Below are 57,671 nucleotides of genomic sequence, written 5' to 3'. Positions count from 1 at the left end.
TGCTGCTTCGAACTCCGGAGCCGTCAGCGCTCCGGCCATCTTGGATAAGCGTGCCATACAACCATCATGATTGATTTAAGTCGTGTCCACCGGCAGGCCAGGTGGTGATGGCTAGATGCTAATTAGGAAACTGAACTTGGTCAATATAAAAATATAGTGCATTGGCCACGGAGAAATGATTCGATTGATCATGGTCGGCAAACCGAGGACTTTGATCCGCTGTCCGATAAAGACCAGCGATGTCTGAGCCGTTCGTCAGTTTCAAAGGCGAGGCGACCGAGAGGCAGGGCTGTTCTCCTCTATCACAGCAAGTTCCAAAAATAGGCTTACTTCCAATATATCAAGGTTTACTTTGTCAATGATGTTTTATTGTGTTAGTCCTCTTTGAAGCAAGCTAATCAATGGGCTGAAATCCTCCCTGACTCAAATTCACTGATTTCATCGTGTCTCTGATAGCGGTAGTACAATTCCTCATTCCACAAAAGCCCAGCTTCTATAATAATTTCGATAATTTAGGATCGATCTCGTAATCCAAAAGATTAAGGAGAAGTAACGCTAAATCGATATATCAATATTTCATCAAACATTATTCGCCGGGTCTTTTTTAGCCGCTAAAAAGAATTACAGAAATGGCCAACCCATCCTATCTTGAGATTTTTCACAAGAACCTCTGCCGTCTAATGATCGAACGTGACATCAACAAAGCCGAGCTATCTCGGCGTTCTGGTGTCAGCTACGCGTTTGTTTGTGACATCGTGCGAGGCGTCGGCAACCCTTCTGTCAAAATCCTGGAGTCGTTGGCGACGGCATTGAAGATCGAGCTCCCGCAGTTCTTTGAAGAGCAGGACGGGGAGACGTGGATCGGAGAGCCCAAAAAAATCCCGGAAGGTTATGAACGAATCACGGCAGTCCTGCCGAAATTCGATGCTTATCTAGTCAAGAGAAAAGCGGCTGAGACACAGAAGAAGCTTTCGACAAAGAAAAGAAGGTGACAGTGGAACGCTAGGAGGGCAGGGGATACCTGGCCGATTCATGAGCAACACTGAGACCCCGCCTTTCGTTCGCATTCTAAACGTACAGCCAGAGTATGGCTGTGTGCCGTTCCTTTGGCTACCTTGCCACTGGCGCTGCCGCGAATGACGAAAATGTGGCGATCTTTGCTGTTGCAGATCATTCTTATTGCAAGGGGGCTGCTGCTAACGAAGCCCCACCATATCGCCTAAATGGAAGGTTCGGTGGTGCCAAAGTGAACTGGATGGTTGACGCCACTTCAAGTTGCAAAACTTGGCAAGGTGGCTCCATCCGCTGACTTATCAGCTAAGCAACGAAACCCTTTTCGAGTTGTGTCAAGCCTTGCTTACCTGCGAAAATGACGGTAGGGGGCTCTGCCCTTCGAGAAGGTTTCGCGGAGTGGAGTTTTTTCGACGGAAGCTGCCCCGCGACGGTTTGACGACGCAGGGCCAAAGATAACGGATGCTTCAAATCACGACAAAAACGGACGCAGAGAACGCGAGAGCCTGCATGACCAAAAGACGAGGGCCGAACGGGGAGAAGGGCGCAAAAGCCGTTCTGCTGGACGCTAAGAGAGCGTCTCCGGAGGACATTCTAGGCACGAGAGCCGCTCTGTGGCGCGGCGACTCGGAGGCCTTTCTGTCGAAGCTGCCGGAGGAGCCGCTTTTCGATCTCGTGGTCACCTCCCCGCCCTACAATATCGGAAAATCCTACGAGACCACGGACGATCTCTCCCGCTATCTCGAATGGCAGGAGCGAATCATCGACCTCATTATTCCACGGCTTAAGAAAACGGGGTCCATCTGCTGGCAGGTCGGCAACTTTGTGGACAACGGACAGATATCCCCACTCGACATAGAGTTCGCCCCGATTTTCAAGAAGCACCGCCTGCAACTCCGCAATCGAATTATCTGGCACTTCGGACACGGGCTGCACAGCCGCCGTCGGTTCTCGGGACGATACGAGACGGTCATGTGGTATACGAAGAGCGATGACTACTTCTTCGATCTGGACTCTGTCCGCGTCCCCTCGAAATACCCGGGCAAGCGGCACTTCAAGGGGCCGAAGAAGGGGATGGTCTCAGGGAACCCGCTCGGCAAGAACCCCGAGGACGTGTGGAACATCCCGAACGTGAAGAGCAACCACGTCGAGAAGACCGAGCATCCATGCCAGTTCCCCGTAGGCCTCATCGAGCGGCTCGTTCTCTCGATGAGTCGCGAGGGAGACTTGGTGTTCGACCCGTTCGCCGGCGTCGCCTCGGCAGGGGTGGCGTCGCTTCTTCACGGACGACGCTTCTGGGGATGCGAGCTCGACGAGGGATTCGTCGCCTCGGGATTCGAACGGCTGCGTCAGACCGACGAAGGCTCCGTTCGCTTCCGCCCTCACGATCAGCCGCTCTACGACCATACCCGCAGCAGTCTCTCAAAGCCGGTCATCGACGAAAGCTCGACGAACAGGGACGTTCCGGCGAAAATCGGCGTAAATGACATTGGCTAGGCACTCCGTTTATACGTCCTAGGCGAATGTCGTTTTCCACGAATATTCGGAGGCCCCGCGAAGGCTAGTCAGCGGAGCCGAGCACAAGGAAAACCAGTGAAGTTCACATTCCTCTCTCATCAAGGTGCGGACACGCTCCTACCATCGAAGGAGCGCCAGGAAATCGAGAACGCGATCTCCTCCTGCAGCGTCATCGTCATGAAGGGGTCGGCGGCGAAGATACGGGAGGAGCTCGTTCGGGTACTGGATAATGCCGGCTGGTCCGGCGAGGTGCAGGTCGAGCCTCCTTCGAAGATAACCATCGCCTCGAAGAAGAACGGGGTCGGGCTGTGCATCCAGACGGGAGGGAATATGTCGCGCATGTATGCGGACCTCCTGAAGCTCCAGAAGCTTTACATGGAGAACTCGATCAAGGCGGCGGCCTTCGTCCTTCCGGCGGCACCGGCCGCCAGAGTTCTCGGACAGAACATAGCTAACGCGGATCGCCTGATAGCCGAGCTCCAAATATTCAGGAAGGTCATCCACATGCCCATAGCCGTCTTCGCATTCGAATAGGAGTCCTGATGTCCGTCGCGTCCGTCATTCCCCCTCCGCCCAAGCAGTCTTTCCTCGGATGGCCGCTGATCGATCGGCGCGAGGAGTTCACGAAGCTCCTCGCTCAGCCTCACGCCGAAAGGCATCGCATAGAGAACTTCAAGGGCGAGACTGTATCCCTGCCCATCCTGCGCGTACCCATCAACCTCCCCAAATACCGTATCGCCAACGGAAGAACGGCGTCGGCCCAGCAGGAGTTCGCCGCGACTCACAACTATCAGCCGGACTTCTTCGACAGCGGAGATCCGGAACTGGAGGACATCCAGCAGTCCCAGCATCAAATCCTCCAAGGCATGGTCAAGGAGGAAGGTCTCCTTCGCAAGTTCGAGGTGTCGGCCAACAAGCAGGTCGATCCTCTGCTTCTGGACGAAAACGGATTCGTGCTCAACGGAAACCGTCGTCTTTGCTGCTGGCGGCTGCTCTATCAGAAGGACGCAAAGGAATACGGGCATTTCAGCCACGTGGACGTCGTCGTCCTACCTCACTGCGACGAGCAGGAGCTCGACAGGCTGGAAGCAAAGCTGCAAATCGAGAAGGACATTCGTAGCGACTACACTTGGGACGCCGAGGCGGCCATGATGCTTCAGAAACAGAAGCTTCACGGGTTTAGCACCGCTCAACTTTGCCAACTCTACGGAAAGAAGAAGAGCGGAATCGAGGATCTGCTCGCGATGCGGAATCTCGCCGCCGAATATTTGGAGTCACGCGGCAAAGCGAACACGTGGAGCGAAGTCAGCGGCGACAAGTATGCCTTCCAGGAGCTTCTGAAAGCCCTGAGCGCGACGGACTCCGCCAGCGACAGGGAAATAATCAAGCACGCCGCATTCTCGCTGATCGCTAACTCGGGCGACGCGGGCGAGCGCCTCTACGCCGTCATCCCCAAGGTCAAGGTGCATTTAGAGGCCGTCAAGGCCGGACTCGCTGAAGCTTTCCCTCTTCCTCCGTCCGAAGTGGACGAGGCTGCGGAGATGGCCTTCGGCAGCGGGAAACCGGAGGACATCGGAATCGCCGCGCCACCTCCCGCCATCGCCTTAGTAGCGGAGATTCGAAAGGACGAGGAGTCCTTGGAGAAGGCTCGCGAGGTCGTGATCCAGGTGATTCGCTCTCAGGAAGAACAGGACAGAGAGCGCGAGGCTGCGGACTTCCTGGCGAAGACGCTGAAGAGGGCCAACACGCTCATCCAGAACGCCGTCGGTCACGGATTGCGGCCGGAGACCTCCATCGCGGGCGTGAAGGCTCAACTAGAGCAGATACTGTCCGGAGTCGAGGCGATCGAAACCTGGCTGGCCGAAAAGGAAGGTTGAGAGCGTGCTGGTCTTCGACTACCGGGAGCGTGACCGCAGGGCCGTCGTCTACTGGGATGAGGCTGACGCGAAATCCGCCTGGGTCGGAATAGCCAAGGACATGCTCATCTCCTCCTCCAAGGAGTCCAGCGCGGAGGGCGCGACCGCCGTGAGCGTTCCGTGGTGGAGCTTCCTGGCGCTGCGACCGGAAATTCTGGCCCTCGTTAGGGGGTTCAAGCTCAAAAACGAAGAGCACTTCAAAATCACCGAGGCGGCCAACGCCCATCTCGGAGCCGCGCACCAAAGAGCTATTGGATACGATCAGGCGACCAAAGCCGTTCGACTCTCGGACGAGGAACTCGCGGGCAGACTGAAAGCCGCCGGGTTCGCCAGAAACCTCACACCGCAGCAGACTCGAAATGTGAAACTTCTCGGCGCGCTGCCGGCCGGAGCCACGTTCTCCGTTCCTGGGGCGGGCAAGACGACCGAGGCGCTGGCGACGTTCGCCTGCCGAGCTCAGCCGGAAGACCGTCTGCTGGTCATCGCGCCGAAGAACGCCTTCGCCGCCTGGGACGAGCAAGTGGATTCGTGCCTGCCTGGAGTCGGAACGTTCGTGCGACTAAGGAAGGGTGACAAGATTCCAGGCCAGTTGCGAGCGGACCCGCGCTTCATGATCATCGGCTATCAGCAACTCGCCCGAGTGAAAGAAGCGATCTCCGAGCATCTCGCAGGTCGGCGCGTCCACGTGTTCCTGGACGAGAGCCACCGAATCAAGGGTAGAAACAACATCTCCACGGACGCCGTTCTCGGCTTCTCCCATCTGCCCGTCAGCAAGCTGGTTATGTCCGGAACGCCGATGCCTCAGGCCTCGTCAGATCTTCTTCCGCAGTTCAACTTCCTCTTCCCGGAAATCAAGGCTGCGGAGGAGAACGTCGTCGACTTGGTCAAGCCCGTCTATGTGCGGACGAACAAGAGCGAACTCGGTCTTCCTGAGGTAATCAGGCTGCGGAAGACGCTCCCGATGGACCCCCTTCAGGCGCGCCTCTACGAACTCATGAAAAGCGAGGTCGCTCGGGAGGCGGCTAGGGCTCTGAGCCAAACAGGCAGGCAGAGGTTCAGGCATCTGGGTCGCTCGGTTGCCAGAATCCTTCAGTTCGTGTCCAACCCGGCTCTGCTGGCAGAGGAAATCACCTTCGCGCACTCGAAGGAGCTATCGGATGCCATCGCCGAAGGGCGCGGCCCGAAGTTGCGATACGTCGTGAAGCGAGCTCGCTCCTTGGCGCGCGAGGGCAAGAAGGTGCTGATCTGGTCTTCGTTCGTCAAGAACGTCGAATACCTGTCCGAGAAGCTTCAGGACTTAGGGGCCGTCTTCATTCACGGCGGCGTGGATGCCGGGGACGAGGATGACGACGAGACTCGCGAAGGGAAGATTCGCCTCTTCCACGACGATCCCGGGGTCATGGTGATGGTCGCCAACCCTGCCGCCGCAGGGGAGGGCATAAGCCTCCATACGGTCTGCCACCACGCGATCTATCTAGACCGAAACTTCAACGCCGCGCAGTATCTTCAATCCGAGGATCGCATTCATCGACTCGGACTCCCGGCTAATCAGCAGACCATTATCGAAATCGTCGAGTGCTCCGGAAGCGTGGACGAGACGGTGCGCCAGCGTCTGGAGTTTAAGGTGGCTCAGATGGCGGACGCGCTGAACGACTCAGGCCTGAAAATCGCTCCGGTGCCTATGGACCCCGACGAGGAGGACGATGACTTTGGTGGGGACGGGCTAGACGAAGGGGACGTCAGAGCTCTTTTGGCCTCTCTGGGAGGCGGAATATGAGACCTATGTCCCCGAGCGTGGCTTTCGGCTGTATGGAACTGCTCTCGGTGGCGGAGCGCTACCCTCTGCTCCCTGGGGCCGTCCACTCTCTATCCTTGGGAGCCGTTCCCTCGCAGGACATACTAGACGCTGCGCTGGACATTCGCTGGCTGTCGGTAAGCACGGACGGCTTTCTCAAGCCGACTACGCGAGGCGAACGTGCTCTCGCCGCTCCGAGTAATCGCGCCAAACTGCGCGTTCTGGTGCTGGACCACATAGACGCGCGAGATCCGCCATGGCTTCAACTAGCGTCCTCGGGCCGTCGAGAGGTGCTGATGCACGCTCCGAAGGAGCTAAGACAGATATTCGTCGAGGCAGGACTCGCTTATGACGACGACGCCGAGACTGTGGCCTTCTGGGACGCTTTGGCAAGCCGCGCACGGGGGGCCAGAGACGAAGCCCTGACGGAGATAGGAAGAACCGGCGAGCGCCTGACGCTGGAATATGAGAAGCGCAGAACGGGAATCGAGCCGAAGTGGATCGCTTTGGACAGCAACTCGGACGGATACGACGTCCTGTCGCGCCTCGAAATGGGAGACTCGCGCAGACTCGTCATCGAGGTGAAGGCGAGCACGCAGGGCCTTGCCGGATGTTTTCACGTCTCGCGCAACGAATGGGACGTGGCCGAGGATGCTTTGTTCCACGCGTTCCATCTTTGGGACGTGTCGAGCGGGACGCCGCGCCTCGCCGTTCTGGATCCCGCTCAGGTGCGAGAGCACGCTCCCACGGATGGTGGAATGGGATCATGGCAGTCTGTGCGTATACCGTTCGCCGCTTTCGGCTACGCGTTCCGGACGGTCGCCCTGCCCTGACTTAAGTCCTCACCAAGAGCGACCAGTACCCTCCATCCGGGCTTCACTCTCTGAGAAACAATGGCGGTCATCCGCCTCGCTGGTAATGTCAGCCAGCAGGTCGCTCACCCGTTTATCAAGGTCCTTCTCGCTGCTGTAGGGAACCTTCAGATCGTATTCGCCATGAGCCAGCCGCTTGGCGTCGAATGCTTCCAAACAGCAGCGCTCTACGTTCTCCAGCGCTCGTTTCTTGCCGCGCACGAACTTGTTGTTGTTTTCGATCGATCCTTAGTGTCAATAGGATTGTGGCGACCTGGGTTGGGTCGATACCCGTGTTGTCATTCTTCACCGGACTGGATACGTTCCGCGCCGACTTCTTTTAGGTGCCGATCCCCACGCCGCGATGCTGTAAGTAGCTGTACAGCGTGCTCTTGGACAGATGCAGCTTCTGCGCGATGGCGGCAACCGACAGCTTACGCTCACGATAAAGAGTCTCGGCGGCCAGCGCCGTGGCTTCGGCCTGCGGCGACAATCCCTTAGGCCGTCCGCCAACCCGGGGTTCGGGGAGCAATGGAACAGCCAGCCGACTTAAGCTACTAGCTAGCCTCACTGCAGGCGCTGGCATTCGTTGACTGGTGTTCGGGCCGCAGTTGACCGACCGTGATGCTGTTGGGCTGCGGCTCGACGAGCGTACGCTTATGGTTTCAGCAAATGGCGGAGTCCGAAGTGTAGCGGCCACAGGTTCATGCGGTCGAATGGGAAGTCATCGGCCAAACTAATAGTCTGTCATCAGAATCTGCAAATCATCCCGAACGGCTGAATACGAAAACGATAAAATCTTTGAAAATTGCGTGGCGCCATGCACCACCGAAGCTCGTCGCATCCCGTTAGGAGGGTGTATTTATTCCCTGTGCTACCGAACACCCAGCTATCCTCGATGCGAGTGCCGAAGGACGATCTGCGTAACGACACTCCGGTTAAGAGAATTGTGAAGGAGGACCATGAAATCCCGCTCGATCGCGATCATCGGTAGTTTCAAGCAACACAACGAATCCGTCCAACGCATATGTGCAGCATTGCGTTCGGCTGGGATCACTGTCACCTCCCCACTAGGAACTCAGATTGTCCAAGAGGGTATCGACTTTGTGCGGTTCGCGACAGATCCAACCGACTGGGCCGACTCGGCGGTTCAGTCCCTCGCTCTACACCGCATCTTCGCGGCTAATTTGGTCTACGTGGTGTCACCCGATGGCTACGTGGGAAAAACAACTTGTTACGAAATCGGCCGCGTACTTCAAAGGCAGCAACCAATCTACTTCAGTGCCCTCCCGGTTGATTTGCCAGTCCACATTCCGCCATCGTTCGTTCTTAATGAAGGCGAACTTCTAGATCGATTGGGTGACCCAAGTTGGACACCGAGCTGGCTCTTCGAGTTCGATGGCGCCCAAACTAGCGCGATTGAACGCGCGTTGATCAAAGATGCTTTGAGAAATGAGTAAAACAGCTGTAAACCAATTGCAGACGTCCCGACGAATTGTTTTGATTGGTAGCATGGGGGCCTATTATCACATTCTGGAAGTTGCACACCAACTCAACTCTGCAGGAATCCCAGCCGTTGTCCCGGACGCGGAAGACGAAGCTGTACGGCAGATGTCCCTCAGCGCGTTCGAAGATTTTAAGCGACGCGTTTCGTTTGCCCACCTAAGACGCATCAGGGATCCCCGGACTTACTGCGTCCTAGCTGTGAATCCTGATCGGCACGGTATTCTTAACTATTTGGGACCTAACACCTTTGCCGAGATTGCTGTTGCCTTCGCTCAATCCAAGAAGATCTACCTACTTCAGGGACAACCGGAAGCTTATATAGACGAGCTCTCCGCTTGGCGGAGCATAAGTCTGCAGGGAAATCTGAAACAGTTAATAGCAGACTTTCAGAAGGACTGTATGTCTGAACATCCACAAATGAGCCTCTTCTGAAAATGGGGCGGAAAGACGATCATATATTTGTTGATTACCCGCGGATCGAGAGATTATTTCTTCACTACTTCGACATTCACTTCCTGCAAAACAAGGGGCGCGTCGTCGAGACAAAAGCGTTTCAGGAGGAGATGAGATTAGCCACACGACTTGCAGTCGCCAGTGCCGATCGTGTGCTCGTACCAGCAGCGTCTTACTTCGAATCTTCATTCTGCCGTCAGACAATTGATGAATTCGGAGATTTGATAAGACTTGGCGTGATCATGCTTGTTGGCAGTTCTCTGAATTTAGATGAATTCATTCGCGAACACCAAGATGAGCAGTTCTATCGCAAGGGTAGCAAGCAGTACATCAGGTATCGCTCTGATGTGAACTTGGATTTACTACCGGCTTATCAGCACAGACAAAGCGGGGCCACACAGGATATTGTGGAATGCTGGGTAAGCAGGGTAAACAGCGAAGAATTGCAGCGACTGCTACGAGATGCCGCTGGAAAGCCCGTCCCACACCTTGATCGGCGGCTCGAATCCGTTCCACGCGAATTAGGTGGGCTTGCATTTGTTCCGGACCATGTCTTTGAGATTTTGGGGTTGTCGGATACTGCATTTATTGAGCGCGCTCGAATAACGGGCGTTATCAACGAGGCGTACTTTGATAGCTACACGAGGGAACTTGGCGCCGGAGTCATTTTTGACTTGAGTCACTTAGCGAGTGATTTCAAGGTTCCGTCTTATGGACGCAATCTGTCATACCTAAAGATGATACGGTTCTTGATGAGTGCCGATCGCCTGAAAACCGTCGCAGAGTGTAACCCGGAAATTTTGATCGCCCTAGGGAATGACCAAGCATGGCGGCAGGCACTCCAAACATCAGTTGTCCGTGTGCAATCTCAACAACCATTGCAATCGAAAAGAAATTTGAAAAATCCTAAAATATCATCCTCCCCAACCAGTATTACAAAGCCGACTCACTCAGTCCTATGCATAGCGGCCGCGACCAGTGAGCTTGCTGCTGTTCGAAGACGCTTCGATAACGACTTCGGAAAGGGGCAGATTATCGCACTCGTTGACGACATGTCTGACTTTGCTGTCAGTTACTTGGACAGTACAACCTCCACGCGCTGGTCGCTGGCGACGCTCGCATTTCAAGGGCAGGTTGAAATATCTTCGCGCTTGGGGAAGCTAATTCATTCGCTTAATCCAACGCTCATCTTGATGGTTGGTATGTGTATGGGCATGCCTACGCGGAATTATCCCTTAGGTACTGTGATCGTACCAAACGAAGTGATCTCCTTTGATCACAGACGCTTGACCGTCGATGGGGACCGCACGCGGCCACATGGTGAAAGGGTGACTGGCGGCCTCTACATGTTGGCGCGGCTCATAAACGCGGATGATCTCAACTACAAAGTAGTGACCGATAAGGGCTTGGCTAGCGCAAGCACAAAGATCGAGAACCCGGACGCCAATTTGGTGAAATTCATCCACGAAAATTTCCCAGACGTGGCGGCCTTCGACATGGAGGGTGGTGGCTTCTATCGAGCGTCTGATGGGGTAGAGTGCCTGTGGATCAAGGCAGTTGCGGACAGCGGCGAACCTCAAGCGCACACTTGTGCCGGCCAAGATGAAAAGCACGTGGTCCAAGATGACGTGACAGGCAACGCTGTTGATTTCGCCATTCGATTAATTCGACAGTTCATCGAGTGCAAGGGTTACCCCTTTTGAGCCGAGGACTTGACGACTAAACACGCCCAGCGACAGCTACCTGGGTGCTGCCGCCATTCGAATGTCTGATCGGCATGCCGGCTGACGGTCTCCTTGTGGCTGAACTAAGACAAGGACTTTGCGCCAATATGCTTGTTGATGCCGGTCATCAGCAGCAGGACGTTCCCTGCCTGGCCAATTGTTTCCGGCATAAGGGGGCGACTCGACCGGAATCCGCACCTCACCAATGGCGGTCAGTTCCTTCCATGCGCGCCTCGCTTTCCGAAAAGCAGTGGCGATCATCCGCGTCGTTGGCGATGTCGCTCAATAGCTCGTTCATCGCTTCATCCAGTTCTTTGTCATTGGCATAGGGCACCTTCAGCTCGTACTCACCGTTCGGACGCCGCTTGGCAGCGTACTCTTCAAGGTAGATGTTCTCGATGTGTTCAATCGTGCGCTTCTTGCAGCGTACGAACTTGCTGTTGTTCTCGATTCGCAGCGTCAGCAGGATAGTGGCAACCTTAAACGGAGCGGCGTTACGGATTTCGGTGACTGGCGCGCTTGATTGCCGCCGCGCCGATTTCTTATAGGTGCCGATCTCCACGCCGCGATGCTGTAAGTAGCTGTACAGCGTGCTCTTGGACAGATGCAGCTTCTGCGCGATGGCGGCAACCGACAGCTTACGCTCACGATAGAGGGTCTCGGCGGCCAGCGCAGTGGCTTCGGCCTGTGGCGACAATCCCTTTGGCCGTCCGCCAACCCGGCCGCGCGCCCGTGCGGCTGTCAATCCGGCACTCGTGCGCTCGCGGATCAGTTCGCGCTCGAACTCGGCCAATGACGCGAACAGATTGAAGACGAGCCGCCCTTGTGCGTTCGTGGTATCGATGGGGTCGTTCAGGCTGAGCAGGCCGACCTTACGCTCCATCAGGTTGCCGACCAGTTCAACCAAATGCTTGAGCGAGCGACCCATGCGGTCGAGCTTCCAGATCACCACCACATCGCCCGCGCGCAAATGGCCCAGCAGTTCATCGAGCGCCGGGCGGGCGGTCTTCGCACCACTCGCCACATCCTGGTAAATGCGCTCGCAGCCGGCGGCCTTCAGAGCATCGACCTGCAAGGCCAGATTCTGGTCGCGTGTAGAGATCCGCGCATAGCCAATCTTCATCAAAAGTCCGTGTTACTCGTCTTGTTCAGATAATATCGAACTTTAATTATACGAACCACTATTCTGAACCGCTTATGAGGCCGCTGCAGAATTTCGACGCGATGCCTAAAGTGGTTTCATAAAACGATCGTTTTTCCGAACCACGTGCAAGGACTGCCACTTAGGTGTATAAACATTAATACACATAAGCACTGGAGGATTCCATGAATTCCGTCCGCTGGAACATCGCCGTGTCGCCAGACACGGATCAATCTGTTCGCATGTTTCTTGCCGCGCAAGGCGGGGGCCGTAAGGGTGATCTGTCGCGCTTCATCGAGGAAGCCGTGCGCGCTTATCTATTCGAGCGCGCCGTTGACCAGGCCAAGACCGCGACCGCCGACATGGGCGAGTCTGAGCTGACCGATCTCATCGAGGAGGCGGTGCAATGGGCGCGTGAGCGCTGATGCGTGTCATCCTCGACACCAACGTGTTGCTGGGCGCGCTGATCTCGGCGCACGGCCCGCTGGATGTCATCTATCGCGCCTGGCGTGCCGCCCGCTTCGATCTGGTGACGTCAACGGTGCAACTCGACGAAGTGCGGCGCGTAAGCCGTTATCCGAAACTCAAGGCTATCCTGCCTGCCCACCGCGTCGGCTTGATGGTCAATCACCTGCATCGTGCCGTGGTACTGGACACTTTGCCGTCACTGCCGGATGGCATCGAGGCAACGGATCCGGACGACGGCTTTCTGCTGGCAATGGCCTTGGCGGGCGAAGCCGACTACCTCGTGACCGGCGACCGCCGCGCCGGGTTACTGCAACGCGGCAGCATCGGCCGCACGCGCATCGTCACCCCGACGGTCTTCTGCGCCGAAGTACTTTGACACCATGCCGGTCAGCTTCCTGTCCTCCACGCAACGGGAACGCTACGGCCATTATCCGGACGCATTGTCCAGCGATGAACTGACGCGCTACTTCCACCTGAATGACGATGACTGTGAGTGGATCGCCACCAAGCGGCGCGACAGCCACCGCCTGCGGTATGCCCTGCAACTGACCACCGTGCGCTTTCTCGGAACCTTCCTGGCCGACCCGGTCGCCACGCCCGGTAAGGTGACTGCACTATCTGACTGGGTTTAGCATCTGTTTTGCAGGCGGCTTCTGAAAAATGTAGGCCGACCTTGAGAAGGTCAATGGTAAGGCCAACTCCAGTCCCCACCCACAACGTGAGCCGTAACCAAGGAGCAGTGCTCATGGATATTGCTAAACGAGCGAAGTAACGAAATATTAATACCTAGGCAATTCAGGACTGGGTCAATAACTTGCGCTAGGCGGAGCAAGAGCCACTTTAGCCGCTAAAAATTTCAAAGACTGCCGAAGTGCTTTAGCAAAAAGTGCTTGCGCTCGATCTGATATGATGCTATTTATTGATATATCGTTAGTCATGGAGACGGATGACCAGCATGAACGCGACACCCACGGCAAGACCAATGGAAGAAGAGGGCGCGAGTCAGGGACGTCTCAACGACAGTCTGCGCCGGAACTTTGGCCCACTCATTCTCGGAGCTCTGGAGGACCCCGGCACCACTGACGTCCTGCTGAATCCTGACGGTGCTATCTGGCATGGCCGTTTAGGGCAAAGGATGACCCGGATCGGAGAGATGGCGCCCAGTAGGGCAGATATGGCGCTTCGGACCCTGGCGTCAGCGCTTAACACCATCATCACTCCGGAGAAGCCATGGATCGAGGGAGTATTTCCCCTTGATGGCAGCCGCATCGCCGGCCAGATCCCACCGATTGTAGCGGCACCGACCTTTGCCATCCGCAAGCGCGCCCTCGCCGTCTTCACGCTGGATCAGTATGTGGCCGCTGGCATCTTGTCACAGCATCACCACAATATCATTTCCCGGGCTGTGGCTGACCACCGAAACATCCTCGTCGTTGGAGGCACGGGGAGCGGCAAAACCACGCTGACCAACGCCATCATTCAGGCCATGGTCGAAAACGATCCTCATGAGCGCATCTTCATCATCGAGGACACCGGTGAAATCCAGTGCCAAGCCACCAATTGCGTGTCCTATGTGGCGACGATGGACTTCAGCATGACCCAGGCGGTTCGCACCAGCATGCGAATGAAGCCAGACCGTATCGTCGTCGGCGAGGTTCGCGGGCCTGAGGCCCTTGATCTGCTGCTGGCCTGGAACTCAGGACATAGCGGAGGAGTCGCCACGCTGCATGCAGACAACGCCTGCAACGGCCTATCCAAACTGGCGCTCTATGTGAGCCAGCATCCCCAAGCTCCAAAGCCCATCGAACCCTTGATCGGCGAAGCCGTGCATGTCGTCGTCCATATCGTAGCGACGCCAGACGGCAGAAAAGTGCGCGAGATACTTACTGTGGATGGGTATGTAAATGGCCAGTACACGTTTTCAACAAACTTAGCGGACGAGTAAAAATGAACGCAAAAAATATTTCAATTGTGGCATTTATCGGTGTTGTCATTCTTTCAATGGCTTCATTTGAAGCGCACGCAGCGGCAGCCGGTGGCGGTGGATTGCCCTACGAAGCATGGTTAACAACCTTGCGTACTAGTGTCACAGGTCCAGTTGCATTCGCAGTTTCAATAATAGGTATTGTTGTGGCTGGTGGCGTTCTTATATTCGGTGGTGAGCTGAATGCTTTCTTCCGAAGCCTGATATTTATCGTGCTCGTAATGGCTCTGACGGTGGGGGCTCAAAACATGATGAGCGGCCTTTTTGGAGCCGGGGCAGAAATCTCCAAATCCAATACGGTGGAGCAAGCATGGCATTACGTCTGACCCCGTTGCATCGCTCCGCAAATCGGCCAAACCTGTTCTTGGGCGGAGATAGGGAGCTTGTGATGTTTACCGGCGTCGTAGCTTTCGCCCTGGTGTTCGCGGCACAGGAATGGACTGCAACCCTGTTCGGCATTTCCCTCTGGCTGCTCGCGCTCTATCTGTTCCGCCTGATGGCAAAGTCAGACCCTCTGATGCGCTTCGTCTATCTCAGGAACAGGGTCTACCAGCCCTACTATCCGGCGCGGTCGACGCCGTTCAGGATCAACATGAGGGAGCGCCGCTGATGTTTACTCAGCCTGCCAGCCTTAAGCGCCACCGGCACACCATGGAGAGTGTCGCCGACCTGCTCAACTACGCAGCGATGGTTGATGATGGCGTCATCGTGGGCAAGAACGGGTGCCTGATGGCAGCCTGGTCGTACGAAGGCGCTGACTACGCCAGCAGCACGGACGAAGAAAAGGAGTTTGTCACGCTGCGCATCAACGAGGCACTCGCGCGGCTGGGATCGGGCTGGATGATCCACATTGATTCCGTTCGAAGGACAGCGCCAGGCTATCCATCACGCGGGTTCTCGTACTTCACGGACCGCATTTCAGCGGCGATCGATGAGGAAAGGAGACGCTATTTCGAGGAGCTTGGAACGCTCTACGAAAGCGGCTTTGTTCTCACCTTAACGTGGCTGCCACCGCTGCTGGCCGAGAAAAAATTTGTGGCGCTCATGTTCGATGACGATGGGAAAAAGCCGCCAAGAAATACTCAAACAAGGGCACTCATTAACACGTTTCAGAGGGAGTGCGATTCCGTTGAAAGTCGCCTGTCGCTGGCGCTAAATATTCAACGCCTTAGATCACGTAAAGTGACTAATGAGGACGGTACCACCACGGTTTACGATGATTTGCTCTGCCATTTGCAATATTGCATTACAGGCAATTACCATCCAGTTGCCTTATCTCGAAACCCAATCTACCTAGATGCCGTTATTGGGGGACAGGAGCTTTGGGCTGGCGTGATTCCTAAGATTGGCCGCCATTTCGTGCAGTGCGTGGCTATCGACGGTTTCCCCATGGAGTCTTATCCAGGGATTCTATCGGCTCTTTCCGAAACCCCCATACCTTGCCGCTGGTCAACCCGGTTTATCGCCATGGATACCCATGAGGCAGTTGCTGTCATGGAGAAGTACCGGAAGAAATGGAAGCAAAAGGTCAGGGGGATCTTTGACCAGGTCTTTAATACGGGCCACGGCCATGTCGACCAGGACGCGGAGAACATGGTTGATGATGCCGAGGAAGCCATTGCGGAAGCCAATTCCGGCTTGGTCAGCATGGGCTTCTACACCAGTTGTGTCGTCCTCATGGCGGAAGACCGCGCGGAACTGGAGCGCGCTTCCAGGCAGCTTGAGAAGGCCATTAACTTGCTTGGCTTCGTCGCCAGGATCGAGACGATCAACACCATGGACGCCTATCTTGGAAGCCTTCCCGGGCACGGATACGAGAACGTGCGGCGCCCTCTCATCAATACCTTGAACCTGGCAGACCTTATTCCAACGTCCACAATCTGGACAGGGGAAGGGCAGGCGCCTTGTCCTATGTACCCGCCTTCCGCGCCGGCACTGGTCCACTGCGTGACGAGCGGTAGTTCACCCTTTCGCCTGAACTTACATGTGCGTGACCTGGGCCACACCATGATCTTCGGGCCTACCGGCTCGGGGAAATCGACGCTGCTAGGCCTGCTGGCCACCTCGCTGCTGCGCTACTCGGGGATGAGTATCTATTTCTTCGACAAGGGGCTCTCCTGTTACGCGCTCACAAAGGCAACCGGCAATCAGCACTACGTCGTTGCGGGGGACCATGACGCGCTGACCTTTTGTCCGCTGCAGTATCTGGAAACACCCGGTGATCGGGCCTGGGCAGGGGAGTGGATCGACACCATTCTTGCCTTGAACAACGTAACGACCACGCCATCGCAGCGCAACGCCATCGCCGAGACCCTCACTCGGATGCAGCAGAATGGCGACCGCACGCTAAGCGCCTTTTGCTTCAGCATTCAGGATCACAGCATCCGCGAGGCGCTGCAGCAATACACCATAGAAGGCGCGATGGGCCATCTCCTGGATGCCGAAAGTGATGGCTTGTCGCTTTGCCGCATGACCACTTTCGAGATCGAGGACCTCATGAACCTGGGCGAGCGCTACGCGCTGCCGGTGCTACTGTATCTGTTCCGCCGGATCGAGCGTTCCCTCCAGGGGCAACCGGCCGCCATCTTCCTGGATGAAGCCTGGCTGATGCTGGGTCACCCGGTCTTCAGAGAAAAAATCCGCGAATGGCTGAAGGTCATGCGCAAGGCCAATTGCGCGGTCATCCTGGCGACGCAATCACTGACTGACGCCGCGCGCTCAGGAATCCTCGACGTCATCGTCGAATCGACAGCCTCCAAGATCTTCCTGCCGAACATCTATGCGCGCGATCCCGATACCGCCGCGCTGTATAACCGGATGGGCCTCAATTCCAGGCAGATCGACATCCTGGCCACCGCGGTCCCGAAGAAACATTACTACTACGTTTCGGAAAAAGGGCGTCGATTGTTTGAACTGGCTCTAGGCCCCCTGGCGTTATCGTTCGTCGGCGTCAGCGACAAGGAGTCCGTGACCGCCGTGCAGCACTACGAGGCCAAGTACGGCAGGGAAGGGTGGGTCAGGGAATGGCTGCTGAACCGGGATTTGGCTCTGGAGGATTATGCATGAACGACGAGACGACCAATCCCTATCTTGCCGCCCGCATCCAGTGGAACGCGCACGTAGGAGCCGCGCTGTCGGCGGCCAGGACATGGCAGATCATCGCCATCAGTTCGCTGGCGATAGCCTTTGTGGCTGTGGGGGGCGCGGTCTATGTAGGCGCGCAATCGAAGTTCGTGCCCTACGTGGTTGAAGTCAATGAATTGGGCCAGGTGCAGGCCGTCAATATGGCTGATAAAGCCAATGAGGCCGATGCCAGGGTGATTCATGCCAGTCTCGCGACGTGGATAACCAGTGCCCGCACGGTGACGCCGGACGTCAACTTGCAGCGGGCGGCCATCTACAAGGTCTACGCGATGCTGAGTTCGCAGGACGCGGCCTACATCAAGATGAACGAATGGTTTGGACGTGACGAAGCGGCAAGCCCCTTCAAGCGAGCGGAAACCGAGACCGTCGCCATCGAAATCAATTCCGTGATTCCACAGAGTGAAACCACCTGGCGGGTTGATTGGACAGAGACAAGCCGAACCCGCGACGGCGCCCTGAAAGCGGTGCCTACCCGCTACACCAGCCTCATCACCGTTTACTTGGTTCCCACGACTTCCGCGACAACAGAAGCAGAGATCAGGAAGAACCCGCTTGGAATTTTTGTGAGAGATTTTTCATGGAGTCGCCAATCATGAAATCAAAAGCCATGCTGCCTCTCCTTGCTTTGATTGCCGGCACCGCTCTGGCCGGGCCAGGTGAAGAACTCCCGGAAAAATTCTTCAGCTCCGAAAATCCGGCTTTAACGCCACAGGAAAAAGCCGGCCTGAAAATCGGCAATCAATGGAGGGCGGCAAGTGCGTCGGGCATGAAGCCCATTGCGGGGGCAGACGGGACGGTCCAGTTCCTATTTGGCGCTACGCAACCCAGCGTGGTCTGTGCCGTGCTCCAGGTGTGCGACATCGAATTGCAGCCCGGTGAGGTCATTTCCAACTTCAACGCCGGCGACCAGGTGCGCTGGCGGATTGAACCAGCCCGCTCCGGCTCTGCCGCCGGCGAGATCGAACATATCATCGTCAAGCCTTTGGATGTTGGACTCCGCACCAGCCTGATCATTACCACGGACCGCCGCACCTACTACCTACAGTTGGTTTCCCATAGAACGGAATACATGCCGCGCGTCTCTTTCAGCTATCCGGATGACGCCGCCAAAAAATGGGCCGAGTTCCAGTCTCGAAACAGGGCGGAGCGCGAGGGCAAAGAGGCTGGCGCGGGGTATTCCACGGAGCTTGATAAGCTCGACTTCGCTTACGAAATCTCCGGCGCCGCCGCATGGAAACCCGTCCGCGTCTTCAACGACGGCCACAAAACGATTTTGCAAATGCCGGAAACCCTCTCCCAGACCGAAGCGCCGAGCCTGTTGGCGGTGCGCGGGGAAGACAGCGTGCTGCCTTGGGGAGCCGAGGCCGAGCAGGTCATCGTGAATTATCGTGTTCAGGGTAACCGATATATCGTTGACAGTATTCCTGACAAGATGATCCTGCTGGCCGGTGCTGGTCCCCATCAAACCAAGGTTACGATCGCGCGGGAGGCAAAATGATCAGACCTCTGTCTCTGACCATCGCCCTATGCACGCTGGCCGGCTGTGCACACACGGGCAACTTCTCGAAGGCGTCCACGACAGATAGTGAACTCATGGCCCGTGACACGGCGCGCGCCATGAAGGTAACCTGGCCGCCAGGCCACACCATGCTTAAAGCCGATCTCAAGAGCACGGATGCCTTCCTTGGTGTGCTGATCGCCAATCTCCAGGCGTCGGGCTATGCCATCGAGCCGTCAACCTCCCGCGCCGGCTCGGAACTCCGATATGTCGTCGACAGGGTGGATGATGCGTACCGGGTCACCGTGGCGGTCGATGATCACTCCCTCAGCCGGCTCTATCAGCACCGGGCCAACGGGCAATTGAGCCCGGCAAGCGCGTGGTCTCGACAGGAGTGAGGGATGACTGATTCCATGGCACCCAGCGCGTCGCCGGGTGGGGCCGGCGTCCGGCGCGTCAACAATGTTCCGATCATCATTTTTGGCGCTGCGCTCATGGCGTTCCTGCTCGTCATGGCCATGGTCGCTGTGCATCGCTCCAAGGCCAAAGCTGAAGCGGTAACCGACACACCCAAAGTCGGCAACGCGAAACTGATGGCCGACACCCTCACGAACGGATGGCAAGGCGGTTTCATTCAGCCCAAAGCTCCGCCCATGCCGGAGAACGTCGTCGTACCGATAGCGCATGTGGACCTGAGTCGGCCGCCAGCGCCTCCCACGATGCTGGCAGAGCCGTTAAGACCCCAACCGCAATCGCCCAAGGATCAGGAACTGGAGCGAATTCGCCAAATCAAGCTGGCCGCGTTCGAGGAGGCGGTGAAAAGCCCAACCAGCGGTCCCGCATCGCTTGCCACGTTTCGCGCCGAAAGCGGAAGAAAGGCCGCCGCAGCACCTGCCGTGTCTCAAGCCAATGCAGATCGGTGGAAACTGTTGAGCCGGCCAGAGCAGCCGGAAACAAACTTTGTTCTGAGGACTGGTTTTGTAATCCCTGCCGTCATGATCAGCGGCATCAACAGCCAGTTGGCAGGCCCCGTGATCGCCCAGGTTTCTCAGCCGGTTTACGACACCGCAACCGGCAAATACCTCTTGATCCCTCAAGGCACGCGCATATTCGGGCAGTACTCCAATGACGTTGTTGCCGGCCAGGAACGGGTATTGGTCGCCTGGCAACGGCTCATATTCCCGGACGGCAAGGCCATGGATATCGGCGAAATGCCGGGAACCGATGGAGCAGGGCTCGCTGGTCTCAGCGGCGACGTGAACAACCACTATCTGCGGATTTTCGGCCATGCCTTGCTGATGAGCCTGATCACGGCCGCCGCAACTTACTCCCAGCAGCCCAGCAACTGGTCCGCACCAGGCTCCTACGGGTATCAGCAGACGGCCACCGGCACCTTGTCCGCCGCACTCGGTCAGCAGCTTGGAGCTGCCGGAACGGCGGTACTGATGAAGAACCTCAACATTGCGCCCACCATCGAGGTTCACGCCGGGTACCGGCTCAATGTCGTTGCCACGAAGGATTTGACGTTCGACACCCCCTATCGGCCATTCGCAAAGTGAGGGAACTCCCATGAAAATGAAACGGCTCGCGCGATCTACGGCAATCATGTCCTGTCTGTTTGCCCCGTCCGCCTATTGTGTGGACTTGGTGCTCGATACAGCGGTGCTTGCAGAAGCGGCATCCACAGCTTCCTCCGCGGCCGAGCAAGTAGCGGCTCAGGCGAAGGACTACGCCCTGCAGCTGCAGCAATACGAAGACATGGTGACCAATACGCTGGCGCCGGTGGCCTGGACCTGGAATGAGACCACCCGGACCTACCAGACGGTTCGCACGTATTCGGACATGCTCCAGTACTACTCCAGTGGCGGTGGCGTCGCTGCCTATCTCTCAAACTTCCAGAACGCCAGTCACTACATGGGCTCACCGTGCTTCAGCCCCAGGGGCTGTTCCATGGCGGAAATTATGGCGATCCGCGACAGTCAGCGCTTAGCCAACGACGCACAGAAGCTCGCCAATGACTCGCAGATGCGCGGCGTATCCCTCGGGCAAGATCAGTTACAGGAAGATGCCGCGCGTCTGGCTGAAATCCAGGGTGCCGCAATGGCTGCGAAAGGCCGAAACGAAATGATGGGCGCGGCCAATCAGCTGGCTTCCGCCAACGCCAACAATCTCTTTGCGATACGCGCGCTCATGCTGCAGCAGCAAGAGGCGGAGAACGCGCGCAATGCGACGCTAGAGAACCAGGAAGCTATTCGACACGCGGCAGACGAAGCCGCGCTAAGGGGCCAATTTGTCCCGAGCCCGGAGCTCGATTACGCGAAGTACGCGCAGTAAGCAGGGAGGTGCTTCAATGAAAAAGGCACTTCACTTGGCCCTGGCCGCCGCATTGCCGATCTATTCGGGCACCGTATTGGCCCTAGACAACTCAGGCATCCTCACAAACATCACGGATCGTTATTACCGGGTAGCCTCGTCCTGGGCCAGTACAATCCTTGCGGAAGCCTCCGTCATCTTCTGGATTCTGGCGAGCATCAGCCTGGCGTGGACAGGCACGGTGTTGCTCATGCGCCGCGCTGACATACAGGAGTTTTTCGCCGAATTCATCAAATTCATCGTCACGCTCGGGTTCTTCTACTGGCTCTTGCAGAACGGGCCGACCATCGGCAAGGCCATCATCGACTCATTTGTCCGCATGGGCGGGCACGCTATTGGCACTCCTTTAACCGCCCCATCCGGCATTCTCGATATGGGCTTTCAAATCGTCTTCAAGACCTATGACCACATGAGCGTAACCTCACCTTGGCTGTCCATGGCGGGCATCTTTCTGGCCGTGGCTGTCTTGGTGTTTCTGGCGATCATCGCGGCGAATCTGACGGTCCAGTACTGTGCCGCCTGGATCATGCTCTACGCGGGCTGCATTCTTCTGGGGTTCGGCGGCAGCCGGTGGACATCGGACATGGCCATCCAATACTACAAATCCATCCTTGGCATTGCATTGAGCCTGATGACGATCATTCTCATGCTCGGCGTCGGCAAGTCGATCCTGGACCAGTACTTTGCGGCCATGAGTGGCGACATGGAGATCAAGGAACTGACGGTCATTCTGGTCGTTGTCGTCATCATGTTCGTGCTGATAAACAAAGTGCCGGCCTACCTGGCAGGTATGGTCACGCATGGACTCGCCCATTCTGGTATTGGCACGTATGGTATCGGCCTGGCTTCCGCGACGGCTGGCGTCGCCGCTTCAGCCGCTGTCCTGGGCGCCAGGTATGGTTCCAGCGGACTTGGCTTTGTGGCCAGGAAGAGCGGGGCCAGCTCGTTGGTAGAGCGCATCCGCGCGGGACAACGGAACGCAGCAAACACGGTGTCATCGAGCGCCGATGACCTGATCCTGGGCGAAATATCGGCTGGATCGCAGCACAAGGGAAGCCAGGGATGAGTGGCATTCCGCCGGTAATTCTCGAACAGCGCATCGTCTGTTCCATCGCCGCATCCATCAAGTTCAATCTACCCGCCAATGTGCTTTTGGCAGTTGCCGAAATCGAGAATGGCCGCCCCGGCCTGCAGTCGCCAAATGCCAATGGCACGCGGGACATTGGCTTCATGCAGTTCAACACCAGCTACCTCGCCAGCCTGTCTCAATACGGCATAAGGCCAGAGCATGTGGCCGCGTCGAACTGTTATCCCTTCGACCTGGCAGCCTGGAGAATCGCGGGACACCTCCAGCGCGATCAAGGAGACATCTGGACTCGCGCCGCGAACTACCACAGCCGCACGCCAAAATACAATCTGATATACCGTAAAAAATTGCTAAATGCCGCCGCGAAGTGGGAAACTTGGCTGACGGAAAATTTTAAGGTTCGGGATATTACGCCATGAGGAACAACATTTGCTCATTCCCAGGCCACAAGGCCGGCTTTGGCAACGCTGCGGCCCCGCAGCTGCCACCTCGGATACCGCTGAGGGTCTCCTTTGCCAGGGCAGTGAACGCCATCGCCCGGGAAGCAGGATGGACAGCCCTAACCATCACCATCAACGTGTTCATGGCGGCCGTCATGTTCTGCCAGTGGACGTTTGCCGTCTTGACCATTGCGCTCCTGGGCAAGCTTTACATCCACTGGCACGCGGCAGATATGGGCAGCGTAGCCTTGGAATGTCTGATTTCTTTCGGAATCTATTGTCTTGCCGCAGGAATCAGGGGCTACGCATTGCGCCCTGTTGCGAAGTCATAGCACGTCGGCTTTTTAGCCGCTAAAAGCCTCAACAGGAAGGGAATGGCTATGGTGCCAATCAGAACAGTGGTTGCCGCTTCTCTAATAGGCGCGGTGCCTGCATTTGCCGCGGACTCGATCACGGGAATTGAAAAGGTCGTCTACGTGGGGCCTAAGCATGTACCCACGGTCGATGGATCAAACGACATGGAAGAGTTCTATCACGAAGCAGGGACCTTGGACTGCAAGGATGGATTTGTCCCAATCACCCACTCCACGTTTTCGGTCCTCGTCGCCACCAATGGGGTTCCAAATGCTGCCGGCGCCGAGCAAGCATCCGGCTACAAGGCCGTGAGTGACCTCACCCTGGAAACTCTCGCCAACTACATGGCGGATTCCAAGGCAAAGGGATTCAACAAGTGCTTCCGGCGGTCGGCCGACACATACTCATTTACTGGAATCTCGTATCTTCAGGATAACATCCCCTACGTCGCAGTCCTTACCTCGACATCACCACCGTCCTACACATCGGTTTCGGCCATCGAGGCATCCATACCAGAAGGCAGCTCGGGAGAGTTTCTGATCGCACTCAACAAACCGTCCTGGCGCACTGTCACGGTCCGATACAAGGTTTCTGGAACCGCCAAGAATGGCAAAGACTTCAAGCGACTGTCAGGGAAAGCGAAGATCTTGGCGGGCAATATCTCGACAATCGTGAAGGTGACGTCCAGGAAGGATCAAGTAACCGAAACAGTCGAGCAGATTACGATTGATATAAAGCCGTCAAAGAAGTATCAGCTTAGCGGGGCGACATCGGCAACGATGCAAATATCTGATTAAACGCAGCATCGAAGGTATCGACTGCTCAGTATGTCAGATGGCGGTTGGTGACACGATTGCTCGTTCTACTCCTAATTGCAGAGGACTGAAATCGAAAACGGCCGGGACTGAAATCATCCGGTTCGGGACCACATTATTTGCAACTGATAGAGCACCGGTCTTCAAGCCTGTCCGTGGTGGCTTATCAAGGGCTGCCTGGATCCGACCCTAACCTGCCTGTGGCACCAATTGACTGGGAAAGGCAGTTAAAGGTACGCGTACTGGCAAATCACCTTTCCTGAGGTTCTAAACTGCGAAACACTCCTGGCTTTCAATCGGGAGACGCGGATGAAGAAAGAAGGCGAACGTGAGCGGTACTGGCAGGCACATCGGATTGCTTGGCAGTCGAGTGGACTCAGCCAACGGGCTTACTGTCAGCGGGAGGGTTTGAGTTTCTCGGCTTTTGGGTATTGGCGAAGCCGTGTGAAGGCCAGGGTAGAAGCGTCGTTACCGGCGTTTGTCCCGGTGCTGATCGAAGAACCCGCTGTGAAGGCAGAGGAAGCCGAGAGAGTGGCAGGTTCGGAATCTCCAGCGCTGATCTCTCCCGGATTCGGCACCGGGGTGGAGATCCGGCTGAAGTCTGGTCGGACGATTGTGGTGTCAGAGCATTTCGATGAAGCGGTGCTGGCCCGAGTGATTCGGGTGGTGGAGCAGGTGCCGTGCTGAATCCTGGGGTTTCCCGAATCTTCGTGGCGGTGGAGCCGGTGGATCTGCGTTTGGGGCTGGATGGCTTGTGCGCCCGGGCGCAGCACGGCCTGGCGTTGAATCCGTTCGGCGGGGATTGGGTGATTTTCAGGAACAAGGCGGGCAATCGGCTGAAGCTGGTGGTGTTTGACGGAGTCGGGTTCTGGCTCTGTTACCGGCGCCTGGACGGGTAGAACAAGCAGTCGTGTAACCACCCGCCACTTCGTGGACGGATAACATAGGCGGCGAGGTTTCCGGTCCTTGGACCTATCCGTCATGGTTTTCCGTATAGGATTTGCCAGGTTTTGCGGATCATTTGTGACCTAATGTCTTCGGTGTCGGGAAACAAGTGTTTCGCGACAGCCCGCACCAATACTGGCTTTGCGCCAAATGGCGGCTCATGGCACAACTGCTTGTTCTAGACCCATAGCGTAGGCAAATGTGCCAGGGCTAAGCCCAAAGATAGTTGTCCAACTCAAGGTATGGTGAGGTAAACACCGAAACGTTCCCTAGGTAAAGGTGGGAGCGGTAGTGTGCCTGTCTGTGCTTGAAGAGTGTGATGAAGTTCTGTCAAAGCTTGTTTGATCGCTTGTTCTTCTTCTTTATATTCACTTTGAGAGATCGTGTCGGCTCTGATGTGCGCAGTAAGCGCCTTCAGTTGATGTTCTTGCTGTCGAATCTCCGCATTGATTAAATCCACGAGTCTCAACGTACTGAGCCGATACTTGACTAAGGTATCGTCGTTTAGTTGCAGTAACTCCGCGGTATGCATCCCATTCGGAGTTCGGGCCTCAATCCGACCGGTTCGTCCATCGAAACGAAGATGTGAGGCCATTTTATAATCGCATGGGTTCACGACATAAGGCCCGGCTTTCTCGTCAAGCGGCCAATCATTGTTCTTTCTACTATTGCAGTTGCTACAGCAGTAAAATAGATTCGTATAGTCGCACGCTAGACTTTCGAAGCGAGGGATGCTCTTTGGTTTGTAATGATCTACTCCAAAGTTGAGATTTGGTGCGCTACTGTCAGGTTGACGACAATACACGCATACACGCGAAAACTCAGATTGGAGGAAACGCTTGTACGACCGGTAGTGTTTGAACTGCCTAGGGGAGAGGCGACGCTGATGTTGGTCTTTGGGATAGTGAAAAAGCGTCACGGCTTAGCAGGAATACCAAAGCGCTTTGCACGTTCTTCACGAACTGCGCGGATACCATCCAGTTGTTCGTATGCATCTTCAAGGGCTTCAACCTGCTCTTTTGATACGAGTGGTGCGCGCTCTGACAGACGGCTATTAAGAATTTCCAACCGAGCCATGATCTCCGACGACCGCTCGCCACTTGCATACTTAGCAGCCATTAGTCGCACACGCTGTTTAGCGATTTGATCAATTTCTGCGTTTAGTTGCGGTGCAGCGGCAGTTGCAGTGTGCGGAGATAAGGATTCAGCGAGTGTCGGAGTTGATTCCGCCCCTGGTGGCGGAGTGTGGACGCTTAGTCTTTTTGTTTCAGCAAAGAAATCGATGAGGCTCGCCCCCGCTGTCACAAATTCGGTCTGCTCAGACAGCACCTTTCGCTGCGGGCTACTTTCCTGGAATGAGCTTGGCTGGAAAGGCGCAACATTGGCCCAATTAACCGAATTTATCAGTGGGGTAGTGTCTATGTAGTAATCCATGACCGAATTCAGCTTCTTTTCGAGTGAGTTTCTGCCGACAAATGTTCGCGAGCTTTTGGGCCAATTGCCCAGTCGAAGACGTCAAATACTTGTGCATGCATTGCGTCTAAGGCTACCCCGGTGTCGCTAAGTAATATCTCATTGCGGAATGAGTCAATGTCTAATAGGTACTCCGGCCCAATCTCTCCCGTGGCGTGCTTCTGTTTCAAGACGATGCCATGTTGCAGCAAGCATCCGCCATCATTTGCCACAAGCTGAAGCTTCCCCGCGTACTCTTGGATTCCGGCAAAGCTTCTAGAAAGAATTGGGCCAACAAGCTCAGGATTCACCCATCCGTGCACTGGATCTGCGCCACTGTCTATAACGTTAATATAACGAAGACCAATGCGTGTGAAGAAGTCCGAATCGATTACCTTGGACGCAGCTTCGACTACACGTAGCACTCGCTCCCTCATGTGATCATAGTCGCTGTAAGCATTAGTCTCTACTGAAAGAGCGCTCTGTTTGAGCGACACTGACCAAGTGCGCTTTGTCGATCGAAAGATGTGTGCGTAATTCGATCCAGCCCCCCCAATCCCTACGGTAACTTCATTCGTCAATTCAATGTAGGGATATTCCTTCCTGAGTGCCTTGACGAACGCGGCTGGTGGTCGAGACTCGCCCAGTTCCATCAGTGTCGGGAAACGAAGTTCGCAAACTGCCTGGCGCAAGAAGTTGCGCTTGTACTTGTCAACATTCGTAGAATGAATAGCGACTAAGGAGTCTGCGTCCCAATTTGGAGTCATGCTGTTGCCAAAAGGTGTGAAGCGTGTGGCGCTGAATCGTAACAGATTTTGCCATGCGTTGAGCCGCCAGTCACCCTGCTTATTAGCTACGCCACCGCGTTCAAATTGACAGGCGTTGACATCGTCCGATTTTGGCCGTCTGCACCAGTTTGTAGACAGCTCCCGTAAGCTGCCGCTCGCGCTATTCAAAGACCAGATATGAGTGACTCCTATGGCCGAGGATATGGCGACCCCGGATGAGAATCGAACGTCAGCTGCCTGGGTGGAGCAGTCGTACCATTGACCACTTGGCTGATAGCGCGATGGGCTAGAATTGGCTGCGAGTTGTCTGCCTTGACTTGTCGCAGTAGGGTAGACCTATATGGTACATGGCCGATGAGACGATTTACCGTCTTAATAGGGTTCGTTCTGGGTTTTGGGACAGGCCACGGAGTAAAGGTATAGAGCCTAATGAAACAAAAACTATGGGTTCATTCAGTTGCAATTGTTGTGGTCCTAAGCCGGATGATTTCAGTCCGGCATCGATGAATGCAGTCTCAGTCGCAAACAATTCAGTCCCGAGAGCCTTTTCAGTTGCACATAATTCGGTCCTGAATTCCCGCTGATTGCAGTCCTGAGAGTTTTCGATTTCAGTCCGCTACAGCTAGTTTCCATTGGATATCGAGCAAGAGGTGTAATCTGCTGCTGCTTGATCGTGACCTCGGAGAGTTACCTCATTCCACTCGGTCGGAACTGGTGAAAGGATGGTGGCTTTACAAGAACACTTCGCCTTTCCTGAATTTCAATCCGTTCCATGCGACCATGAATGATTGATCCAGCCATGAATCATACTGAGAACACTGCTTTCGTCCCAATTCTTACTATGATGGTGGACTACGGCAATGCGCCGTTCCTGTGGCTGGTCGATAACCCCGAGAGACGTGGAGTTGGTGGGAATATCTGCGACGGCACTTACTGGGACGAGTCGTGCCCGATGTCGGAAGGGCTCTGGCATAAATTTGCGGTTTGGGCCATTACGTTCGACCGAACGGCGTTCTACTCCGACAATTACGATGCCGATGACTGGGACTGGGTCGCCTTCAATGCGCGCGGCCTGCAACTTGCCCGCTGGCTTAAGGAAGAAGTCGGCACTGCGTATCGCGTCGTTTACAAGAAGCCTTGCGAGGATCCGAATCACCGCATCGATGAACGCACGGAAATCCTTACAGATGGCGAGCTAGTGCGGTTGCCAATATTTCGTGGTTCTTTCCCCAAGCCACCGCACTTCTGCCAGCACATTGTCTCTGGCGGACAGACCGGCGCGGATCGCGGTGCGCTGGATTTTGCCATCAAGCATGGCTACACGCACGGAGGTTTGGCACCTCGCGGACGTCAGGCAGAGGATGGCTTAATCCCGTTGAAATACCAGCTTACCGAGTTGACGCAAGGTGGCTATCGCCAGCGCACCCGCCGTAACGTAGAAGAAAGTGATGGTACCTTGATCGTCAACCTGGGCGCACTCGATGGCGGGTCGCTGGCAACGGAAGCCTTCGCCCAGAAAACGGGTAAACCGATTCTCGTCGTTCAGCTTGACTCCGGAGTGTCGATGGAATTAGCGGCAAGCGTTGCGACGTGGCTGCGCCTGCACACCATTAAGACATTAAATGTGGCTGGACCGAGAGAGAGCAAGCGGCCTGGTATTCATCATCGAACAGTTGAATTTCTGGAGGCAGTCGATGCCGCATTCCAACTAGGCGTAGAGCAAACAGCTGTGCCATGAGCCGCCACCGGACAAAAAAGCCAGCATTTCTGTGTTGGCGCTCACTGAAAATTGACCGGGTTAACTCTGATCCTTTCCTTGTTCTTTCTTGCGGCGCAGAAAGGAAGGCTTGGCGGCTTCGATATCGGCGTCATAAAGAGCGCCCTCATCCTTGGAGGCGATGCGCGAATAAAGGGCCCTGGAAGAGAAGAGCGATTCTTTTGCAAAGCGCTCTGTGTCCTCCTGCTCTGCCAACTTCTCAAGCTTGTCGACAATCTTGCCAAGCCAGGGATTATCCTTGGCCCGTTTCCTGACATCCCGCATCAACCGCCGTACCTGCTTCCAATCACCACGGCGAGCCGCCTGTTGCGCCTGCTCCTGAATGTCGGCCGCCTCGACTTCGCTCACCCGAAGCGCCACCAACTCGTTTTCACTGATGCTGTTGAAAGCCTGTACCGGCAGGCTGGGCAATTCAATGGATGCCGGCAACACCATTGCATTGCCGTCGAGCGTTTGCGCGGAGACCTCCACACGCAAGCAATAACACGATCCGCCTTCTCCCTGGCCGGATAAATGAGCGGGTATTTTGAGCCTGATCACGGCCCACGCTTCGCTGCCGTAGGCCAGGTCCGGTAAGATGGTAGTCTCTTGCTCTTTGGCATAAAGGTTTAGGACAGCCGCCTCGATACCGGCAAGCGGTTCCAATCTCAGCCTTAGCTGCTTCGCGCACAGGGCGTCAAGCAAGTCAAATTCCCGTTGGAAGGGATCCATCAAGTCGTCAGCGGTTTCACCATAGTAAGCGTTGCCCTGGCCAGCCTTGGCCATACCATCCATTAGATCTTCGTTGAAATGGAAGCCCAGCCCATATGTGGATGTCGTGACCTGTGCGGCGGCCAATTCGGCGCATTGGGCATTGATTTCGGACATTTCGGTAAGACCGCGATTCGCCTGCCCGTCAGACAGGAGCAAGACGCGAGAAACGGTATCCGACTTTACATAGGGTGCCACTTCGCGCACGCCCTGCAGCCACCCACCATGGAGATCAGTGCAGCCACCAGACTGGATTTCATTGAGCACGGAGAACCGCTGCACATTGTCGCGTAGCAAGCCGTTTGGGACTAAGGTCTGCACCCGGTCATCATAAACGACCAGCGCAGCTCGATCCTGCGGGTTCAGTCGCTCCACCATGCGACGGATGCAGCGGATGGCTTCCTGCAAGGGAGGGCCGTCCATCGACCCAGAGCGGTCCAGAACGAACGCCAGGTTAAGTTGCGGCTTCTGGTGATCGAGGGGAGGCGTGTCCGGCCCCTGTACCTGGACCAGCAAGTCGACCGTATTGTCGTAGCCTGCCACCAACGCAGGTCTGCGGGGCGTCAGTTTCAAGGTAACCGGCTGTAGTGATGATGTGGTGGCATTCATTTCGGGCCTCTTCGCAGTGACAGTAGTTCGTCTCGCAGCACCTGAACGATGGCTTCTCCAAGGGCATCAAGGCTGTCCAATGGCAGCGCCTTTAATCGAGTGGGATCGAATAAGAGCTCGCACCACGGCGTCAATGTCACTTTCGAAAGCGGAATCACCAGGGGCTCCCCGGTCTGATTTCCCAACCGGCGCAGCGTGTCCCGCGCGGTGCTCTTGCTTCGAGACACCCCCGAGGCATACCGCAGGACGACGTCAGGGATTTTCGCGTCAAGTGGCTCGGTGGCACTTGGCGTTACCGATTGTGTTGGTTGGCCAGACGTACGCTTGAACTTGGCTACCAGCTTTTCAGCGTCCGTGGCAAGGTGCGGTTCTGGCAGCAGATCAAGCAGATCATCCGGCTCATGGAGTCGTGTGAATTCGGAAATCTTGGCCAGCGGCCAGCCGTCGGCGAGCAATTTCCGGGCGGCCAGGAATTCGACGATCTGGCGAATTCCGTAATAAGCCTCCTTGCCGGAACGCACGGGCCGTTCAAGGATGCCCAGTTGGGTGTAGTTCCGAACCAATCGCTCATTAGGCACGCCCTCATCAACCAGGCCGACTTCCTTAAGCAAGGATTGAAGCTTCTCCGCCAACTCGGACGCCGTACCTTTCCAGGCTTGATTCTTTGCGACCCATTCGCGCATGACTTTTCGCTTTTGAATGACATTGACATAGTCAAGTGTAACTAACTCTTATAGAATGTCAATGACATTAATCAAAGTCACTAAATCCTGGCCCCACCGATCTCGCGAGCACAGATCGAGGAGCTTGCAGAATGAGGGTGTATTACCCACCTATGCCAGGGCAGTCGGAAGTAAAATCGATCTTCCAGAAATCGGTGGATCGTCAAAGTGCTGTCGCTGGCGGTCCCGAATTTGACGCTATACGCTGCCAGTTCAATCAGCAGAGGCAATTCCAGAGCTTCTATGCCGGAGAGTGGGCTGTCGGCAACTAAACGGTCTGTTCCCGGCACGCCTAGTACAGCGGTTGTTCCCGTTTTGGCCTGACCTGATCATCTGTTCAGGCAGCGCAAAATCGAATAGATTTCGGCATACTCCGCCACAGTTGCCAAACGGCGTCGATGCCGTAGTTCCGGAAGGCTCCACATCATGAACGCCGCTTATCGTCAAATACTTCCCTGATGACCACACCGCGTAAAGGAACATCCAAGCGGAACTACCGCTATCAACTGCGCGTGGAACTGCAGGATATCTCCCCCATCATCTGGCGGCTGATCTGGGTAGAGAGCAACCTGTCGCTGGTACAGCTGCATCATGTCGTACAAGCGGCGATGGGCTGGTCCGATGCCCATTTGCACGAATTCACGATTGACGATATGCATTACGCCACTCCACACCCGGAAGATGATCTGGACAGGCCATTGAGCGATGAGCGCCGGGTCCGCCTGCACACTCTCCTCAAACCTGGGCTCGAGTTCGAATACCTATACGACTTCGGCGATAGCTGGCAGCACACCATTCGGGTTGAACGGGCCGAATCCGTCAAAGAACTTTACGGTTATGCTCACATTGAAGCGGGCTCCCGTGCCTGTCCGCCGGATGACTGCGGCGGCCCATGCGCCTACCAGGCTTTCCTCGACCAACTAAAAACAGATCCTAGAAACGAGGAAGTAACCGAATTCCTGAACTGGGCCGGCAATGACTTCGATCCGAGCCGCTTTGACCGTCATGCCGCCAATGCGACTCTTTCTCGCATGGCATGGAATCGCTGGGGCACGAAATAATGCCTTGCCTGCGGCTTCTAGACTCCTGCTGGGCATTTGACTTAAAACCTCGGACTCACCGGTGAACCTAAGCGAGCATAATGAACATGCACTCGCCGTCGACGTAGCGGCAAGTTCATCGCCGCATACCCCTCCGCTGCGCGACCACCTGAAATCTCTCCCTTTGCTCAGACTGCTCGACTTTTTGCCGCTGAGTTCTGACAACGCCATCAACGAAGGCCTTCATTTGGCGTTCAACAGCATCATGACCCAAGCTACTTTTCACAGCCAGATCATTGAAGTCAGTGAAGGCCTTTGGATTCTCGGCCTGCTCACCGGGGGCGAAAATGGGAAAAATCGCCTGGCCTCCCACTGCTTGCGCCGCTTCCTTGGCCTTGTCACGACCTGGGTTATGCTCGTATTCCCGCATCACTGCCAGGTCGTCATCACCGGCAATAATGATCGGCTTGTCTGGGAACCGATTACGCAACAGACGGGCAACGTGGGGCAGGTTACCTGAATCAAATGCGGATACGACAGGCTGTCCTAACGCACTGGATACAGTGTCAGCGGTCGCGTACCCTTCGCTGATCACGATTGCCGGGGCCGCTTCGAGAGCCGCTAGCCCATCACCGCCAACTACATGGAAAGTGTCGGTCTTCGCGCTGTCCTTGGCAAAGCGTTTCGCCCCATTCGCTTGAATGGACTGAACGCTCACGATCTGACCATTGATATCCTGCGCTGGTAGCAACAAATCGCCAGCCGTGAATACCAGCTTGTCCGGGTTGGCGTCGCGCAATTCCTTCGACTCGCGCCAATTCTGGCTGATGAGAATCATCGAGTCTTCCGGTAAGGCGCTGGCATCGGCAGGAATGACTTTCAGGCTGCCAGGTCGCGCCTGTTTGCTCACCAGATAGGGATGGTCACCCGGAGCTGCTGGAGCAACCGCCAGCAAATCGCGGATTGCTTCGGTTACCACAGCGCGCCGAGCGGCTTGTTCTGCCTCGCGCCGCTGCAACTTCTCCGCTGCCTCTGCCGACAGCCGGGCCTTTTCCTCCTGATTCAGCGCATAGCCCTTGCTTTTCCACCGTATCTCCAAGCCAGTCCGGTTGTTCTTGGCGTAGGCCGCTGGATGTCCATCCAGATGCGCTACGTAGAAACCCGCCTTTTCGCCGTTTCGATCTCCTTCGACGGCAATCCGGTGGCGCTGCCCATCCATAATGGGATGCTCTCCGGTTACCAGAGAACCGATGGCCTGCAATGCCTCGGCAAGCTCTTCAGCCGGCGACATCGCGGGGCCTTGCTGAGCAGTGACATTCTCCGGCAACCAATGCCGAAGCTGGTTCATATCGGCTGAGGGGCCGGCATACCATGACTTGGTTTGTTTATCCCACAAGGCTCCGGCCGCTTTGGCAGCATTGCGTTCGCTGTAGGGCACCGCGAGATAGTGGCGCTTTGCGGTGGTCTTAGCTCTTTCTCTAACGGTATCCTGATCCTGCTTCCACTTCGCGAACGGTCGCGGATCAACTCCGGCAGGGACATACCAGGACTGCCGAGCTCGGTCCCACTGGGCACCGAGTGACTTAGCCTCGTCCTTCTGCCGGAAGGGCACATCAATGTATAGGCGATCCGGATTTGTTGCCTGCGAGTCCCGCTTTTCTTGCTCTGCAATCCGTCGCTGCATGTCAGGGTCGTTGAGCAGAGCAACGGCTTCGGCCGTCTTGCGCGCTTCACGGGCGGTCAAGATATCTTCCTTGGTGCTGTTCGGATCAGTCTTGATGCGTTCCTCCTCGGCGCGTGCAAACCTGACTGCGGCCTCATAGTCGATAGCAGCATTCGCACTATCGTCAGCCATTGCCGTCTCCGTTGTCACCTTGTCTTCAGCGATGGCCGCCTGATTTCTTCGCGCTTGTGCAACCGCGTCGCGCCATGCCTCCGCGGCAATTTGATAGTTTTCCCTGGCTGCTTGCGCCGCCATGTCTTCATGCCGTTCCTGATAGCGTGCATCGCTGGCTTTGCCGGACCCATACACGCGGACCAGTTCCCCCTGATAAGCCTCGTCTGCGGCTTTCATCGCTTGATAATGCCTGGCCGTGAGGTCTGCCACCGTTGGCGCTGGCTGTTGCTGCTCGATGCTCTGCACTTGCTTCTGTTCAAAGCTGAGTATGTAGGCATGGATCTTTTCGGCGTCGGCCGCCGCGCGGAAAATCTCTAAAGGGTCTTCCTTGAGTGCCTTGATCCAGGAGCCAACATAGGCGACATGTTGCCCCGGATCGTGACCTATCCCCAACTCGTCGCCCAGCGTCATGCTGGCTATCTCCGCCCTCATTTCTTCCTTCGCATACATCTCGCTCCCGAAGGGGTGCGACAGGTCCCGCGCGAGCCTGCTTTCATGACCACTCCAATGCCCTAGCTCATGGAGCGCGACCCCGTAGAATCGATCTGCGCTGGCAAACTGGCCCTTGTCCGGCAGATGGATGCTGTCAGTGGAAGGGCGGTAGAACGCCTGATCTTGCAGGGCGTAGCGAATATCGGCGCCGGAGGCCTGCAAGATGTGTTCAGCACGCGCTAGGGCATCCCACTCGACCGGCTTACGCTCCAAGGGTGGCAGGCCGTCGATCTGCTCGGCGTTGAACACAGTGGCGAAAAACACGCGCGGCCGTTCCAGGGTGACGGTTACGGTTTCCGGCTTGCCGTCCTCGTCGAGTACCGGGCGACCTTCTTCATCACGCTTGGACTGCTGTTCCGTAAACTTCCAATACTGGATAGGCGTGCCGCGCTCGCCCTTGCGAACCTGGGCGCCGAGTGAGGCGGCCTGCTTGTAGGTCATCCAGCGCTGATCGGTGTAATCCTGCGCCATGAGATAAATAGCATTGATACCCCGGTAGCGCTTCCCCGTGGTGGGGTTCATGGGCACTGTCGATCCTGGCGGGGCCGATTCCCAAGGAATCTGCCAGGGTGCGACGCCGCGTTCCAATTGGGCGATGAGCTTTTCCGCAACGGTTTGGGCAAACGATTTCTTGTCTGACGAAGCTTTCTCTGCCATGGGCTTACCATCCTGGTCCGTTGTAGAGGATGAAGACTGTCCGGGAGACGACACGGCGGGTCCCTCAGGGACACTGAAGGGCTTGGCGCCCTGATCTGGAAGCCGCGCGGAGAGCGAATCCTTGGGCTCTGGTTGTTCGGTTGCGGCGTTGCGAGCGTTTTCGAAGAGATCGATCACCGGTTTGGAAGCGGTGATACGCTCGAATGCAGCGATGTCGCCGGTGGGAATGAACATGCGCTCCTGCCAGTTGATGCGTTCCATGAAAGCGCCTTGCGTGGTCAAAAGCCGCTTTTCCGCGTCACTGATCCTTCCCTTGATTTCGACGCGCTGCTCAGCGTTGACCCTGGAGGTGGAGATTTCCCAACCATTGGACAAAATTGCGCGTTGCCCGCGCTGGATCGCGGCGAACAACTCGGCTGGCGACATGTTGGCGATCGCGGAATCCAGACCGAGATTCTTGAGGGTTTGCTTGGCTGCATTGGGGCCAAGCAGACGGCCGAGGAGTTGCTCGCCGTCGTCAGTCTGAAGCCGGTAAATGGTCTCCGCGCCCTCCACACGGTCCCATATCGGTAGAATCACCCCGACCAGCATGCGCGAGGTCTCGGTTTCCGTCTTCGGAGCCGCCTCGATCTGGGCATTCCACAAACGTTCTGCCTCGGCCGCATCGATCGGCCGCGTCAGCGTCACTCTGGTATAGGCGCGCTTGACGATCCTGTCTTCCCAGCCGCGGTGCAACACATCGGCATTGTCAATGTACCGGTGACCTCCTTTCTTGATTCCGTACACAACGCCCCGCTGAGTGGGAATGCCATCGGAGTTCAATCGCTCGCCCCGGTCATCCAGAAAGAACACCTCGCCCGTGGTCCGTCCGTGTTCTGATACAAACCAGCCGCTGAACTTTCCCGCCGGCTGCCGGTTGCGAGCCAGCGCCGCGATCTCGTCCCATTCCAGATAGGCAATCTCTTGGGTTACGGCCAGTTCCACATAACGAGTCTGCGCACCGGTTCTGGCATCCTCGTAGGCCACCTCGTCGCGGGTTTTTTGAATGCTGACAGCATGTAAGGTCTGCAATCCCTCGTCGTAGAGCCCGCGCTGTTTCGCGTACTCCACGGCTTCGATGAGGCGAGCTTCAAACTCATCGAATACGCCGTTCTGCTGATCGGTCTTCAGGGAAAGGAGACGATTCAGAAACTGCGGGATGTCGGGGATTCTGCTCTCTTCAAAGGCGCCGTCCTTGTCGAGCAGAGCAAGCCCCATTTGCCGTGTGACCGTCTGGAAATCCAACGGTGTCCGATCGCGGTACAAATCCACGAAGAAGTTATAGAGAGCGACCTTGGCGTATTCGCTCTCCAGATTGTCGGCCGCCGTGAACATGCCTTGGCTGGTCGCCTGGCGCTGGCCCCGCGTCAGCGCCCCGAGCTGGTCCAGGCGCCTGGCGATCGACGATACAAAGCGCTTCTGCGCCTTCAGGTTGGTGGTCGGCAGCACATAGTGCGGCTCGCTTGCCTGATTCGTCCGGTGGGTGCGCCCGAAGCCCTGCACCGCCGCGTCGGCCCGCCATCCCGGTTGCAGTATGTAGTGGATACGCTTGCGCGTGTTCTGGGCTGTGTTGTCGGCATGGAATGAATACCCAGTGCCTCCAGCACCAGAGAACACCAGGATCTTCTTCTTGTCCTGCATGAACAGATCGGCATCCACGCGTGATGAATTCTTGCCCCGCTTCTCTTCCTTGACGCGTAAATTGCCCTCATCGTCGCGTATCTGGACAAAGCGCCGGCCACGGCCGGTGACCTCTGCCACCAGGTCAGGCCCGAAGGCGTTGATGATAGAATCCAGCGGATTTTCAGGTACACGGATGTGCTGGAGACTCGATAGAAGCGCATCGCGAAGCGCGATGGCCTCGCGGTCGAAGACTTGATTCTCCTCGGAGTCGCGTACCGGCACATAGATCGTGTTGCCGTTGAGATCGGTGGACTCTTCGAAAGCGGCCACCGGGAATCCGTTGCGCACGTAGTCCATGAGCATCTGACGGGGTGTGAAATCCAGATCCTCCAAGGCGGCGTCGTTTGCCGTCGCATCGGCGATGATGCGCTCCTGGGCCGCTTCGTTCGTGTTGACGATCTGGATGACCGCGACATGGCCGGCGTCGAGTTGCTGCCGGATGTGCTCGATCACGGCGGGCGTTTGCATGGCCGTGATGATCTGGTTGAAAAACCGCTGGTGGGCTCCCCAGAACTGTGCCATTGCCGCGCTTTTGCCGGGACCGCTCTTGCCTGCCTGGGTGATTTCTAAAGCCTTCTCGACGTTGTTCAGGACAATCTGCCATGCGCCGGCCAGCTCGTTGTAGATGTCCTCCTGCAATTCGCTAAGCGTATGCTCCATGCGCTCATAGGTAACGCCGTCATAGGACAGCGAGCGCGCCAGGTACATGCCCATCGCTTTCATGTCGCGGCTGATCAATTCCATCGCCGCGATCCCGCCGGCCGAAACGCCGCTAACAAAGCCATTTACATCCGCAAAAGGGGTGCCTTCGCCCCACAAGCCGAGCCGATCCGCATAGCTCAGATTGCTGACCTCCGTGGCGCCGGTTGCGGATACATAGACGACTCTGGCATTGGGAAGCTCGCGCTGCAGATTGATGCCTGCCAGGGCTTGTTGGGAGGGCTTACGAACGCCACGCTTGGCTTTGATCGCAATGGCGTTGCCCATGCTGTGGGCTTCGTCGAAAGCGATCACGCCATCGAAGTCCTTGCCCAGCCATTCCACCATCTGCTGCAAACGGGTCTTGCCGCCACTTTGGCCCTGATCGGTGGCCTGCTTTTTCTCGCCACCACGAAGGGTCGAATAAGTGGTAAACAAGATGCCATCGGGCTGGGTAATTTCGTTGCCCGCCTTGGTCTTGCCCTGAAAGAATATCCGCTCAGGATCGCCACCAATGGATGAAAAGTCCCGGCGTGCGTCGTTGATCAGGCCCTCATTGAAACTGATCCATACCGCCTTCTTGCGGCCCTGCATGAGGTTATCCAGGATGATCCCTGAGATTTCACGGCCCTTGCCGACTCCCGTGCCGTCGCCAATAAAGAAGCCCTTGCGCGAGCCGTTCGGCAGCAGCTCGGAATGTGCCTGGCCGGCGTAGATGATGGATTCAAGCTGGGCGATGGAAAGCAGTCCTTGACGGACCACACGCGGCGGCAGCGACGGTGAATAACTGGGCGAGGGCGGTTCGACCGCTGACATGGCCGCCGATTGCACAAGCTTTCCGGGATGCGCATGAGCGTCCGGAATGGTCAGACGCTGCGGAGTATAGCTGGCAAAAACGGAATCTGAGAATTCGCCGACCTTGGAACTGCTGGCCTCTATGGCGATGCCGGTTCCATCTTCGCCCTCATCGAGGCCAGCATCTCCTCCAGTAGCATGGCCGCCGATTCCTCCAGGCTCTCCGGCAAGCTCATCTCGAAAGTCACGCCCGGTTCCGATTCCGTCATCAGGGACATCGCCAGGGCCGGGTTCGACGATAGTTTCGCGATCAACAGCATGGGCTCCGGAATTGTCGGCGTCTCCAGTAAATTCCGTTCCAGCGCTTCGCGGATCAGGACTAGCGTCGCCAGTTCCCGGTCCGGATCGAACGGAATCCGGCTCTGCTTCAGAATGGCTTCCGCCTGTTGATTCAACGGGTCCTCGTTGTATGTGCGGTAGGTGTTGACGGTCATGGCGGATGCTATCCAGTAGGGCAGGCAGCTCGGCGACGGATGCGACCTGTCCTGTTAAAACGGGTTGGAGGGTTGGGCCGGTCTTGTCGATCACCATGATCTGGTTATCGAAACTCGTCCCGTATTTGGCGTACTCCCGGCCGTTGATTCCAATGTTTGCGCGTACGGTGTACTTCGCCTCGATCTCACGCCACCAGGAACGGAAAGCCGGACGATCAGCAGCCATGCCCTGGCCGACAATCGCGACAAGCCTTCCTCCGTCCGCCAGCCGTCTTAGGGCTTGCTCGATGTGACGGGCGCCATTGGCCGTATCACGCTGGCCTTCAACGCGTCCAGCGGTTGAGGAGAAGGGCGGGTTCATCACGATAACGGATGGAACCGTCTCGCGCGGGAGCACGTTATCGATCTGCTCCGCATTCTCCCGGAACAGGCTGGCAGACGGGAACAACTGGGCCAGCAGGGCATGCCGGCGCGGTGCAAGTTCGTTCAAAACGATGTCCGCGCCGGCAATGTGGGACCATATGGCAAGATCACCTGTACCTGCCGAGGGCTCCATCATCCGGTCCGATGGACGAATATTCGCCACCCAGTTGGCGACGAATCCCAGAGCCGGGGGCGTTGAGAATTGCTGGTATTCCTCCATTTCGGCATCACGCCTGGTTTGCGTCGGCAGGCGTTGAATGCGCTGGGTCAGCTCTGCGGCTTTCGCCTGTGCCCAATCCACCCCTTGGGCTGTCCAATCGGCCGTTTCAGTGGCAACCAGATGGAGATTGAATGCGGCTTCCATGGCATCGTAGGCATCCTTCGTTGAATATCGTCCCTCGGCCTGGGTGCCTCCAAACACCCGGTTGGCTGTATCCGTGAGGAACGACCGCGTAATCTCGCCGTCTTGGTTTAACTTGTCGGCCAACGCCAATGCGAGTCGATGACGCAATTCATCAAAACCAGGCTCGGCGATCGCCTCCACCGTTGGCGGCACAGAAGGCGGCTCTTGGATGGCCTGAGGTTGAGTGGTCGTAGATGGCTGCGGGATGAGCCAGTCGTCAAAAAGGTCTAGTTGTGTGGGCTTTGGCGTCCTTTCCATGGGCCTTTAGTCCTCGTCCGGCAGATCGGTGGCACTCTCGATGGCGTCGTCCTCGGTCAGCGCATCCTCCACAAAAGCCCCAGCCGACTCGGCCTCATCCGGATCGAACTCGGCGGCATAGCCGGGGATTGCCGCATCCGATAGCTTTTCAGCAATGGCCTCACCATCAGGAACACCATTTTCTGGAAGGAGTGGGACAACTTTCTCGCTCATACACGACTCCTTGCGCTTGCTTTTATCGGCCCTTTCAGCACGGGAATAGGGTGAATGGACCTCATGTCACCAAGTGACGAGTGGGATAACCACGCCGCGAATTAGCGAACTGTCGACCGGGCCAAAATACCTTCCGTCAAAAGATCGTGGGCTGTAGTTAGATATCAGTAAAACGTCATTTTCGGACAGCCTAAAACCTATTTTACTATATATCGGTAACCTCCGGCCGGCAGGATCGGCGGACATTTGCGCGGTGTTTGGGATTGATGAGCCGTTGACGGATACGCCGGATGGCTCGATGGAAACCACGTCGTTTTTAGCGGCTAAAGCTCGCTTGAACAGGTATTCATAACCGCCAGGGCAGAAGCCAACTCCGATGTAGCCTCGCTGGAATGCCTCCGCTATCACCGGCAACTCTGGCGGACACGCTAACACGGTGTCACCCGGTGTAACCGGAAGATCAGTGAGCCAGTAAACCCCTGGCGGGATGCTGTGCGTGGTATTCACGCGCAAACCAGCCCAACCAGCAGTACCCACAGCAGTGGTCAAAAGGAGAGCTGCGGAAGCAAACCGGCGCAGCGTCATAGCGTGATCCTTTGCGGTTCGGTCGCGCGAATCAGGCAGTCTGTCTTGTCCGGCGCGGGAATCTCAGCCCTGACCTGAAAAATGGGATCTTGGAAGTACAGCGGCTGTCGCCCGTAAATGGCGGGAAATCCAGCGGCATAAATAACCATGTCGCCAGGCTCGGCTATCTGGTCGGAAGCGTTCTTCTTCGGCCCTGGCATCCGAAGTGCCTCATCGACCGTCAGCAGTGGCCGCTGAACTTCCTGCTGCGTCCTGGATACATTACCGAGCAGGATGGAAGAACGTCCTCCACTGGTGGTGATTTGCTCCTTCAGGATGGTCGTTTGGCCGGTGAGCTTCGACAAGTATTCGGCTGTCTCGACTCGATTCGGTGGAAAAGCATTCTGGATGTGGCAATTCGAGGTGATGGCCTCATCGTGACCGTACCCGGTCTCGCGGCTCTTGAGTTGATTGATGTCCTGACAGATCAAGTACGCCTTGATGCCATAGCCAGCGATGAAGGCAAGTGATTCTTGCAAAATATCGAGACGCCCCAGGCTCGGAAACTCGTCCATCATCAGCAACAGACGGTGTTTGTAGTGAGCTTTCGACCTGCCTTTCTCGAACTCCATTTTATCGGCCAGCAATCGCACGATCATGTTCACCAATACTCTGACTAGAGGCCGCAGGCGAGCTTTATCGTTGGGGTGGGTGACGATATACAGACTCACGGGATCGTCGTGGTTCATCAGATCCGTGATCCTGAATTGCGACTTCCTCACGTTGTTGGCGACCACTGGGTCGCGGTAAAGAGCGAGATATGACTTGGCCGTCGAGAGAACCGATCCGGCTTCCTCTTCGGGCCGGTCAATCATGTCCTGTGCGGCGGAAGCCACGACCGCATGAGGCTGTCCGTCCACATGCGCGTAGGACGTCATCTCGCGCCAGAGTTCTTTAATGGGCCGCTTGGGGTTGGTAAGAAGCGCATCGACAGCCGGCAAAGTAGCAGGGGCCCCCTCATTCTGCCCCTTATATAGAACATGCAGAATGACGCCGACAAGCAAGGCATGAGAGGTTTTCTGCCAGTGTGATTCCAGCCCCTTGCCATCGGGGTCCACGATCAAATTGGCCAGGTTCTGCACATCGCCGATGACAGAATCGGTCCCAAGGCGAATTTCCTCCAGCGGGTTCCAAGCCACGCTGCCGACGCTGGCGGCCGGATCGAAGCGCAGGACACGATTACCCGCATGCTTTTGCCGCCAGCCTGAAGTAAGCGCCCACAGTTCGCCTTTCAGATCGGTGATGACTGCCGAATGTGGCCAGCTCAACAGGGTCGGGATAACCAGGCCAACCCCTTTGCCCGAACGGGTCGGAGCGTAACAAAGCACATGCTCTGGGCCATTGTGGCGGAGATAATGTACCTTGCCGGCCTTGTCCTTCCACGCACCGACATAGACGCCATCGTTGTTAAACAAGCCGGCCGCCTCGATGTCCTTACAGTTCGCCCACCGCGCTGAGCCATGCAGGAACTCGTGCGCCTTGGCTGTATTGGCCGCCACCATCTTTGCCAACGCAACGGCAACGAGTCCAAGCGTGGCGACTATCATGCCGACGCTGCCCGACTGCATGATGGCGTCGGGATAGGTGGTGTACCAGGCGTTGGCCCACAGCAAAATTTGCCAGGGCGCATAGACAGGGCCGAGGCTGCTTCCCAATGCAGCCTGGTAGCCGAACTGGTGGGCGAACCACTGAGTCGCAGCGACAAATCCAAGCGCAAAGGCGAGCAAGACTCCGACAGCATGCGGATTGCTTCGGCCTTGGCCCTGCCGAACCTGAGGTCCGACAGCATTGTCGCGTTTCACCGCGCTCGTCCTTTGGTCTGTTGCTGAACCGCGCCATTTACGAACGTAACGGTGGTCCCGACGAGCTTCCGTCGTAACTGACTGGCCGTGGACTCATCGACCGGCAGCACATAGACATGTGTGTCCTTTTGCAAAAGCGCGAGAAGCTGGCCCTTCACAGTGCGTAATCCTCCATAAATCATCACCGCGCCGTGTTTATCGCTATATCGATCATGCTCCGGAATATCGATAAAGTAAAGCCTGTTCCTGTTCTGTTCCAGAATGTAGGAGTCAGCCGCTGTCCAGGCTGCTGGATCTATTGCTGGCTGCTCATGAGTCCGTCGCGGTTGGCCGTTCCACGGTACTCCCCCACGCTGGCCGTGTGCGGAGTTCTGCGGTTGGGGTTGTTTCATTAGCGCCTGACGGCGCTGCTCAAGCTCAGGATCATCGAACGTAATGGGCAGCTTGGTTTCCGCAGCAGCCTGCACGAGTAGATCCTTGAACTGTTCGGTACCGTTGATCGCAAGATGAGTACCGTACCGCTCCATCGCCATCTTTAGCGCTGTAGAAGCGGTCCGCTGGCTTAACTCTCTCGATACCTGAATCCGGGTGCCGTCATCCCGGATAGTTGTGTGGCCGGCCACATAAATGGCGGTTCCTTTCTTGGTGATGCTGTCCTGCATCACTTCTGCGGCGTCAGCAGATTGAGCTTGCTGGCCTGTACCTGCCACGGTGTTACCTTTCAAGGAGGACTGAGCGGCTTCCCGCGCCCGCAAGGCTACCAGCGCGTGCCGGTCTCCTTGAATAGCCTCAGCCCTCAACCAGTCAGCCCAGGTCATTCTTCGATGCAGCCGATGGACGGATTCTTTGTCGGTCCGGCACTTTTGGTTGATGTGGGCGATGTTGTCCCGCAGCGATTTGGAAACCAGCGCGTACAGCAGTCGTTTTGACTGCGCAGAGCCGCCGACCAACTTGATGACGGCTCTCTTTAACTTTGCCGTGCGCTTGGCGGTTTGAATCAGCCTGTGCCGCCTGTCTCGGACCTCCGCCGATGCCTGTGCCCGCGCTGCCGACGTTAGTCGTTGCTCGGCGATATACCTCGCATAAAGCTCTGTGGTATCGACGTGGATCTTTACCGGACGAGGTTCATAGCGGCGCTGTGCTTGGGCCTTCCGCGCAGTCTTTTCTTGTTGGAAACTTCCGAAGCGGGCCTCCAGCTTTGCTTTGGAAAACTCCCGCGAGACAGAGCTACCTTTCACATAGGTTCCCGCGCCATCGGTGAATACAAACCCGTTGCCGCGAACCATCAAGCGCAAGCCATGGGAATTCAGCACGGAATTAAATGCGGACCAGTCTCGCACTTCATTGAGATCGGCCAAGCACTCGCGTTGAATCCACCCGAGCAGGCTCTCTACGCCGGCGTGCCGCTCCATGTCTGCCGCGCGGTTTTCGCTGCCTGACTTTCGAGATTGGTGGTTATCGGGCTCCAGGCAATAGTCACGTTCAAGGCTTTTGCAGAGATCCCCCAAAACCTTGTAGTCGTTATAAGGGGTAAGAACCGTCAGTTTGCTTGGATGAACTTTGTTGATCGCAATATGCAGGTGCACATTGTCGGTATCGGTATGCAGCGCGCTGACCCGTTGATGCTCGCCGAACCCCAGACCTTCGCAGATTCGCGCTTCAATGGCTCGGAGTGCGTCCGCGCTCGGATTCTCTCCGGCCCGAAAGCTGACAATCAAATGGTAGGTCTTGTCTGCGCTCGAACGGATATTGCGCGACTGCGTGTGGGTAACCTCCAAGATGGCTTTTGACGGGTCATCGGAGTAGCAATTCGTCACGCTGACGCCATCGACCCGCTCGCGCTTTTCTTGTGGATCGCAAATGTATTTCACCAGGCCGGCAAAATCACTCTTCCGGACTGTACGCATCGGAACGTGCTTGGCGATCATGGCCCTACCTGCAACGTGTTTTAGCCGCTAAAACTCACCGCTTTGATCTCGGAAGAACCACACTCCGAATCGCATCGGTCATGAGGTCCTGCGTGTCCTCGATCTTCGACAGGAGAGCCCGGATAGTGGAATCGCCCAGCATGGCCGCCCGCGCATCGTCAGTCAGCCACAGCTTCAGCAATCCACCTAACCGTCCCAGATCACCGTTGATGCGCATTAGCTCGTCAACCTTCTCACCATCAACGACGCCTCTAGGTTCATACCCAAGACCAAGGGTCAGCAAGTACGATGAAAGGGCCAGACCAACGCGATCCGCATTGGTTTCAATCTGCCTGCGCTCATCTGGCAGGCAATAAACCTTGATGGGCGGACTGTTCTTTCGAGTGCTTGGCTTCAGTGTTTCCATGGCTCTCTCCATTGTGTTCCGGCGGCAGCCGTTGCCTCGCAGAGCAGGATTCCCGTTGAGCACACAGTGCGAATTAGGGGAAGCGAAGTAGGACAGCCGGCTCGACGGTGGGCCTACTTCACATATCCTGCCCCGGACTTAACTCACAGATACTCCATGGAAAGAGTACGACAATAGTCTGCTCTTGTCACTTTATATCGATAGTACGATACTATGCAGGACCCAACTTAGCACTTGCTGTGCTTTGCATTCGGTCTACTCATGCTTTCCACACGCTTTCCAACCGAGAAACCAGCGGATGGCCAAAAGCTACATCGAAGAATTGGGCGCTTGGGTCAAACAGCGCGAACCCGTAAAACCACGCCAAGAATCTGCGACCGTGGCTTTCCTGGCCGTGAAGGAAAACGTCGTCGAGGCCCTGGCGGCCGGCTATGCGTTGACGACGATATGGGAACACATGCACGAATCCGGACTGATCAAGTCAGGGTACGAAACCTTCCGGAAGCATGTTCGCCGATACATTCAAAGCCCGAGCCCAGAAGCCAAGGCGACGCGAAACGCCGTTTCTCCAAATACCGTCAAATCGCCACACAAGACGGCTGACGCCACGTCAAAAGAGATGCCCCAGGCGGCCCGAATGTCAGCCGCCGAGAGCGATATCTTGAAGGGATTTAGATTCAGTCCGGTACCAAACAAAGAGGAGTTATTCTGATGTCGAAAGTCCACATGGTGCTTCAAGGAAAAGGCGGCGTCGGCAAGAGCCTCATCAGCTCCGTACTCGCGCAATTCAAAGGTTCAAAAGGCCAAAACCCGCTGTGCGTCGACACAGACCCTGTAAACGCCACGTTCACGGGTTACAAGGGACTAAATGTCCGCAAGCTGGAAATCATGGAGGGTGACGAAATCAACACACGAGCCTTCGACGCCCTTGTCGAACTCGTGGCGGACAATAGCGCCGGCGACGTCATCATCGACAACGGCGCCAGTTCCTTTGTGCCGCTTTCACACTACCTCATTACCAACGAGGTACCCGCTTTGCTGGAAGCCTTGGGTTACGAGCTGGTCGTACATACTGTTATAACAGGAGGCCAGGCCCTGGAAGACACCGTAAACGGCTTTCGGGCGCTTGCCAGCCAGTTCCCGACACCATCCACAATTGTCGTTTGGCTGAATCAGTATTGGGGACCCATCGAGCACGAAGGCAAAGGCTTCGAGCAATTGAAAGCCTACAAAGACTACAAGGATCGTGTCGCGGCGGTCGTGACGATTCCAAAGCTGAAGGAGGAAACCTATGGCCGTGACATTTCGGACATGCTCCAGGCTCGCCAGACATTCGACGAGGCGTTGGCGATGGAGTCTTTGACGATCATGACCCGGCAGCGCCTCAAGATATTCAAAGACAAGCTATTCGGCCAGATGGAAGCGGCGGCTGTCCTATGAGCACACCAATAGAGGAATTAATCAAAGAGATCGCGGCGACCCATGCGATTTCCGTGGGGCGGGATGATCCCATAATGGTCCTGCATACAATCAACAAGCGGCTACTCCTGGATAGCTACAACGTCCAGCAGGAACTTCTGAAGCGCTTCGAGGAGAACCTCGAAGCCGCGGCGCAACGCTGGAGGGACGATTCAAAAACTCGCGCCGAACGCATTTTGAATGCGGCTCTCACGTCTAGCAGACAAACAATCGATGAAGCGACTACATCCGGCGCACGCGCCGTCGCGGAAGCGGTGCGCAAGGAGATCCAAAGCGACGCAAACGTCGTGAATGGAGCAGTGAGCAACTTACGCTGGCTCATCATGGGCAACTTATTTGCCTCCACAGTAGCACTTGGGGCGTCGTTGCTTGCTTTAAGCGATAAGCTTTAAGCGCAGAATTTAGCCGCTAAAAAGTGTGAAATCAGGGCTTTCCCAACACCAGTTCAGATCGTGGTTCGCTTCTATCAAGTGATATAACATTTATTCGTTAGGAGAACGGTTCATTGCGCATCAGCTTTCTTCGCAGTGAATCGGCTTTACGCTTGACGCCGATCTTTGGATTGATCCGTAACGCCTCATCGAAGGCGGCAATTGCCCCCTCGTTGTTGCGCAAGAACTCATGGGCTAATCCTTGAATCTTGAGTGCGATAGCCTTCCAACTTTGGTCCTTCTCTGCACCGAGCGAAAGAGCCCTAATAGTTGCCTCAAGCGCTGCACTGGCAAGTTGATCGTTGAGTTCGGGAGTCTTAACAATCTCTTCGGCGGCTAACAAAACTACGTCATACCTATCACATCGCAGCCGAGCCGCGTCGAATTTTTCTGAATCAATAAAGTTCCCCAGCATGTCATAGTAAAACGTGCCAATCTTGTTTATGACGACACCAAATTTCGGAATGTCCTCGATAAACATGTATCTGTCAGCCCTGCCGGTGGGAGGATGTATGGAAAATAACTCGACGGTCTTTTCCACATCAAATGCGGTGAATCGGTTTCCGTCTTCGCCTAGTGGAGAGTTGGCAGTTTGGCAGACTGCAAAGTGCCCAGTATCGGATATGGCGCTGTTATATAGATTCGCTTCGAACTTCTTCTTAATGAGTTCACGCCCAGTGGAGGAAATTACGTAGAACGTTCCAGATAGCTCACTCCCGAAATGCCAGTCTTCAATAGCAAAGGTGCCATTCTCCGCGACACTGCCGGAATTGGGTCGTTCCAATTTGCCCTGCAACGCGATTCTGTCTTGTGTAACGTTATAGAGGACATAGCGTCCATGACCGCTTTCTCGATAGCCGCCTCTATGATTTGGCTCATCGCTATCACTCCAGCATATTGCCCACTCGCCGGAGTGCGATTTTCTGAACGGCCCAAAGAAACCCAATAGCTCTATTTCAACAAAATTTTCGCGAAAGGAAGCAAGCTTTGGCGACAAAGGCTGAGAATGCACTCGATCCGCAACTTTTGTCTTGCTACCTCCGAATAGAAAATTGAACAAGCCCATTAGTTCCCCTAACGTTTCAGCTCAGTCGCGTCGGGCCGATGAGGTTTAATTATCAACCAAGATGCGATCCCGGCGTTGCCTGCAACCGGTTTGTTAGCCGCCGAACTGGAAATCACCGCATTACGCCTAGTCCGGATCAGAAATGTCATCGGGATAGGGTAGCTGACTGTTCACGGCGAGAAGGAATGCTTTGAACTCCACAATGTCGGCGATCAAGCCAGACTGAGTGCCAATGTCACGATCACAGAAGTGGTGAATCGCGTTGCCGCGCCGCTGGACACGACGAAGGAATGGCTCGAACTTAAAATCACCTTTCTTGGCGTAAAGTGCAATCAGCCTGTCGAAAGCTATGTCTTCGGGCGAGAGAAGCGTCCGCTTGCGGTCATAAACCGCGTCTTGGTCTTTTCGATAATCATTAAACCAGACAGAAAAGAACAGCTTCAGCGCCCCCTCGCACAGGCTCCGCAACGTTATGTAACCAAGAATCTGACGGGCTTCGGCGACGTCAGGCGGAAATGGTGGGAGATAATCATAGAGCGTATGTGTGAACGAAAGTTGGCGGTCAAGTCGAGCCTCGGCAAGAAGGTCCGCCGCGGCGCTCGGCGCCCAGCCGTGAGACCGAGACCAGAACTGCTCCTGAGCCTTAGTCACTCGGATGATCTTGTCGATAGCGGAGGAAGGCATGGCGAGTGCGGCTCACTCCCTAGGTAATCCTACATAGTAGCCAGAGGTGGACAACGTCGGCTTGAGTGAATTGTTGGATGGAGCCGCTACAAGAGTTCTGTTGCAGCAGAGCTCGCAATTGAAAATCACACAGCATCTCGCTGTCCTGACTTTAGCGGCTAAAACGCCATTGCCCTACTCTCTTGGCGCAAACTCCGTCAACCTATGTTGGCACCGACCTCCTGTACTACGGTTCGAACCCCATGCACCACCGTTTGCGGGATGCGTGATTCCAGTGCTTGCACTCGAAAACGATTGCGTACTTCCTCCCCCGAACCGTTTCTTCGGCGTAAACGTCGAGTTCCACAACACCGCGGGCAGACTGAATCTTCCTCTCGACTTCGCCGTCAAAACCGCACTCTTCGAGAATGCGACCTACTTCGGTCTGCAGCGACTGCCAAGTATCAGGTGCGTTACGGGTGATCATGCGACATAATGCTCAAGCTAAACCGCGGGACCGCCAGAGGCGGAACCGTCGGCTTGAGCGCCTTGTTGGGCGTCCTTCGAAGCCATTTCCCGCATGGACAACCGTTCGATTCTCATCAGAGCTTCTTCGGCCTCCTCCCTTGACTTCAATCGCCACAGCATGGCGACACAGACGATTGAAATCCCAATGCCGGAGACAATAAACGCGACCTGCTGGGGCCTTTGGGTAAAAAGGTAGACGACATCCTGATAAAAGATCCCGCCTAGGGTCATTAGCACCCCAACGACTGAGTAGAGCTGAAGGGCGAGTTTGTAGGATGACGTGCGCCGACGAGCATAAATCTTGTAATGACCAATCTCATCTTGGGCCTCTTTAACATCAGAGCCGGTGATCTCAATCAGATCGTCTCCTAGCACATACTTCCTCTGCTTGATGCTCTCTTCTAACTCTTTCGCTTTTCGTTCCTTGTAACTTTCAATCGCGTTCTTTCCGGATTCTGTATAAATGATTTTCATGGCTGTTTCAGCCTCGTGCTGCGCACAACAAATAGAACCACTGCGATGGCCACGCTTAGGACGAAGAGAGGTGTCCCCCAAGACTCCTTTAAAGAGCCTCCGCCGATGCCGGCAAGAGCAGTAAAGACGTATTCACCAATTTGAACCGGGATAGCCCAAGGTGACGCCTTGGCCTTGCCAAGACTAGCTGCCATAGCCATGGCGCCAGACCTTACATGGTCGTGTGTCACCTCAACGCTTGAATCGTCCGCCTTATCTGCTTGGGCGAACACAATCGCCTTTTCTAACAAGGTTTTTTCAAAGTCAGCAACTGCATCTTTGTACCGTTTTAGGCCAGAAGTGGTAAGCCCGGCTTGTGTCAATTCCTGATCTGTTCTCACATAGTTCCCCTACCGTGCGATTCCTGCGTTCTCTATACCGGTCTATATTTGACGCCCAACGCCCAACAAGTAATTGAGCAGTTTCTGTGTATCTTCTCTTTAAGCAAGATAAACAGATCTGAACTCGCTGACATGACAAGCTTTTCCTTGCGAGTTGTCTGATCGCTATGAAGCTACTGTCTTGCTCCTGGAGCGCCAGCAACTCAATATCGCACAGCATCACGCTGTCTAGACTTTAGCGGCTAAAACCGCCTGTTGCCTCTGGGAGCGCAAATGCCCTCATCCCTCGATGACAGCCACCAATTCAACGCTCGACAAGTCAGCTTCAAACTCAGCACCGTCATCGTCTAATCTGATCCAAGCGAACCCATGAGAGGCCGGGCGCTTTTTCAGCAGAAGCCGGCCTTGCCGGCCGTCATGCCTGACCAAGACAATGGCTTTTTTCAGCTTGTCCGGATCAGCAACCTTGGCCTCAGGCTTTTGGCGATCAACCGCCTCTTCTTCTGCTGAAATCTGTTCGGCGTCAATCTCGCTTTCGTCTTCCTCAATTACTCTGCCCCGAGATTCAGCATCAATAAAATCGCGGAGCTGTTTGACAGTCCCGCGCGTTATGTCCTGATTAGGCCCGGCCAGCCAGGCAGTAACAGCACCATCATCGGATTTGTAAGCCTTGGTAAGCTCGTTGATCAGAGTTACGTCATTGGTCCTGCCCGTCTGGAACGCCTGAGCAATCGGCTCTGGCAGATCGAGCAGTGTTACGTGCTGAGTTACAAACGCCGGAGACTTGCCCAACTCCTTGGCGATCTCCCCTTTCTTTTTGCCCTTCGCTAACTCTCTGCCAATATAGTCGGCGATTTCACGTGGCGTTAGTTCATTCCGCTGCAGGTTCTCGATGACCTGGTCGACTTCCAGGTAGTCGTTATCGATGAAAGCCGGAATGGTGTCCTTGCCGGCAACTTTGGTTGCCCGGAACCGGCGTGCGCCGTGATTGATAATGTACCTACCCGGCTGGTCCTTGTTGTCTCTCAGCGAAATCGGTGTCTTTACGCCACGCAAGCGAATCGTCTCCGCAAGTTCGGCCAGACTCTCCTTTGAGAAACCCGGGTTGTCGGCATGGCGAGGCTGATTCGGATCTTCGTCAATCAGATCCAGAGCTATGTGTTGCGGCCCTGCCTCAGCGGGTCCGTTCTCGGGATCGCTCAGCAAGCCGGAAAGATCGCCAATGCTGTCGAGACCAAGCCCGGACATCATCGAACTCACCACCGGTTCCTCGCCGCTCTTCTTGCGTTTTACTGCTGTAGCCATTTAGGCAATCTCCAACTTGTCGAACACATAACTCGCAAGGGCACGCACTTCTTGTGCCGCCTTGCGGGCCGCTGTCTTTTTGATCTTCCAAACAGGGATACCCGACGCGAGCGCATCGGCGATGCTGCTGCGCAATCCGATCCTGGCCGGTATCAGTAGCTGAGGATACGCGCGTTCCAATTCCCCCAGGTGCCGCGCATGGCGTGGATTCCTGGCATCCACCTTACTTGGCATCATTCCAAGGAATTGAAGGGACTTATTGGTCTTCCTGACATTTGCGATTGTGGTGACCATCTTCTTGATTCCCTGGATGCTGTAAGCCTCCAGCTCAATTGGGGACAGCACGAAATCAGCAGAGAACAGCGCAGCGACCATTGAGACGCCAAGGGATGGAGCCGTATCGATCAGGATGACATCAAAGCCCTTTTTCAACGTATCGATGTTCAGCTTGAAGTTGGCGCTGGCTTCGTTGATGGTGCGCCGTTCCATGTCGGCGAGCTTGGCATCGCTCTCGATCAACTGCATCATTGGGCCGGACGGCAACCGCTTGACGAAATCTTTAAGGCCCTTATTCCCGGCATCGAACAAGTGGCTGGCGAGTTGGCCACTTTTATGGTGCTGCAGCGTAAATGAGGCGTTGGCCTGGGTGTCCAGGTCGATAACCGCTACCCTCAAACCGCGCTCCAGAAAGTCAAAAGCCAGATGGACGAGCGTGGAAGTTTTCCCAACACCGCCCTTCTGGTTGGCGGTTACTAGCGTTTTCATAGCCCTAAAACCTTCGAAGGTATTCGTAGCTTGCGCCATAGGAGGTTCCATCCCTTGATTTTGATGTTTCTAGTCCGTGCTTAGGCTCATGATTGTATGCCGGTTCGAGCGATCAGGCATTCCATGGCAAGTGCTTATTTTCGGAGCCAGGAGCAGCCTGAGCAATGACCGACGGATAAATGCTAGATCTGTTAGTTTATTTGGTCAATCGTTTTTTATAGCTTTTAATTTTAGCGGCTAAATTCGGCTTCTATCCACAGCAATGGTTGATGAGCTTGTGGATAATCGTGTGAATCGTCATATTTCTCGCGTTCTCCGGGCGAATGGTCAACTTTCGTTCACATCGTCACTACCCTCACTACCGGGCGATTTTGCACCCTTTGCGGAGACGGCTGACGGGCCTAATCGCGCTACGATGACGGCCATTTGTTCTTGGTGTGCTGCCAGTTGGCCGGATAAGCGAGCTGTTTCCTCCCGTGCTTTTGAAGCGCCCTTTCGTTCTTCATCCCGCTCGGCCTCTATTTTGGTCAGTCGCTCCGCAATCCGATGAACTTCGGTGGCTGCCTGCTTTTTCTGATCCTGCTGAGACTGTTCCAGCGCCTCGTATTTCACCTGTAGAGCAGCCAACTCCATGCGGAGTTTATCTCGCTCACTGGTGACGACCTGCAGATCACGTCCTTGTAACTCCAGAGCTAACTGATGAGCCTTTTTAGTTGATTCAAGCTCGTCCCTGAGCTGAGTGAGTTCTTTAGCCTGCTGTTCGAAAGCTTCAGATATCTCCCGGCGCAAGCTGTCCAACTCGTCCCTCTCGCCATCCCAAGCGCTCTGTGCTGCCCGTAGGCCCTCATTAGCCAACTCCTGGGCCTGTTGCCATAGGTTCGCCAGCGCCAGGCTGTTAGCGCGACTGACAGCCTCCGGAACCTGTATCGCCGTAGGCGCCGCTTTAGCCAACTGTTGCCGGCGCCATTCGCGCATAACAGCGCTGGTTGTATTCATGTCAGCTCTCGCTGCACGGCGTACCTGATCCACCGTGGGGAAGACCTCATGGCGGTTATCTTCGTAAATAGTCGTAGCGGCAGCGATAATGCGCTCGCGGATATCGGAAGGGATAGCGGACATGATGGACTCCTAGATTTTTAATAATCATAATATTATTTTTATTATTTAGATAAGGAACTTAATGCGTTTGTGATTGCGTCAACCTACGAGTGACAGATTTCAGCCAATTCCAGCCCATCGCGCTATCAGCCAAGTGGTCAATGGTACGACTGCTCCACCCAGGCAGCTGACGTTCGATTCTCATCCAGGGTCGCCATATCCTCGGCCATTGCAGCCGCTCGTGATCACGGCTTATTCGGCCCGAATGTCAGGATTACGAAACATGCTGGGCCAGTTGCGGTAAGCGCCCCGCATTGCCGTGCATTCATGACGCTCCATATTTGTCCGCTGTTCCTCTTATACGGAATACACCAACGACCTGGCTATCGCTCACCGCGATCATACCTATTCCGATGACCGCTAGGAAAGCCGACGCCCAACAACTGGAACAATCAAGAAATTGCAACTATCGTTTTACCTTTAACGAGCAAAATAGAATGCTTTTTCACGTACAACAATCATGGAAAACCAAGAATGCGCTTCGAACGGCATTGGCAGTTTATAGGAAAATGGTTCAATTCTTCAGCATTGCGACTATTAGTCGGCTGGTTTGCGCTTGTTCCAATTGTTGTAAAAGTGCTGGAGCACATGCCTCAAGAGACAAAATTTACTATCGAAAATATGAGTTACGTATTGCATTGGGAACTCCCATTTCGGTGGTGGCTTTTATGGTTGGCTTCATTCGTCTACACAATTGCATGGGTTCTTTATGTCATATGGGTGCCATCCATAGTAAAACGATACCGAAATTTCACATCATATAAGCAAGAGGGACATTCTCCTCGGTGGATCGTATGGGAGATTTATTATGAAGTCCCAATGGGCGGGGTTGAGAAACAGCGAAATTTCCTTCACGCCGCATTTAGATGTATATTTCCTAACACATCTTCGAAGCTCTTTAAAACTCTTGTAGAGAAAAAGCTTGCAGCTAAGTGCTGTCCGGAAGTTAAGCCACTAGAGCGGCCACTAAAAGAACCCGAAAAGACTTATTGGACGTTTTTTTACGAGAATACGCTCTATGAGTTAAAAATTAGTGAAAATGATGACAATGTCGATGAAGCCGAGCGAGAGTTATTTTGGGAATTATACGGGTACCTGGCCGGCAGCAGACCAATAAAGCGCGGCATTGTTATTTTGCTTCTTTTGATCGGTTCAGTTCTTATCCTTATCACAGTTCTTCAAAATATCTGTACTGTATTAGAGTGGATATTTAATAGGTTAATATAAACGATCTAGGCAGGCTATGGCGTAAGCTTAGCGCCTGGAAATCCAATCGGCATTCTGGAAAAAGTAAACTCATGCAAGAAAAGAGACTGCGCTTTACTACACCATTAACTGTAACCAGCCAATTCCCTTTCTGCAGCCTTCCATTACGTCTAGATTCGTATAGAGGCTGCGCATTTGGTTGTACCTATTGCTTTGCTCTTTATCGCGGCGGAAACGTACCGGATCGTCGTGTTATTCCAGCTGATCCATATGCACTTCATAAAATGTTCCGGCGTGCCCAAGAAGATTCTGCCGGCTTAATTGCGGAGATGATAAGACGCAGAGTGCCAATACATTTTGGAGGCATGAGTGATCCGTTTCAACCGGCCGAACTACGTCATCGAATAACAGCGAGATTTCTTGAGGCAATAATCGAGGCAGAATACCCAGTTGTAATAAGCACAAAGAGTGATGCGATTTGCAGGGAACCGTATTTATCAATGCTAAGAGACTGCAAGTATTTGATCTGTCAGTTCTCGTTCAGCTCAACGAATGATGCATTTTCAGAAAAAGTCGAGCCTCACTCGTCGCCTCCAACAAAGCTGCTTGCAGCTGCAGAATTCTTGGCCGAGATGAAAATTCCAGTATTGGCTCGATGGCAACCATATATTCCTGGACTATCAGAAAGCCCAGAGACCTTTGTGAGTAGAGTAGCTCAGCGGGGAATACGGCATGTTTCGTTAGAACACTTAAAGATACCAGTGGAACGTCGACACCCCTTTTCTGGCGGCAATGAGCCAGAAGTCATGATTAGAGCTAGAATGCTGTACCAAAGTTTGTCATCAAGAAGGGACGGCCGAGAATTTCTGTTGCCCGCAACCCAGAAAATCACAACAGTTATTCGAGCAAGAGATGCATGTAAACAAGCGGGGCTTTCATTTGGCGCTGCCGACAACGAATTTCAGTTTTTATCGGATGGTGAGGCATGCTGTAGTGGAGTTAACCAGTTTTTAGGCTTTGAGAACGTCTTTAAATATCATATTGGTTGCGCTCTTAAGCGAAGTGTCAATGACAAAATTTCGCTAGATCGCGTTGCCAATGAATGGCGCCCCAAGAACTCGATCGACAGATATTTGAATTCTAGAAGCCGATTACATTCCAGGCTGGGTGTCAAAGGCACTGTCGAAGATCATCTTAAATATAGATGGAATACCGATTCGGCAAATGGTAGCCCAACAACCTACTATGGCGTAGAGCGAACTGGTAATACATCTCCTGACGGAGATGTTGTCTACCAATGGTCGGCAGAAGCCCAATCACTATTTGCTCAATTTCGTATGTCTTAATCAATATATTATCAGGTTTGACTTTGCCAATCTTGGTAAATTCTGATTGCGGCTTTCGTCAGTATGCGGTCGCTCATCCAGTCCAGATGAGATTCTGCCGTCAGGGCCTCAGGTACGCAGCGCCCGTATCAATTGCTGACGTTCGTGAATGACTGATTTATGGCGAGGTTGATGACGGCAATGGCCGAGGACCTCCAGTTCGGTTGGGGTGACCCAGCGGCCGGTCCACTTCGGAACCGGCCATAGGGAATCAGGCCTGTTCGATGTCAGCAATGGGTCGGAAGCACGCAGCTGAGGTAGAGGCAAGCCGACGTTCGCGAATGGCCGTTGTGCGGATTGGTCGACTGACGGCAATGGCCGAATTTGCCAGGTAGAGATGGCACGTGGGCGTCGGAGGTGGTTGGGGTAGCGGTCGTTCGCGGTAGGGCTTCTCGTGCTTATCGATTGACCATAGTTGGCCAAAGAACAAGGATAGATTTAGAAGGTTAAACAAGGATAAAGAATAAGAGTCTACAAGCCATTGTTTAGTCTATGAAAAGATTGGATGCGCGCGTCTTAGAACTCCTGTCCAGACAACCTTTTGGCTTGCCTGGCAGCATTGCCGCGTCTTAAAACTCCCGTGCTCTTCCTCAAGCGCGCCTTAGAACTCCTACGCTTTTTGGCAGGCGCGCCTTAAAACTCCTGCCGCTTCCCGAGAACGCGCCTTAAAACTCCCACATGCCGGCTTTCTCCCTGTGGATAAACAGAGGGTGCGCCTTAAAACTCCCGAGAGCCGCGCTTTAAAACTCCCGGAATTTCAGCCAGGCGCGCTTTAGAACTCCCAATTCTATGTTCGGCATGGTCCTGTTCATGTGTAATCCAGATCCTACAAAACTGCGTCAAATCGCATACTTAGTCATGAACCGCGCCTTAAAACTCCTGGGCTGCGAGTTGTTGTGGCGCTCAGTTTGTCGCCACGAAACGGAATAACCAGTAGTGTGTACTAAAAATTCCTTTAATCATTGTGTTAAGGCAATAGCGCGCCTTAAAACTCCTGTCTCGCTATCGCCATGGCACACAGCACTTCAAGCTGATTAAGGTGCTTCAATTCAGGTTATATCGCTCAATCTGCGGCAAAGCGCGCCTTAAAACTCCCGTTTTTAGATCTATTACTGTATCGAGCAGGGCACCACTGTGGCGGCTTCCTCGTTATCTTTTGCCCTTTTGTTGGCGGCCTTCATTTCTCGAACGAATTCCCGCGACGGTTTTAGCTGATAAAGAACGTCGGCGACTCCACCGCGTCCGCCCCTGTACGCTTTTTTTGAGACTTCCTGCAAGACGCCACCGTTGACCAGTTCCATAAAGGCGTCGTCGACATCCTTGCGGTTATCGCGTTCTCTTCCACGGTTCAGCATGGCTGAGTCCCGGCGGATCGTGCTGTAGCGCATTTCAAAGTCAGGGGCCAACACGCCCGCAAAGGTGAACTTCAAAGAGAGCTGCCGATGAAGCCAGCGCGCCAGCTGGGTGGAGTGCCGCATCATCTGGTCGTAATTGAACTGCCTGTAAGTGAGGCGATCGATTGATTGGGTAACCAGCGGATGGAATTGAGCGACCCAACGTGCGCGGGGGTCTTCCGCGAGCTGCTTGGCTGAGACAGCGGCCAGGGCGGGCAGATAGTTGGCTGCAATGAACCGTTCGCCCTTGCCGTTCCCTGCTCGAATCTCGATATGGCTTCGCTGCAGGATCGTGAGGCTCTGCATGATCTGGCGATAGGATCGGGTATGCCCTCTGGATGCCAGCTCGGTCCGGAGTTCATGCAGGGAGAAAGACACGCCGCTCCGAACCTGCTTCTGCTCATAAAAGCCTTGATTCTGACGTACGGCCAGCTTGCGCAGTGCATCTTCTACGAGTTCTTCG

Annotated in this window: 54 protein-coding genes and 3 pseudogenes (1 of these 57 running past the window's edge); 33 read left to right on the top strand and 24 right to left on the bottom strand. The window is 55.3% G+C overall.

Features of this window, described 5'->3' with window-relative positions; genetic code table 11:
• Window positions 1–57, bottom strand: partial view of a TrfB-related DNA-binding protein gene (locus EK23_RS19000; protein WP_045226973.1) — the 5' end (the start) only. Its footprint begins 285 nt before the window's first position; 57 of the gene's 342 nt are visible here — the first part of the coding sequence; the start codon lies at window positions 55–57; the stop codon falls past the left edge of the window.
• A gap of 572 nt (window positions 58–629) precedes the next feature.
• On the opposite strand from EK23_RS19000, the gene EK23_RS18995 reads away from it, so the two are divergent.
• From EK23_RS18995 to EK23_RS18970, 6 genes are all read left to right on the top strand, one after another.
• Entirely contained in the window at window positions 630–992 is a 363-nt protein-coding gene (locus tag EK23_RS18995; protein WP_045226972.1) for a helix-turn-helix domain-containing protein, read from the top strand.
• Window positions 993–1,521: 529 nt separating this feature from the next.
• Entirely contained in the window at window positions 1,522–2,508 is a 987-nt protein-coding gene (locus tag EK23_RS18990; protein ID WP_082054348.1) for a DNA-methyltransferase, read from the top strand.
• Between the two features lie 96 nt (window positions 2,509–2,604).
• On the top strand, window positions 2,605–3,063 hold the full coding sequence (locus EK23_RS18985; RefSeq protein ID WP_052808360.1) for a BglII/BstYI family type II restriction endonuclease: 459 nt from the start codon (window positions 2,605–2,607) through the stop codon (window positions 3,061–3,063).
• Window positions 3,064–3,071: 8 nt separating this feature from the next.
• Complete coding sequence (locus EK23_RS18980; RefSeq protein WP_045226971.1) at window positions 3,072–4,406, top strand: hypothetical protein; 1,335 nt, start codon at window positions 3,072–3,074, stop codon at window positions 4,404–4,406.
• 4 nt (window positions 4,407–4,410) lie between these two features.
• Complete coding sequence (locus tag EK23_RS18975; protein ID WP_052808359.1) at window positions 4,411–6,222, top strand: SNF2-related protein; 1,812 nt, start codon at window positions 4,411–4,413, stop codon at window positions 6,220–6,222.
• A complete protein-coding gene (locus EK23_RS18970) occupies window positions 6,219–7,073 on the top strand; it encodes a protein NO VEIN domain-containing protein (protein ID WP_082054344.1) in 855 nt (284 codons plus the stop codon). The genes EK23_RS18975 and EK23_RS18970 overlap by 4 nt, the downstream gene beginning before the upstream one ends.
• 9 nt (window positions 7,074–7,082) lie before the next feature.
• Here the strand turns inward: EK23_RS18970 and EK23_RS24015 are convergent, their stop codons facing one another.
• Complete coding sequence (locus EK23_RS24015; RefSeq protein ID WP_200892191.1) at window positions 7,083–7,313, bottom strand: hypothetical protein; 231 nt, start codon at window positions 7,311–7,313, stop codon at window positions 7,083–7,085.
• A 118-nt stretch (window positions 7,314–7,431) separates the two neighbouring features.
• Window positions 7,432–7,584, bottom strand: coding sequence for a hypothetical protein (locus tag EK23_RS24010; RefSeq protein ID WP_200892190.1), 153 nt, complete (start codon window positions 7,582–7,584; stop codon window positions 7,432–7,434).
• A 469-nt stretch (window positions 7,585–8,053) separates the two neighbouring features.
• Here EK23_RS24010 and EK23_RS18960 point away from each other — a divergent pair, with 469 nt between their 5' ends.
• Together EK23_RS18960 and EK23_RS18950 are read left to right on the top strand one after the other, a co-directional pair.
• Entirely contained in the window at window positions 8,054–8,551 is a 498-nt protein-coding gene (locus EK23_RS18960) for a hypothetical protein (protein WP_045226969.1), read from the top strand.
• A gap of 480 nt (window positions 8,552–9,031) precedes the next feature.
• Entirely contained in the window at window positions 9,032–10,753 is a 1,722-nt protein-coding gene (locus EK23_RS18950; RefSeq protein ID WP_045226967.1) for a phosphorylase family protein, read from the top strand.
• A 220-nt stretch (window positions 10,754–10,973) separates the two neighbouring features.
• Here the strand turns inward: EK23_RS18950 and EK23_RS18945 are convergent, their stop codons facing one another.
• The gene (locus EK23_RS18945) at window positions 10,974–11,897 is read right to left on the bottom strand and encodes a recombinase family protein (RefSeq protein ID WP_045226966.1); all 924 of its coding nucleotides are present in this window, start codon (window positions 11,895–11,897) and stop codon (window positions 10,974–10,976) included.
• A gap of 203 nt (window positions 11,898–12,100) precedes the next feature.
• On the opposite strand from EK23_RS18945, the gene EK23_RS18940 reads away from it, so the two are divergent.
• The 18 genes and pseudogenes from EK23_RS18940 to tnpB all read left to right on the top strand — a co-directional run bounded on the left by EK23_RS18940 (window position 12,101) and on the right by tnpB (window position 24,977).
• A complete protein-coding gene (locus tag EK23_RS18940) occupies window positions 12,101–12,340 on the top strand; it encodes a ribbon-helix-helix domain-containing protein (RefSeq protein ID WP_045226965.1) in 240 nt (79 codons plus the stop codon).
• Window positions 12,340–12,759 (top strand): putative toxin-antitoxin system toxin component, PIN family, encoded by a 420-nt coding sequence (locus tag EK23_RS18935; RefSeq protein ID WP_045226964.1) that lies wholly within the window; start codon window positions 12,340–12,342, stop codon window positions 12,757–12,759. Before EK23_RS18940 ends, EK23_RS18935 begins: the two co-directional genes overlap by 1 nt.
• A 4-nt stretch (window positions 12,760–12,763) precedes the next feature.
• Window positions 12,764–12,991: pseudogene (locus tag EK23_RS18930) on the top strand (DUF4158 domain-containing protein); the annotation flags it as partial.
• A 347-nt stretch (window positions 12,992–13,338) separates the two neighbouring features.
• A complete protein-coding gene (gene trbB, locus EK23_RS18925) occupies window positions 13,339–14,328 on the top strand; it encodes a P-type conjugative transfer ATPase TrbB (protein ID WP_268748196.1) in 990 nt (329 codons plus the stop codon).
• Window positions 14,329–14,330: 2 nt separating this feature from the next.
• Window positions 14,331–14,693: a TrbC/VirB2 family protein gene (locus EK23_RS22785; protein WP_082054342.1), complete on the top strand. Its 363-nt coding sequence runs from the start codon at window positions 14,331–14,333 to the stop codon at window positions 14,691–14,693.
• A complete protein-coding gene (locus EK23_RS18915; protein ID WP_045226960.1) occupies window positions 14,678–14,977 on the top strand; it encodes a conjugal transfer protein TrbD in 300 nt (99 codons plus the stop codon). Before EK23_RS22785 ends, EK23_RS18915 begins: the two co-directional genes overlap by 16 nt.
• Window positions 14,977–17,433, top strand: coding sequence for a VirB4 family type IV secretion/conjugal transfer ATPase (locus tag EK23_RS18910; RefSeq protein WP_052808358.1), 2,457 nt, complete (start codon window positions 14,977–14,979; stop codon window positions 17,431–17,433). The genes EK23_RS18915 and EK23_RS18910 overlap by 1 nt, the downstream gene beginning before the upstream one ends.
• Window positions 17,430–18,107 (top strand): VirB8/TrbF family protein, encoded by a 678-nt coding sequence (locus EK23_RS18905; protein WP_097991036.1) that lies wholly within the window; start codon window positions 17,430–17,432, stop codon window positions 18,105–18,107. The genes EK23_RS18910 and EK23_RS18905 overlap by 4 nt, the downstream gene beginning before the upstream one ends.
• Window positions 18,104–19,009: a P-type conjugative transfer protein TrbG gene (gene trbG / locus EK23_RS18900; RefSeq protein WP_045226958.1), complete on the top strand. Its 906-nt coding sequence runs from the start codon at window positions 18,104–18,106 to the stop codon at window positions 19,007–19,009. The genes EK23_RS18905 and trbG overlap by 4 nt, the downstream gene beginning before the upstream one ends.
• Complete coding sequence (locus EK23_RS18895; RefSeq protein ID WP_045226957.1) at window positions 19,006–19,407, top strand: conjugal transfer lipoprotein TrbH; 402 nt, start codon at window positions 19,006–19,008, stop codon at window positions 19,405–19,407. The genes trbG and EK23_RS18895 overlap by 4 nt, the downstream gene beginning before the upstream one ends.
• 15 nt (window positions 19,408–19,422) lie before the next feature.
• Window positions 19,423–20,568: a TrbI/VirB10 family protein gene (locus EK23_RS18890; RefSeq protein WP_235282211.1), complete on the top strand. Its 1,146-nt coding sequence runs from the start codon at window positions 19,423–19,425 to the stop codon at window positions 20,566–20,568.
• A gap of 10 nt (window positions 20,569–20,578) precedes the next feature.
• The gene (locus tag EK23_RS18885) at window positions 20,579–21,343 is read left to right on the top strand and encodes a TrbJ/VirB5 family protein (RefSeq protein WP_045226955.1); all 765 of its coding nucleotides are present in this window, start codon (window positions 20,579–20,581) and stop codon (window positions 21,341–21,343) included.
• 34 nt (window positions 21,344–21,377) lie between these two features.
• The gene (gene trbL, locus EK23_RS18880) at window positions 21,378–22,448 is read left to right on the top strand and encodes a P-type conjugative transfer protein TrbL (RefSeq protein ID WP_158002549.1); all 1,071 of its coding nucleotides are present in this window, start codon (window positions 21,378–21,380) and stop codon (window positions 22,446–22,448) included.
• Window positions 22,445–22,888: a lysozyme family protein gene (locus EK23_RS18875; protein WP_045226954.1), complete on the top strand. Its 444-nt coding sequence runs from the start codon at window positions 22,445–22,447 to the stop codon at window positions 22,886–22,888. The genes trbL and EK23_RS18875 overlap by 4 nt, the downstream gene beginning before the upstream one ends.
• 104 nt (window positions 22,889–22,992) lie before the next feature.
• Window positions 22,993–23,241: a hypothetical protein gene (locus EK23_RS18870; protein WP_145998743.1), complete on the top strand. Its 249-nt coding sequence runs from the start codon at window positions 22,993–22,995 to the stop codon at window positions 23,239–23,241.
• A gap of 48 nt (window positions 23,242–23,289) precedes the next feature.
• The gene (locus EK23_RS18865) at window positions 23,290–24,060 is read left to right on the top strand and encodes a hypothetical protein (RefSeq protein WP_145998742.1); all 771 of its coding nucleotides are present in this window, start codon (window positions 23,290–23,292) and stop codon (window positions 24,058–24,060) included.
• A gap of 327 nt (window positions 24,061–24,387) precedes the next feature.
• Window positions 24,388–24,765: an IS66 family insertion sequence element accessory protein TnpA gene (gene tnpA / locus EK23_RS22125; RefSeq protein ID WP_052808354.1), complete on the top strand. Its 378-nt coding sequence runs from the start codon at window positions 24,388–24,390 to the stop codon at window positions 24,763–24,765.
• A complete protein-coding gene (gene tnpB, locus EK23_RS18855; protein WP_052808353.1) occupies window positions 24,759–24,977 on the top strand; it encodes an IS66 family insertion sequence element accessory protein TnpB in 219 nt (72 codons plus the stop codon). Before tnpA ends, tnpB begins: the two co-directional genes overlap by 7 nt.
• A gap of 281 nt (window positions 24,978–25,258) precedes the next feature.
• Here the strand turns inward: tnpB and EK23_RS24325 are convergent, their stop codons facing one another.
• From EK23_RS24325 to EK23_RS18850, 4 genes and pseudogenes are all read right to left on the bottom strand, one after another.
• The gene (locus EK23_RS24325; protein WP_235282209.1) at window positions 25,259–25,483 is read right to left on the bottom strand and encodes a hypothetical protein; all 225 of its coding nucleotides are present in this window, start codon (window positions 25,481–25,483) and stop codon (window positions 25,259–25,261) included.
• Window positions 25,484–25,687: 204 nt separating this feature from the next.
• Window positions 25,688–25,828, bottom strand: a pseudogene (locus EK23_RS24770) (HNH endonuclease); the annotation flags it as partial.
• Window positions 25,829–25,938: 110 nt separating this feature from the next.
• Window positions 25,939–26,457 (bottom strand): hypothetical protein, encoded by a 519-nt coding sequence (locus tag EK23_RS23470; RefSeq protein WP_145998740.1) that lies wholly within the window; start codon window positions 26,455–26,457, stop codon window positions 25,939–25,941.
• Between the two features lie 8 nt (window positions 26,458–26,465).
• Window positions 26,466–27,431 (bottom strand): TIGR04255 family protein, encoded by a 966-nt coding sequence (locus EK23_RS18850; protein WP_158002547.1) that lies wholly within the window; start codon window positions 27,429–27,431, stop codon window positions 26,466–26,468.
• Window positions 27,432–28,047: 616 nt separating this feature from the next.
• Here EK23_RS18850 and EK23_RS22780 point away from each other — a divergent pair.
• A complete protein-coding gene (locus EK23_RS22780) occupies window positions 28,048–29,001 on the top strand; it encodes a putative molybdenum carrier protein (RefSeq protein WP_235282207.1) in 954 nt (317 codons plus the stop codon).
• Window positions 29,002–29,061: 60 nt separating this feature from the next.
• Here the strand turns inward: EK23_RS22780 and EK23_RS22120 are convergent, their stop codons facing one another.
• Together EK23_RS22120 and EK23_RS18835 are read right to left on the bottom strand one after the other, a co-directional pair.
• On the bottom strand, window positions 29,062–30,399 hold the full coding sequence (locus tag EK23_RS22120) for a vWA domain-containing protein (RefSeq protein ID WP_082054341.1): 1,338 nt from the start codon (window positions 30,397–30,399) through the stop codon (window positions 29,062–29,064).
• Window positions 30,396–31,082, bottom strand: coding sequence for a hypothetical protein (locus EK23_RS18835; protein ID WP_045226950.1), 687 nt, complete (start codon window positions 31,080–31,082; stop codon window positions 30,396–30,398). The genes EK23_RS22120 and EK23_RS18835 overlap by 4 nt, the downstream gene beginning before the upstream one ends.
• Window positions 31,083–31,579: 497 nt before the next feature.
• On the opposite strand from EK23_RS18835, the gene EK23_RS18830 reads away from it, so the two are divergent.
• Window positions 31,580–32,182, top strand: coding sequence for a plasmid pRiA4b ORF-3 family protein (locus EK23_RS18830; protein WP_045226949.1), 603 nt, complete (start codon window positions 31,580–31,582; stop codon window positions 32,180–32,182).
• Window positions 32,183–32,297: 115 nt separating this feature from the next.
• Here EK23_RS18830 and EK23_RS18825 read toward each other — a convergent pair whose 3' ends face one another.
• From EK23_RS18825 to traJ, 6 genes are all read right to left on the bottom strand, one after another.
• Window positions 32,298–40,001 carry a strawberry notch-like NTP hydrolase domain-containing protein gene (locus EK23_RS18825; protein WP_045226948.1) on the bottom strand — a complete coding sequence of 2,568 codons (7,704 nt, stop codon included), beginning with the start codon at window positions 39,999–40,001 and terminating at the stop codon, window positions 32,298–32,300.
• Window positions 40,002–40,007: 6 nt separating this feature from the next.
• Window positions 40,008–40,214, bottom strand: a complete 207-nt coding sequence (locus tag EK23_RS18820) for a hypothetical protein (RefSeq protein WP_045226947.1) — start codon at window positions 40,212–40,214, stop codon at window positions 40,008–40,010.
• A gap of 66 nt (window positions 40,215–40,280) precedes the next feature.
• Window positions 40,281–40,799 (bottom strand): conjugative transfer signal peptidase TraF, encoded by a 519-nt coding sequence (traF, locus tag EK23_RS22775; protein WP_082054340.1) that lies wholly within the window; start codon window positions 40,797–40,799, stop codon window positions 40,281–40,283.
• Window positions 40,796–42,640: a type IV secretory system conjugative DNA transfer family protein gene (locus EK23_RS18815; protein ID WP_045226946.1), complete on the bottom strand. Its 1,845-nt coding sequence runs from the start codon at window positions 42,638–42,640 to the stop codon at window positions 40,796–40,798. Before EK23_RS18815 ends, traF begins: the two co-directional genes overlap by 4 nt.
• Window positions 42,637–44,568, bottom strand: coding sequence for a TraI/MobA(P) family conjugative relaxase (traI, locus tag EK23_RS18810; RefSeq protein WP_045226945.1), 1,932 nt, complete (start codon window positions 44,566–44,568; stop codon window positions 42,637–42,639). Before traI ends, EK23_RS18815 begins: the two co-directional genes overlap by 4 nt.
• Before the next feature lie 34 nt (window positions 44,569–44,602).
• Complete coding sequence (gene traJ, locus EK23_RS18805) at window positions 44,603–44,974, bottom strand: conjugal transfer transcriptional regulator TraJ (RefSeq protein ID WP_045226978.1); 372 nt, start codon at window positions 44,972–44,974, stop codon at window positions 44,603–44,605.
• Between the two features lie 298 nt (window positions 44,975–45,272).
• Between traJ and EK23_RS18800 the strand changes: the two genes are divergently transcribed.
• From EK23_RS18800 to traM, 3 genes are read left to right on the top strand one after another with little or no spacing between them, the layout of a single operon-like run.
• Window positions 45,273–45,686, top strand: a complete 414-nt coding sequence (locus EK23_RS18800) for a TraK family protein (protein ID WP_045226944.1) — start codon at window positions 45,273–45,275, stop codon at window positions 45,684–45,686.
• Entirely contained in the window at window positions 45,686–46,414 is a 729-nt protein-coding gene (locus EK23_RS18795) for a PRK13886 family protein (RefSeq protein ID WP_045226943.1), read from the top strand. The genes EK23_RS18800 and EK23_RS18795 overlap by 1 nt, the downstream gene beginning before the upstream one ends.
• Window positions 46,411–46,845: a conjugal transfer transcriptional regulator TraM gene (gene traM, locus EK23_RS18790; protein ID WP_045226942.1), complete on the top strand. Its 435-nt coding sequence runs from the start codon at window positions 46,411–46,413 to the stop codon at window positions 46,843–46,845. Before EK23_RS18795 ends, traM begins: the two co-directional genes overlap by 4 nt.
• Before the next feature lie 97 nt (window positions 46,846–46,942).
• On the opposite strand, the gene EK23_RS22115 is transcribed toward traM, so the two are convergent.
• The 7 genes from EK23_RS22115 to EK23_RS18745 all read right to left on the bottom strand — a co-directional run bounded on the left by EK23_RS22115 (window position 46,943) and on the right by EK23_RS18745 (window position 53,184).
• A complete protein-coding gene (locus tag EK23_RS22115; protein ID WP_052808351.1) occupies window positions 46,943–47,950 on the bottom strand; it encodes a tetratricopeptide repeat protein in 1,008 nt (335 codons plus the stop codon).
• Between the two features lie 126 nt (window positions 47,951–48,076).
• Window positions 48,077–48,634 carry a hypothetical protein gene (locus EK23_RS18775; RefSeq protein WP_045226941.1) on the bottom strand — a complete coding sequence of 186 codons (558 nt, stop codon included), beginning with the start codon at window positions 48,632–48,634 and terminating at the stop codon, window positions 48,077–48,079.
• 483 nt (window positions 48,635–49,117) lie between these two features.
• Window positions 49,118–49,615, bottom strand: a complete 498-nt coding sequence (locus EK23_RS18765; RefSeq protein ID WP_045226939.1) for a hypothetical protein — start codon at window positions 49,613–49,615, stop codon at window positions 49,118–49,120.
• A complete protein-coding gene (locus tag EK23_RS18760) occupies window positions 49,612–49,995 on the bottom strand; it encodes a hypothetical protein (RefSeq protein ID WP_052808350.1) in 384 nt (127 codons plus the stop codon). The genes EK23_RS18765 and EK23_RS18760 overlap by 4 nt, the downstream gene beginning before the upstream one ends.
• 279 nt (window positions 49,996–50,274) lie before the next feature.
• Complete coding sequence (locus EK23_RS18755) at window positions 50,275–51,300, bottom strand: ParB/RepB/Spo0J family partition protein (protein WP_045226938.1); 1,026 nt, start codon at window positions 51,298–51,300, stop codon at window positions 50,275–50,277.
• Window positions 51,301–52,104: a ParA family protein gene (locus tag EK23_RS18750; protein ID WP_235282206.1), complete on the bottom strand. Its 804-nt coding sequence runs from the start codon at window positions 52,102–52,104 to the stop codon at window positions 51,301–51,303.
• 288 nt (window positions 52,105–52,392) lie between these two features.
• The gene (locus tag EK23_RS18745) at window positions 52,393–53,184 is read right to left on the bottom strand and encodes a DNA-binding protein (RefSeq protein ID WP_045226937.1); all 792 of its coding nucleotides are present in this window, start codon (window positions 53,182–53,184) and stop codon (window positions 52,393–52,395) included.
• Between the two features lie 513 nt (window positions 53,185–53,697).
• Here EK23_RS18745 and EK23_RS23465 point away from each other — a divergent pair.
• Window positions 53,698–54,450: a hypothetical protein gene (locus EK23_RS23465; protein WP_145998739.1), complete on the top strand. Its 753-nt coding sequence runs from the start codon at window positions 53,698–53,700 to the stop codon at window positions 54,448–54,450.
• 71 nt (window positions 54,451–54,521) lie between these two features.
• Complete coding sequence (locus EK23_RS23460) at window positions 54,522–55,775, top strand: SPL family radical SAM protein (RefSeq protein WP_145998738.1); 1,254 nt, start codon at window positions 54,522–54,524, stop codon at window positions 55,773–55,775.
• A gap of 1,148 nt (window positions 55,776–56,923) precedes the next feature.
• On the opposite strand, the pseudogene EK23_RS23730 reads toward EK23_RS23460, so the two are convergent.
• Window positions 56,924–57,671, bottom strand: a pseudogene (locus tag EK23_RS23730) (replication protein); the annotation flags it as partial.

The organism is Methyloterricola oryzae, from assembly GCF_000934725.1.
In the GTDB taxonomy this organism is placed as follows: domain Bacteria; phylum Pseudomonadota; class Gammaproteobacteria; order Methylococcales; family Methylococcaceae; genus Methyloterricola; species Methyloterricola oryzae.
The sequence above is the reverse complement of the archived record's forward strand: the minus strand, read 5'-3'. Positions and strand labels throughout refer to the sequence as shown.

Bases quoted from the DNA above. Each gene is read 5' to 3' on its own strand.
- EK23_RS18995 (WP_045226972.1), top strand. From the start codon at position 630: ATGGCCAACCCATCCTATCTTGAGATTTTTCACAAGAACCTCTGCCGT.
- EK23_RS18990 (WP_082054348.1), top strand. From the start codon at position 1,522: ATGACCAAAAGACGAGGGCCGAACGGGGAGAAGGGCGCAAAAGCCGTT.
- EK23_RS18980 (WP_045226971.1), top strand. From the start codon at position 3,072: ATGTCCGTCGCGTCCGTCATTCCCCCTCCGCCCAAGCAGTCTTTCCTC.
- EK23_RS18970 (WP_082054344.1), top strand. From the start codon at position 6,219: ATGAGACCTATGTCCCCGAGCGTGGCTTTCGGCTGTATGGAACTGCTC.
- EK23_RS18960 (WP_045226969.1), top strand. From the start codon at position 8,054: ATGAAATCCCGCTCGATCGCGATCATCGGTAGTTTCAAGCAACACAAC.
- EK23_RS18950 (WP_045226967.1), top strand. From the start codon at position 9,032: ATGGGGCGGAAAGACGATCATATATTTGTTGATTACCCGCGGATCGAG.
- EK23_RS18945 (WP_045226966.1), bottom strand. From the start codon at position 11,897: ATGAAGATTGGCTATGCGCGGATCTCTACACGCGACCAGAATCTGGCC.
- EK23_RS18940 (WP_045226965.1), top strand. From the start codon at position 12,101: ATGAATTCCGTCCGCTGGAACATCGCCGTGTCGCCAGACACGGATCAA.
- EK23_RS18935 (WP_045226964.1), top strand. From the start codon at position 12,340: ATGCGTGTCATCCTCGACACCAACGTGTTGCTGGGCGCGCTGATCTCG.
- trbB (WP_268748196.1), top strand. From the start codon at position 13,339: ATGAACGCGACACCCACGGCAAGACCAATGGAAGAAGAGGGCGCGAGT.
- EK23_RS22785 (WP_082054342.1), top strand. From the start codon at position 14,331: ATGAACGCAAAAAATATTTCAATTGTGGCATTTATCGGTGTTGTCATT.
- EK23_RS18915 (WP_045226960.1), top strand. From the start codon at position 14,678: ATGGCATTACGTCTGACCCCGTTGCATCGCTCCGCAAATCGGCCAAAC.
- EK23_RS18910 (WP_052808358.1), top strand. From the start codon at position 14,977: ATGTTTACTCAGCCTGCCAGCCTTAAGCGCCACCGGCACACCATGGAG.
- EK23_RS18905 (WP_097991036.1), top strand. From the start codon at position 17,430: ATGAACGACGAGACGACCAATCCCTATCTTGCCGCCCGCATCCAGTGG.
- trbG (WP_045226958.1), top strand. From the start codon at position 18,104: ATGAAATCAAAAGCCATGCTGCCTCTCCTTGCTTTGATTGCCGGCACC.
- EK23_RS18895 (WP_045226957.1), top strand. From the start codon at position 19,006: ATGATCAGACCTCTGTCTCTGACCATCGCCCTATGCACGCTGGCCGGC.
- EK23_RS18890 (WP_235282211.1), top strand. From the start codon at position 19,423: ATGGCACCCAGCGCGTCGCCGGGTGGGGCCGGCGTCCGGCGCGTCAAC.
- EK23_RS18885 (WP_045226955.1), top strand. From the start codon at position 20,579: ATGAAAATGAAACGGCTCGCGCGATCTACGGCAATCATGTCCTGTCTG.
- EK23_RS18875 (WP_045226954.1), top strand. From the start codon at position 22,445: ATGAGTGGCATTCCGCCGGTAATTCTCGAACAGCGCATCGTCTGTTCC.
- EK23_RS18865 (WP_145998742.1), top strand. From the start codon at position 23,290: ATGGTGCCAATCAGAACAGTGGTTGCCGCTTCTCTAATAGGCGCGGTG.
- tnpA (WP_052808354.1), top strand. From the start codon at position 24,388: ATGAAGAAAGAAGGCGAACGTGAGCGGTACTGGCAGGCACATCGGATT.
- EK23_RS23470 (WP_145998740.1), bottom strand. From the start codon at position 26,457: ATGGATTACTACATAGACACTACCCCACTGATAAATTCGGTTAATTGG.
- EK23_RS22780 (WP_235282207.1), top strand. From the start codon at position 28,048: ATGATTGATCCAGCCATGAATCATACTGAGAACACTGCTTTCGTCCCA.
- EK23_RS22120 (WP_082054341.1), bottom strand. From the start codon at position 30,399: ATGAATGCCACCACATCATCACTACAGCCGGTTACCTTGAAACTGACG.
- EK23_RS18835 (WP_045226950.1), bottom strand. From the start codon at position 31,082: ATGCGCGAATGGGTCGCAAAGAATCAAGCCTGGAAAGGTACGGCGTCC.
- EK23_RS18830 (WP_045226949.1), top strand. From the start codon at position 31,580: ATGACCACACCGCGTAAAGGAACATCCAAGCGGAACTACCGCTATCAA.
- EK23_RS18825 (WP_045226948.1), bottom strand. From the start codon at position 40,001: ATGGAAAGGACGCCAAAGCCCACACAACTAGACCTTTTTGACGACTGG.
- EK23_RS18820 (WP_045226947.1), bottom strand. From the start codon at position 40,214: ATGAGCGAGAAAGTTGTCCCACTCCTTCCAGAAAATGGTGTTCCTGAT.
- traF (WP_082054340.1), bottom strand. From the start codon at position 40,799: ATGACGCTGCGCCGGTTTGCTTCCGCAGCTCTCCTTTTGACCACTGCT.
- traI (WP_045226945.1), bottom strand. From the start codon at position 44,568: ATGATCGCCAAGCACGTTCCGATGCGTACAGTCCGGAAGAGTGATTTT.
- traJ (WP_045226978.1), bottom strand. From the start codon at position 44,974: ATGGAAACACTGAAGCCAAGCACTCGAAAGAACAGTCCGCCCATCAAG.
- EK23_RS18800 (WP_045226944.1), top strand. From the start codon at position 45,273: ATGGCCAAAAGCTACATCGAAGAATTGGGCGCTTGGGTCAAACAGCGC.
- EK23_RS18795 (WP_045226943.1), top strand. From the start codon at position 45,686: ATGTCGAAAGTCCACATGGTGCTTCAAGGAAAAGGCGGCGTCGGCAAG.
- traM (WP_045226942.1), top strand. From the start codon at position 46,411: ATGAGCACACCAATAGAGGAATTAATCAAAGAGATCGCGGCGACCCAT.
- EK23_RS22115 (WP_052808351.1), bottom strand. From the start codon at position 47,950: ATGGGCTTGTTCAATTTTCTATTCGGAGGTAGCAAGACAAAAGTTGCG.
- EK23_RS18775 (WP_045226941.1), bottom strand. From the start codon at position 48,634: ATGCCTTCCTCCGCTATCGACAAGATCATCCGAGTGACTAAGGCTCAG.
- EK23_RS18765 (WP_045226939.1), bottom strand. From the start codon at position 49,615: ATGAAAATCATTTATACAGAATCCGGAAAGAACGCGATTGAAAGTTAC.
- EK23_RS18755 (WP_045226938.1), bottom strand. From the start codon at position 51,300: ATGGCTACAGCAGTAAAACGCAAGAAGAGCGGCGAGGAACCGGTGGTG.
- EK23_RS18750 (WP_235282206.1), bottom strand. From the start codon at position 52,104: ATGGCGCAAGCTACGAATACCTTCGAAGGTTTTAGGGCTATGAAAACG.
- EK23_RS18745 (WP_045226937.1), bottom strand. From the start codon at position 53,184: ATGTCCGCTATCCCTTCCGATATCCGCGAGCGCATTATCGCTGCCGCT.
- EK23_RS23465 (WP_145998739.1), top strand. From the start codon at position 53,698: ATGCGCTTCGAACGGCATTGGCAGTTTATAGGAAAATGGTTCAATTCT.
- EK23_RS23460 (WP_145998738.1), top strand. From the start codon at position 54,522: ATGCAAGAAAAGAGACTGCGCTTTACTACACCATTAACTGTAACCAGC.